56 protein-coding genes (2 of these 56 only partly in view) are annotated in these 55,194 nt (G+C 72.8%); 33 read left to right on the top strand and 23 right to left on the bottom strand.

The features are described 5' to 3' along the window. The 3 genes in view from U5C87_RS03465 to U5C87_RS03455 are tightly spaced (at most 5 nt apart) and all read left to right on the top strand, a layout consistent with a single transcriptional unit that may run on beyond the window. Positions 1-952 carry the 3' portion of a cyclic 2,3-diphosphoglycerate synthase gene (locus U5C87_RS03465; protein WP_330475251.1) on the top strand. 464 nt of this gene lie to the left of the window's left edge, so 952 of the gene's 1,416 nt are visible here — the last part of the coding sequence; its start codon lies off the left edge, out of view; it ends in the stop codon at positions 950-952. Next, positions 949-1,497, top strand: a complete 549-nt coding sequence (locus U5C87_RS03460; protein ID WP_330475250.1) for a hypothetical protein — start codon at positions 949-951, stop codon at positions 1,495-1,497. Before U5C87_RS03465 ends, U5C87_RS03460 begins: the two co-directional genes overlap by 4 nt. Positions 1,498-1,502: 5 nt before the next feature. Next, positions 1,503-3,194 carry a DUF4389 domain-containing protein gene (locus U5C87_RS03455; RefSeq protein WP_330475249.1) on the top strand — a complete coding sequence of 564 codons (1,692 nt, stop codon included), beginning with the start codon at positions 1,503-1,505 and terminating at the stop codon, positions 3,192-3,194. Between the two features lie 36 nt (positions 3,195-3,230). Here U5C87_RS03455 and U5C87_RS03450 read toward each other — a convergent pair whose 3' ends face one another. After that, a complete protein-coding gene (locus U5C87_RS03450; RefSeq protein ID WP_030198353.1) occupies positions 3,231-3,419 on the bottom strand; it encodes a hypothetical protein in 189 nt (62 codons plus the stop codon). A 206-nt stretch (positions 3,420-3,625) separates the two neighbouring features. Between U5C87_RS03450 and U5C87_RS03445 the strand changes: the two genes are divergently transcribed. Next, positions 3,626-5,410 carry an alkaline phosphatase D family protein gene (locus U5C87_RS03445; protein WP_330475248.1) on the top strand — a complete coding sequence of 595 codons (1,785 nt, stop codon included), beginning with the start codon at positions 3,626-3,628 and terminating at the stop codon, positions 5,408-5,410. A gap of 79 nt (positions 5,411-5,489) precedes the next feature. On the opposite strand, the gene U5C87_RS03440 is transcribed toward U5C87_RS03445, so the two are convergent. Continuing rightward, complete coding sequence (locus tag U5C87_RS03440) at positions 5,490-6,428, bottom strand: alpha/beta hydrolase (RefSeq protein ID WP_330475247.1); 939 nt, start codon at positions 6,426-6,428, stop codon at positions 5,490-5,492. Positions 6,429-6,630: 202 nt separating this feature from the next. On the opposite strand from U5C87_RS03440, the gene U5C87_RS03435 reads away from it, so the two are divergent. From U5C87_RS03435 to U5C87_RS03410, 6 genes are all read left to right on the top strand, one after another. Next, positions 6,631-7,392, top strand: a complete 762-nt coding sequence (locus U5C87_RS03435; protein WP_330475246.1) for a DeoR/GlpR family DNA-binding transcription regulator — start codon at positions 6,631-6,633, stop codon at positions 7,390-7,392. Continuing rightward, complete coding sequence (gene pfkB, locus U5C87_RS03430; protein ID WP_330475245.1) at positions 7,389-8,333, top strand: 1-phosphofructokinase; 945 nt, start codon at positions 7,389-7,391, stop codon at positions 8,331-8,333. The genes U5C87_RS03435 and pfkB overlap by 4 nt, the downstream gene beginning before the upstream one ends. Before the next feature lie 55 nt (positions 8,334-8,388). After that, a complete protein-coding gene (locus U5C87_RS03425; protein WP_330475244.1) occupies positions 8,389-10,449 on the top strand; it encodes a PTS fructose transporter subunit IIABC in 2,061 nt (686 codons plus the stop codon). 77 nt (positions 10,450-10,526) lie between these two features. Then, a complete protein-coding gene (locus tag U5C87_RS03420) occupies positions 10,527-10,796 on the top strand; it encodes an HPr family phosphocarrier protein (RefSeq protein ID WP_330475243.1) in 270 nt (89 codons plus the stop codon). A gap of 5 nt (positions 10,797-10,801) precedes the next feature. Continuing rightward, positions 10,802-12,532: a phosphoenolpyruvate--protein phosphotransferase gene (ptsP, locus tag U5C87_RS03415; protein ID WP_330475242.1), complete on the top strand. Its 1,731-nt coding sequence runs from the start codon at positions 10,802-10,804 to the stop codon at positions 12,530-12,532. Between the two features lie 146 nt (positions 12,533-12,678). Then, positions 12,679-13,020 (top strand): hypothetical protein, encoded by a 342-nt coding sequence (locus U5C87_RS03410; protein WP_330475241.1) that lies wholly within the window; start codon positions 12,679-12,681, stop codon positions 13,018-13,020. A 3-nt stretch (positions 13,021-13,023) separates the two neighbouring features. Here the strand turns inward: U5C87_RS03410 and U5C87_RS03405 are convergent, their stop codons facing one another. Next, the gene (locus U5C87_RS03405) at positions 13,024-15,231 is read right to left on the bottom strand and encodes an ATP-dependent DNA ligase (RefSeq protein WP_330475240.1); all 2,208 of its coding nucleotides are present in this window, start codon (positions 15,229-15,231) and stop codon (positions 13,024-13,026) included. A 76-nt stretch (positions 15,232-15,307) separates the two neighbouring features. Here U5C87_RS03405 and U5C87_RS03400 point away from each other — a divergent pair, with 76 nt between their 5' ends. The 3 genes from U5C87_RS03400 to U5C87_RS03390 all read left to right on the top strand — a co-directional run bounded on the left by U5C87_RS03400 (position 15,308) and on the right by U5C87_RS03390 (position 19,041). Next, positions 15,308-15,709, top strand: coding sequence for a PPOX class F420-dependent oxidoreductase (locus U5C87_RS03400; protein WP_330475239.1), 402 nt, complete (start codon positions 15,308-15,310; stop codon positions 15,707-15,709). Between the two features lie 75 nt (positions 15,710-15,784). Beyond that, entirely contained in the window at positions 15,785-17,839 is a 2,055-nt protein-coding gene (locus U5C87_RS03395; RefSeq protein ID WP_330475238.1) for a hypothetical protein, read from the top strand. Next, entirely contained in the window at positions 17,836-19,041 is a 1,206-nt protein-coding gene (locus U5C87_RS03390) for an NAD-dependent epimerase/dehydratase family protein (protein ID WP_330475237.1), read from the top strand. Before U5C87_RS03395 ends, U5C87_RS03390 begins: the two co-directional genes overlap by 4 nt. Here U5C87_RS03390 and U5C87_RS03385 read toward each other — a convergent pair. The 5 genes from U5C87_RS03385 to U5C87_RS03365 are packed head-to-tail and all read right to left on the bottom strand — an operon-like array spanning position 18,980 to position 23,256. Then, complete coding sequence (locus U5C87_RS03385; protein WP_330475236.1) at positions 18,980-19,822, bottom strand: hypothetical protein; 843 nt, start codon at positions 19,820-19,822, stop codon at positions 18,980-18,982. The two genes, U5C87_RS03390 and U5C87_RS03385, sit on opposite strands and share 62 nt — an antisense overlap. Positions 19,823-19,833: 11 nt before the next feature. Then, positions 19,834-20,793 (bottom strand): hypothetical protein, encoded by a 960-nt coding sequence (locus tag U5C87_RS03380; protein WP_330475235.1) that lies wholly within the window; start codon positions 20,791-20,793, stop codon positions 19,834-19,836. Next, positions 20,790-21,491 (bottom strand): hypothetical protein, encoded by a 702-nt coding sequence (locus U5C87_RS03375; RefSeq protein WP_330475234.1) that lies wholly within the window; start codon positions 21,489-21,491, stop codon positions 20,790-20,792. Before U5C87_RS03375 ends, U5C87_RS03380 begins: the two co-directional genes overlap by 4 nt. Positions 21,492-21,502: 11 nt before the next feature. After that, positions 21,503-21,961: a hypothetical protein gene (locus U5C87_RS03370; RefSeq protein WP_330475233.1), complete on the bottom strand. Its 459-nt coding sequence runs from the start codon at positions 21,959-21,961 to the stop codon at positions 21,503-21,505. After that, positions 21,961-23,256 carry a hypothetical protein gene (locus U5C87_RS03365; RefSeq protein WP_330475232.1) on the bottom strand — a complete coding sequence of 432 codons (1,296 nt, stop codon included), beginning with the start codon at positions 23,254-23,256 and terminating at the stop codon, positions 21,961-21,963. Before U5C87_RS03365 ends, U5C87_RS03370 begins: the two co-directional genes overlap by 1 nt. 123 nt (positions 23,257-23,379) lie before the next feature. On the opposite strand from U5C87_RS03365, the gene U5C87_RS03360 reads away from it, so the two are divergent. The 6 genes from U5C87_RS03360 to U5C87_RS03335 all read left to right on the top strand — a co-directional run bounded on the left by U5C87_RS03360 (position 23,380) and on the right by U5C87_RS03335 (position 28,636). Next, positions 23,380-24,195: a UbiA family prenyltransferase gene (locus U5C87_RS03360; protein ID WP_330475231.1), complete on the top strand. Its 816-nt coding sequence runs from the start codon at positions 23,380-23,382 to the stop codon at positions 24,193-24,195. Between the two features lie 82 nt (positions 24,196-24,277). Beyond that, complete coding sequence (locus tag U5C87_RS03355; RefSeq protein WP_330475230.1) at positions 24,278-25,348, top strand: type III polyketide synthase; 1,071 nt, start codon at positions 24,278-24,280, stop codon at positions 25,346-25,348. Positions 25,349-25,355: 7 nt separating this feature from the next. Beyond that, positions 25,356-25,907 (top strand): isoprenylcysteine carboxyl methyltransferase family protein, encoded by a 552-nt coding sequence (locus U5C87_RS03350; RefSeq protein ID WP_330475229.1) that lies wholly within the window; start codon positions 25,356-25,358, stop codon positions 25,905-25,907. After that, a complete protein-coding gene (locus tag U5C87_RS03345) occupies positions 25,904-26,974 on the top strand; it encodes an NAD(P)/FAD-dependent oxidoreductase (protein ID WP_330475228.1) in 1,071 nt (356 codons plus the stop codon). The genes U5C87_RS03350 and U5C87_RS03345 overlap by 4 nt, the downstream gene beginning before the upstream one ends. Continuing rightward, positions 26,971-27,648, top strand: a complete 678-nt coding sequence (gene idi, locus U5C87_RS03340) for an isopentenyl-diphosphate Delta-isomerase (protein WP_330475227.1) — start codon at positions 26,971-26,973, stop codon at positions 27,646-27,648. The genes U5C87_RS03345 and idi overlap by 4 nt, the downstream gene beginning before the upstream one ends. Before the next feature lie 193 nt (positions 27,649-27,841). Next, positions 27,842-28,636, top strand: coding sequence for a phosphodiesterase (locus U5C87_RS03335; RefSeq protein WP_330475226.1), 795 nt, complete (start codon positions 27,842-27,844; stop codon positions 28,634-28,636). A gap of 12 nt (positions 28,637-28,648) precedes the next feature. Here U5C87_RS03335 and U5C87_RS03330 read toward each other — a convergent pair whose 3' ends face one another. Further along, on the bottom strand, positions 28,649-29,017 hold the full coding sequence (locus U5C87_RS03330) for a VOC family protein (RefSeq protein WP_330475225.1): 369 nt from the start codon (positions 29,015-29,017) through the stop codon (positions 28,649-28,651). A 60-nt stretch (positions 29,018-29,077) separates the two neighbouring features. On the opposite strand from U5C87_RS03330, the gene U5C87_RS03325 reads away from it, so the two are divergent. Next, on the top strand, positions 29,078-29,536 hold the full coding sequence (locus U5C87_RS03325) for a MarR family winged helix-turn-helix transcriptional regulator (RefSeq protein WP_330475224.1): 459 nt from the start codon (positions 29,078-29,080) through the stop codon (positions 29,534-29,536). A 35-nt stretch (positions 29,537-29,571) separates the two neighbouring features. Here the strand turns inward: U5C87_RS03325 and U5C87_RS03320 are convergent, their stop codons facing one another. From U5C87_RS03320 to U5C87_RS03295, 6 genes are all read right to left on the bottom strand, one after another. After that, a complete protein-coding gene (locus tag U5C87_RS03320) occupies positions 29,572-30,018 on the bottom strand; it encodes a hypothetical protein (RefSeq protein WP_330475223.1) in 447 nt (148 codons plus the stop codon). A gap of 165 nt (positions 30,019-30,183) precedes the next feature. Next, complete coding sequence (locus tag U5C87_RS03315; protein ID WP_330475222.1) at positions 30,184-30,525, bottom strand: YciI family protein; 342 nt, start codon at positions 30,523-30,525, stop codon at positions 30,184-30,186. Positions 30,526-30,637: 112 nt separating this feature from the next. Beyond that, positions 30,638-31,357, bottom strand: a complete 720-nt coding sequence (locus tag U5C87_RS03310; RefSeq protein WP_330475221.1) for a dienelactone hydrolase family protein — start codon at positions 31,355-31,357, stop codon at positions 30,638-30,640. Between the two features lie 122 nt (positions 31,358-31,479). Then, positions 31,480-31,923 (bottom strand): hypothetical protein, encoded by a 444-nt coding sequence (locus U5C87_RS03305; protein WP_052358538.1) that lies wholly within the window; start codon positions 31,921-31,923, stop codon positions 31,480-31,482. Positions 31,924-32,038: 115 nt separating this feature from the next. Then, a complete protein-coding gene (locus U5C87_RS03300; RefSeq protein WP_030198437.1) occupies positions 32,039-32,587 on the bottom strand; it encodes a DoxX family membrane protein in 549 nt (182 codons plus the stop codon). A gap of 293 nt (positions 32,588-32,880) precedes the next feature. Further along, a complete protein-coding gene (locus U5C87_RS03295) occupies positions 32,881-33,252 on the bottom strand; it encodes an antitoxin (protein ID WP_330475220.1) in 372 nt (123 codons plus the stop codon). 315 nt (positions 33,253-33,567) lie between these two features. Between U5C87_RS03295 and U5C87_RS03290 the strand changes: the two genes are divergently transcribed. After that, entirely contained in the window at positions 33,568-34,320 is a 753-nt protein-coding gene (locus U5C87_RS03290) for an SDR family NAD(P)-dependent oxidoreductase (protein ID WP_330475219.1), read from the top strand. A gap of 67 nt (positions 34,321-34,387) precedes the next feature. Here U5C87_RS03290 and U5C87_RS03285 read toward each other — a convergent pair whose 3' ends face one another. The 3 genes from U5C87_RS03285 to U5C87_RS03275 all read right to left on the bottom strand — a co-directional run bounded on the left by U5C87_RS03285 (position 34,388) and on the right by U5C87_RS03275 (position 37,299). Further along, positions 34,388-35,419 (bottom strand): NAD-dependent epimerase/dehydratase family protein, encoded by a 1,032-nt coding sequence (locus tag U5C87_RS03285; RefSeq protein WP_330475218.1) that lies wholly within the window; start codon positions 35,417-35,419, stop codon positions 34,388-34,390. Then, on the bottom strand, positions 35,416-35,967 hold the full coding sequence (locus tag U5C87_RS03280) for an SRPBCC domain-containing protein (protein WP_330475217.1): 552 nt from the start codon (positions 35,965-35,967) through the stop codon (positions 35,416-35,418). The genes U5C87_RS03285 and U5C87_RS03280 overlap by 4 nt, the downstream gene beginning before the upstream one ends. Before the next feature lie 135 nt (positions 35,968-36,102). Then, positions 36,103-37,299 (bottom strand): GNAT family N-acetyltransferase, encoded by a 1,197-nt coding sequence (locus U5C87_RS03275; RefSeq protein WP_330475216.1) that lies wholly within the window; start codon positions 37,297-37,299, stop codon positions 36,103-36,105. A gap of 508 nt (positions 37,300-37,807) precedes the next feature. On the opposite strand from U5C87_RS03275, the gene U5C87_RS03270 reads away from it, so the two are divergent. The 3 genes from U5C87_RS03270 to U5C87_RS03260 are packed head-to-tail and all read left to right on the top strand — an operon-like array spanning position 37,808 to position 41,419. After that, positions 37,808-39,385 carry a hypothetical protein gene (locus U5C87_RS03270; RefSeq protein WP_330475215.1) on the top strand — a complete coding sequence of 526 codons (1,578 nt, stop codon included), beginning with the start codon at positions 37,808-37,810 and terminating at the stop codon, positions 39,383-39,385. Between the two features lie 23 nt (positions 39,386-39,408). Beyond that, positions 39,409-40,209, top strand: coding sequence for an inositol monophosphatase family protein (locus U5C87_RS03265; protein ID WP_330475214.1), 801 nt, complete (start codon positions 39,409-39,411; stop codon positions 40,207-40,209). Positions 40,210-40,216: 7 nt separating this feature from the next. Next, the gene (locus U5C87_RS03260) at positions 40,217-41,419 is read left to right on the top strand and encodes a benzoate/H(+) symporter BenE family transporter (RefSeq protein WP_330475213.1); all 1,203 of its coding nucleotides are present in this window, start codon (positions 40,217-40,219) and stop codon (positions 41,417-41,419) included. Positions 41,420-41,563: 144 nt separating this feature from the next. Here U5C87_RS03260 and U5C87_RS03255 read toward each other — a convergent pair whose 3' ends face one another. After that, positions 41,564-42,196 (bottom strand): hemerythrin domain-containing protein, encoded by a 633-nt coding sequence (locus U5C87_RS03255; RefSeq protein WP_330475212.1) that lies wholly within the window; start codon positions 42,194-42,196, stop codon positions 41,564-41,566. A 170-nt stretch (positions 42,197-42,366) separates the two neighbouring features. On the opposite strand from U5C87_RS03255, the gene U5C87_RS03250 reads away from it, so the two are divergent. The 3 genes from U5C87_RS03250 (at position 42,367) to U5C87_RS03240 (ending at position 44,440) form a co-directional block, all read left to right on the top strand. After that, positions 42,367-43,791, top strand: a complete 1,425-nt coding sequence (locus U5C87_RS03250; RefSeq protein ID WP_330475211.1) for an esterase/lipase family protein — start codon at positions 42,367-42,369, stop codon at positions 43,789-43,791. 129 nt (positions 43,792-43,920) lie between these two features. Then, positions 43,921-44,043 (top strand): hypothetical protein, encoded by a 123-nt coding sequence (locus U5C87_RS03245; protein WP_330475210.1) that lies wholly within the window; start codon positions 43,921-43,923, stop codon positions 44,041-44,043. Further along, positions 44,033-44,440, top strand: a complete 408-nt coding sequence (locus U5C87_RS03240; protein ID WP_330475209.1) for a VOC family protein — start codon at positions 44,033-44,035, stop codon at positions 44,438-44,440. Before U5C87_RS03245 ends, U5C87_RS03240 begins: the two co-directional genes overlap by 11 nt. A gap of 4 nt (positions 44,441-44,444) precedes the next feature. Here U5C87_RS03240 and U5C87_RS03235 read toward each other — a convergent pair whose 3' ends face one another. From U5C87_RS03235 to U5C87_RS03220, 4 genes are all read right to left on the bottom strand, one after another. Next, a complete protein-coding gene (locus tag U5C87_RS03235; protein ID WP_330475208.1) occupies positions 44,445-45,236 on the bottom strand; it encodes an arylamine N-acetyltransferase family protein in 792 nt (263 codons plus the stop codon). A gap of 33 nt (positions 45,237-45,269) precedes the next feature. Continuing rightward, positions 45,270-46,292: a Y-family DNA polymerase gene (locus tag U5C87_RS03230; protein WP_330475207.1), complete on the bottom strand. Its 1,023-nt coding sequence runs from the start codon at positions 46,290-46,292 to the stop codon at positions 45,270-45,272. 145 nt (positions 46,293-46,437) lie between these two features. Then, positions 46,438-47,451 (bottom strand): patatin-like phospholipase family protein, encoded by a 1,014-nt coding sequence (locus U5C87_RS03225; protein ID WP_330475206.1) that lies wholly within the window; start codon positions 47,449-47,451, stop codon positions 46,438-46,440. Positions 47,452-47,527: 76 nt separating this feature from the next. Next, positions 47,528-48,445 (bottom strand): sigma-70 family RNA polymerase sigma factor, encoded by a 918-nt coding sequence (locus U5C87_RS03220; RefSeq protein WP_330475205.1) that lies wholly within the window; start codon positions 48,443-48,445, stop codon positions 47,528-47,530. A gap of 88 nt (positions 48,446-48,533) precedes the next feature. Here U5C87_RS03220 and U5C87_RS03215 point away from each other — a divergent pair, with 88 nt between their 5' ends. The 6 genes from U5C87_RS03215 to U5C87_RS03190 form a co-directional block, all read left to right on the top strand. After that, on the top strand, positions 48,534-48,872 hold the full coding sequence (locus tag U5C87_RS03215) for a VOC family protein (RefSeq protein WP_330475204.1): 339 nt from the start codon (positions 48,534-48,536) through the stop codon (positions 48,870-48,872). Positions 48,873-49,280: 408 nt separating this feature from the next. Next, entirely contained in the window at positions 49,281-50,333 is a 1,053-nt protein-coding gene (locus tag U5C87_RS03210; protein WP_330475203.1) for a LacI family DNA-binding transcriptional regulator, read from the top strand. A 106-nt stretch (positions 50,334-50,439) separates the two neighbouring features. Next, positions 50,440-51,726 (top strand): sugar ABC transporter substrate-binding protein, encoded by a 1,287-nt coding sequence (locus U5C87_RS03205; protein ID WP_330475202.1) that lies wholly within the window; start codon positions 50,440-50,442, stop codon positions 51,724-51,726. Between the two features lie 4 nt (positions 51,727-51,730). After that, positions 51,731-52,654, top strand: a complete 924-nt coding sequence (locus tag U5C87_RS03200) for a carbohydrate ABC transporter permease (protein ID WP_330475201.1) — start codon at positions 51,731-51,733, stop codon at positions 52,652-52,654. Positions 52,655-52,656: 2 nt separating this feature from the next. Beyond that, entirely contained in the window at positions 52,657-53,565 is a 909-nt protein-coding gene (locus tag U5C87_RS03195; RefSeq protein ID WP_330475200.1) for a carbohydrate ABC transporter permease, read from the top strand. Positions 53,566-53,597: 32 nt separating this feature from the next. Continuing rightward, a protein-coding gene (locus tag U5C87_RS03190; RefSeq protein ID WP_330475199.1) for a glucoamylase family protein crosses the window boundary here: on the top strand, positions 53,598-55,194 show its 5' portion. 26 nt of this gene lie beyond the right edge of the window; the window shows 1,597 of its 1,623 coding nt (coding positions 1-1,597); its start codon is at positions 53,598-53,600; its stop codon lies beyond the right edge, outside the window.

Raw genomic sequence — 55,194 nt, 5'->3', positions numbered from 1 at the left:
GATGCTCCTCGACCTCGGCCTGCGCGTCGTCGCCATCCGCCACCCCATGCCCTACGGCGACCTCGCCGCGCAGGCGTGCCAGCGATTCGCGACGTATGCCGACCTCGACCGGCACGACTGCACCATCGAGGAGCGCGAGGAGTACGAGCCGCACCTCGACGCGGGCGTCGTCGTCTATGCCGGCGTCGACTACGAGCGGATCCTCCGCGAGGCCGAGCAGGAGGCCGACGTCATCCTCTGGGACGGCGGCAACAACGACCTGCCGTTCTACGTCCCCGACCTGCACGTCGTGCTCGCCGACCCGCTGCGCCCGGGCGACGAGACGGCATACCACCCCGGCGAGGCCAACGTCCGGATGGCCGACGTCGTCGTCATCGCCAAGTGCGACTCGGCGCGCACGGCCGACGTCGAGGCCGTCGAGGCCTCGGTGCGCGCGCTCAACCCGCGCGCGACGGTGCTGCGCGCGGACAGCCCTGTCACCGTTGACGATCCGAGCGCCGTCGAGGGACGTCGCGTCATCGTCGTCGAGGACGGGCCGACCCTGACCCATGGGTCGATGACCTACGGTGCCGGCGTCGTCGGCGCCCGCGCGGCCGGTGCCGCGCAGATCGTCGACCCGACGCCGTATGCCGTGGGGTCGATCGCCGCGACCTACGCGAAGTACCCGAACGCGCGAGGTGTCCTGCCCGCCATGGGCTACGGCGCCGACCAGGTGCGTGACCTCGAGGCGACGATCCGCGCCGCCGTCGAGGCGGGGGAGTGCGAGGCCGTCGTCAGCGGCACCCCCATCGACCTGACTCGTGTCCTCTCCGTGCCCGCGCCCCTCGTGCGGGCCCGCTACGAGCTGCGCGAGGTCGTGCCCGGCGGTCTGGCCGCCGCGGTCCGGTCCGCGCTGCCCCTCTCCATCCTCGGCGCCCACTCCGGCGCCACGTCAGTTGGAAGTGCATCATGATGTCGATTCCGGGTCAGTACCCGACCCACCTCCCGACCGAGGAGCCTCCCGAGCGCCTGACCGAGCCGCTGAGCGAGCACCGTCTCTCCGACTCGCGTGACCACCGTTCCGGGCAACCACTCGAGCCCGACGACCGCCCCGCGCCCCCGAGCCGGCGCGGCGGCTACGTCGGCTCCATCGTCGTCAACCTCATCCTGCTCTGGCTCATCAACGGCTGGCCGGGATGGGAGGCGGTGCCGTTCCTCACGGGCCGCACCGTCCTCGTCATCGGCGCCGTCAACGCCTCGATCATCGCTCGAGTCGTCGCCGACGCCGTCAACGTCGTCCTCAACCGGCCCCGACCGCGGGCCCTGGGCGACCTCGTCTCCATCGGCTTCGGACTCGCCGCCATCATCGAGATCTGGCAGGTCTTCCCGCTCGACGTGATCGGCACCGGGTGGGAGGTCGTCGCACGGGTGCTGCTCGTCGTCGCGTTCGTCGGCAGCTGCATCGGGATCCTCGACGCGCTCAGCCGGCTCGTCCGCGGCCGCTTCCCGAGGATGTGATCCCCATGAGTTCCACGAACGAACCCTTCGGTGCCGTCGCCTTCACCAACAGTCCCTCGACCGTGCAGGCGCCCGCGCCTGCGCGCACCGGTCCGTCGCACCCCGGCGGCCGCCATCTCGCCGCCCTCATCATCGGCTGCCTGCTCATCGTGCCGGGGCTGGGCTTGCTCCTCGGCGGGGCGGGCCTCGGCATCACGTATGCCGTCGCGCGTGACAGCGCGGGCTACCTGACCTTCTCGATGCCCGACCTGTCGAGCTCGTCGCCCGCGCTGACGACCGCGGACGCCGTCGTGGCCACGAGTTCCGACGTGCCCTTCTGGGTGCTCGACCGGCTCGAGTTCGACGTGCGCCTGACCGCCACCCCGCTCGAGCCCGGCAAGACGGTCTTCCTCGGCATCGCCCCCGCGGGCAGCCTGTCGACCTACCTCTCCGGTGTCGCCCACGACCAGGTCGTCGGCATCACCGACCCGCGCACCGGCGGGCAGCGCAGTGCCGTGCTGCGGGCCACCCCGGGCGCCGCCACCGCTCCGGCACCGACGACCCAGACCTTCTGGACCGCGTCGGCGACCGGCCCCGGGCAGCAGCAGCTGACCTGGCGGGTCACCGGTGGCCAGTGGGCCGCGGTGATCATGAACGCCGACGGCAGCAGCGGCGTCGCCGTCGCGTCGTCGATCGGCGTGCGTGCCGGCTTCCTGCTGCCGATGGCCTTCATCATGCTCGGCCTCGGGCTCGTCATCTCGGGTGTGGCGGTCGCGCTGATCATCATCGGCGCCTCCGGCAGCCGACCGTCCAGCTACACCCGGCCGCCGGGGTCACCGACCCCCGTGTCCGCGGCTGCTGGCGGCCCGGGCCAGCCGATGATGATGCCCATGGCGGCGTCGACCGGCGTGCCGGTGCAGGCACCGCCCCCGACCGGTGAGCCGGTCGCATGGTCCTCGCACCCGCGGGCGATGAGCCCGGTGGCGCTGGACGCCCGGCTCGACGAGCCGCTGTCGCGCTGGCTGTGGCTCGTCAAGTGGTTCCTCGCGATCCCGCACTTCATCGTGCTCGGCTTCCTGTGGGTCGCCTTCTCGGTGGTCAGCGTCATCGCCTTCTTCGCGATCCTCTTCACCGGCCGCTACCCGCGGGGCCTGTTCGCCTTCAACCTCGGCGTCCTGCAGTGGTCCTGGCGCGTGTCGTACTACTGCGGCAACGGCGGACTCGGCACCGACCGCTACCCGCCGTTCAGCCTGGGTCCCGAGCCGGACTATCCGGCCCGGCTCGACATCGCCTACCCCGAGCGGCTCTCGCGCGGCCTCGTGCTCGTGAAGTGGTGGCTGCTCGCCATCCCGCACTACATCATCCTCGGCCTGCTGCTCGGCGGCGGCGGATGGGTGTGGGAGCGCACCACCCGCAGCGGCGCCCGGATCGACACGTACGGCTGGAGCGTCCTCGGGCTCCTCGTGGCGATCGCCGGGTTCTCGCTCCTGTTCACCGCGCGCTACCCGCGGGCGCTGTTCGACCTCGTCATCGGCCTCAACCGCTGGGTCTACCGCGTCGTCGCGTATGCCGCCCTGATGACCGACGTCTACCCGCCGTTCCAGCTCGACGAGGGAGGCTCGGAGGTCCCGCTCGCTCCACCGTCACAGCTGCCGGCACAGCTGCCGCCGCCGGTGCCGGCCGACCGGACGGAGCCGCCGCGGCAGGTGGACGGCTGACCGCGGGCGCTCGGCTCGCCGGGCCCGGCGTCGGCCTCAGGGACGACGCCGGGTGCCGGACAGCGCGAGCGCCACACCGGCGACGGCCACGACCGGGCCGATGATCGCCCACAGGGTGACGCCCGACATCACGCTCCCGCCGACGTAGCCGAGGCCCTGCAGCAGCCACAGCACCCCGACGAGGACGAGCAGGACGCCGACGATGACGCGGACGGGGTGGGTCATGACGGGCCACATAGCCGGGTGCTCATGTCCCGACGCTACGTCAGGGACCCTCGTCGCGGGAGGTGTCGCGCGGGAGGTGTCGCGGGCAGGTGTCGTGGGCAGGTGTCGTGGGAGACGGCGCCGACCACGGGACGTCACCCGGTCGCCCGACGTCCGTCCACGCATACGCCACCTGAGCGTCACCGCGCGGGCATAGCCTCGCGACCATGACAACGCCGTCCCTCGACCGGCGCACCCTCCTCAAAGGTGTCGCCGCGGCCACCGCCGCACTCGCCGTCCCTCGCGTCTTCGACCCGGCCGCCGCTGCGGCGCCGGCCGGCAAGGGCATCTTCGGCTACGGGATCGCCAGTGGCGACCCGACCGCCGACTCCGTCATCATCTGGACCCGCGCGACGCCGCCGGCCCGCCCCGGCGAGTCCCTCGCCACCCCGGGCAGCGGCCTCGGCCGCCCGATCCCGGTGCGGTGGCAGGTCGCTCGCGACAGCCGGTTCACGCGCGTCGCCGCGCACGGCACCGTGATGACCTCGCCCGACAGCGACCACACGGTCAAGGTCGACGTCACCGGGCTCGACCCCTACACGCGCTACTACTACCGCTTCCAGTCGCTCGGCCAGTTCAGCGACGTCGGTCGCACGCAGACCGCCGGCGACATCGCGGGCGAGACGCACGCGCTCCGGCTGGCCCTCGTCAGCTGCAGCAACTACACCGGCGGTTACTTCACGGCCTACCGCGCCATCGCCGCCCGCGACGACCTCGACTTCGTGCTCCACGTCGGCGACTACATCTACGAGTACGGCAACGGCGCCGACCGCTACGGCCCCGCCGCCCTCATCGGCACGCGCGACAGCCAGCCGCCGACCGAGACCATCGACCTGCTCGGCTACCGCCTGCGGCACGCCCTGCACAAGGCCGACCCGGACTGTCGGGCCGCGCACCAGGCGCTGCCGTGGATCACGATCTTCGACGACCACGAGGTCGCCAACAACGCCTGGGCCGGCGGCGCGCAGAACCACCAGGCCGACGAGGGTCCCTACCTCGAGCGCCGCGCGCAGGCCATGCAGGCCTACCTCGAGTGGATGCCGTTCCGCATGCCCGACCAGACGGTGCCGCACCGGGGCACGCGCTTCTTCAAGCGGTTCACCTTCGGCGACCTCGGCGACCTGTCGATCCTCGAGACGCGGCAGAACCGCAGCGCCCAGGTGACGGCGCCCGGCGTGCCCTTCGACGGCTTCGTCCCGATCGGGGTCAGCCCGGCGATCGACGGCGCCATCGCCTCGCCGGCCCGTCACCTGCCCGAGCCCGAGCAGCTGACGTGGCTCAAGGACGGCCTCGCCCAGCAGGGGCGGCAGTGGCACCTGCTCGGCAACCAGGTCATGGTCGCGCCCGTGCTCTACCCCGGGGCTGCCCTCGGCGCGCCGGGCTACACCTTCGTCAACGCCGACCAGTGGGACGGCTACACCGCCGACCGCACGAGCCTGCTGACGCACCTCGAGGCGCAGCCCGCAGCGGCCGGCGACGCCGTGGTGCTGACCGGCGACATCCACGCCTCGTTCTCGTGCGACCTACCCGTGACCTCGTCGCCGGGGCAGTCGTCCTACTCCTCGGCCGGCGTCGAGTTCGTCTGCCCGTCGGTGACGAGTGACGGCTTCTACGAGGTGCTGGGATCGACGGCCCAGCTCAAGGGCAAGCCGCCGGAGGTCGTCGTCGGCGCCACCCGCCAGGCCATCGGCGCCGCGCAGCAGCTCAACCCGTGGCTGCGCTACATCGACGGCGTCAGCCACGGCTTCGTCGTCATCGACGTGACGCCCGAGCGCGTGCAGGCCGACTACCACCACACGCCCGTGCCGACGAGTGCGCTGCCCGACCCGCGGGTCGTCCCGACGGTGCTGCCTGGCTACACGCGCAGCCTCCAGACGCTGGCCGGCACCCGGCGCCTCTCGCCCGCCGCCGGACCGGTCGGCCCGCGCTCAGACCAGCCACACGGCGACTGACAGTCCGTCGGGAACTGGGCACTCGACGAGAAGTGAACGTCGAGTGCCCAGTTCCCACGGGGAACGATTCCTCGAGTGCTCAGTTCCCGACGGCGCCCGCGGGGGTGAGGTGGGCGTCGAGCCAGTCGACGATCTCGACCTCGACTTCGTCGCGGTTGGTCTCGTTGAGGATCTCGTGCCGCGCGTCGGGCCACAGCGTCATCGTCACGTCGCGCACCCCGAGCCGGCGCAGCTGGTCGGCGACCTGGCGCACTCCCTTGCCGTTGGCCCCCACCGGGTCCTTGTCGCCCGAGGCGAGGTGGACCGGCAGGTCCTTGGGCACGCGGGCGGCGGACGCGTCGGTGTTGACGGTCTCGAGCCCGCGGAGCAGGTCGGCGAAACCGCCTGCGCTGAAGACGAACCCGCAGTCCGGGTCGTTGATGTACTTGTCGACCTCGGCCGGGTCCCGCGAGAGCCAGTCGAAGTCGGTACGGGTCGGCTTGAAGGCCTTGTTGTACTGCCCGAAGCTCAGCGTGTTCATCAGGCCGCTCGTGTGGGCGTGGCCGCGGAGCCGGGCCTGGGTCGAGGCGAGGAAGATGCCCACCTTGCCGATCGCGCCCGCCCCACCCGACGTGCCCGAGAGCACGAGGCCGGCGAGCTCGGAACCGTACGACGCGGCATACCCCCTCGAGATGAACGAGCCCATGCTGTGGCCGAGGAGGAAGACGGGCAGGCCGGGCTGCTCCTCCCGTGCCCGTTCGGTCACCGCGTGCAGGTCGTCGATGACGGTCTGCCAGCCGTTGCGCTCCGCGAAGAAGCCGCGGGCGCTCGAGGTCTTGCCGTGGCCGCGGTGGTCGGAGGCGTAGACGGCGTAGCCGTGGTCGGTGAGGCGCTGGGCGAAACGGGCGTAGCGGCTGGAGTGCTCGGCGAGCCCGTGCGCGATCTGCACGACCGCCTTGGGCGCCCCGTCCGGGAGCCAGCGGTTGACGAAGACCTCGGTGCCGTCGGGCGTGGTGAGGCTGAAGGTGGCGCTCTGCATGGCCGAACTGTATGCCGCGGGGTCGCCGCCGCGCGGGCATCCGGGCGCAGATCTCGATGTCCGTTTGCGCCCACTCCTGCCCCGATCCCACAAAAACGGGTGACCGAATCTATTTACATGGGACCGATCCGGTGGTTTCCTAGATCCACCGGCCCGACGGGGGACCGGGCGACGACGGTCAAGACGAGGACGAGGGAGTCCGATGTACGCAGCGGAGCGGCAGCAGCGGATCATCGCGGAGGCACGTCGTGCCGGCCGCGTCGAGGTCACCGCGCTCGCCGACTCCCTCGGGGTCGCCGCCGAGACCGTCCGCCGCGACCTCACCGCCCTCGAGCGCCGCGGCTCCCTGCGCCGGGTCCACGGCGGCGCGATCCCCGTCGAACGCCTCGAGGTCGAGCCCACCCTCGCCACCCGCTCCGGCCGGCTCGCCGACGTCAAGCGCCGCATCGCCGCCCGCGCCCTCGACGAGCTCCCGAGCGGCGGCAGCATCATCCTCGACGCCGGGTCGACCACCCTGGCCGTCGCCGAGATGCTCCCGCCCGACCTCGACCTCACGGTCCTGACCAACAGCCTCGCGGCCGCGACCGTCCTGTCGACGCACCCGGGCATCAAGCTCTACCTCCTCGGCGGACGCGTCCGCGGGACGACCGGCGCCGCCGTCGGCGACTGGGCCACGGGCGCCCTCGCCGACGTCGTCGTCGACGTCGCGATCATCGGCACCAACGGCCTCTCCGTCGCCCGCGGCCTGACGACGCCCGACCAGTCCGAGTCGCTCGTCAAGCGCGCGATGGTCGACTCCGCCCGCAAGTGCGTGGTCCTCACCGACTCGAGCAAGGCCGGTGACGACCACCTCCACCGATTCGCCCAGCTCGCCGACGTCGACGTCGTCATCACCGACACCGACCTCGACGACGACGTCGCCGCCGAGATCCGTGCGGCCGGACCGGAAGTGGTGACCGCATGATCGTGACCCTCACCCCCAACCCGAGCATCGATCGGGCCGTCCTCATCGACGCGCTGCGTCGGGGCGAGGTGCACCGGGCCAGCAGCAGCCGGATCGACCCGGGCGGCAAGGGGGTCAACGTCTCCCGGGCGCTCGCAGCCCAGGGCGCGGCGACCACCGCCGTCCTGCCGAGCGGTGGACCCGAGGGCCACCTGCTCGAGGAGCTCCTCGACGCGGCCGGCGTCACCTACGCCTCGGTCCCCGTGCGCGGCTCGGTCCGGATGAACATCAGCGTCCTCGAGCCCGACGGCACGACGACCAAGCTCAACGAGCCCGGCCCCGACCTGTCGCCCGACGAGGTCGAGGCGCTCGTTGCCAGCACCCTCGAGCGCGCCGAGGGGGCCCAGTGGGTCGTCGGCTGCGGCAGCCTCCCGCCCGGCGCGCCGACCGACCTGTATGCCGTCCTCGTCACGCGGGTGCGCGAGCGCGGTGGCCGCATCGCCATCGACTCCTCCGGCGCACCCTTCGCGGCCGCCGTCGCCGCCCGCCCGCACCTCATCAAGCCCAACCACGAGGAGCTCGCCGAGCTCGTCGGCCACGACCTCCCGACGCTCGGGCACGTGCGTGACGCAGCGGAGGAGCTCGTCGCCGCCGGCATCGACGTCGTCGCCGTCAGCCTCGGCGGCGACGGCGCCCTGCTCGTGACGGGCGACGGGTGCTCGCACGCCCGCGCCACGATCACGGCCCCCCTGTCCACCGTGGGCGCCGGCGACTGCATGCTCGCCGGCCTGCTACACGGCCTGTCCACCGGCCTCGACCCCGCGGACGCGCTCCTCACGGGGGTGACGTGGGGCGCCGCGGCGGTCACCCTCCCGGGGAGCCGAGTGCCCGCACCCGAAGACCTCGACGGCATACGCGCTGAGCTGACCCGCGAGCCCGACTTCGACCGCGTCCTCTCGTGACGCGGCCCCAGACGCCGAACACCTCGATCGTCTCGATCCTCCGAAAGGAAATGACATGTCCCTGATCACCGAAGACCAGGTCGTCCTCGACCTCACCGGTGCCGATCGCCACGAGGCGACCCGGAGGCTCGGCGAGCGACTCGTCGCCACGGGCCGCTGCACCGATCTCGACCAGTTCCTCGCCGACGTGCGCAAGCGCGAGGAGACGATGGCGACCGGCCTGCCCGGCGGCATCGGCATCCCGCACGCCCGCAGCACCGCGATCACCGAGCCGTCGCTCGTCTTCGGGCGCGCGACGGAGGGTGGTGGCATCGACTGGGGCGCCAAGGACGGCCCGGCCACGCTCGTCTTCCTCATCGCGGCCCCCGAGGGCGGCGGCGACGCGCACATGCAGATGCTCCCCAAGCTCGCCCGGGCGCTCATGAAGAAGGACTTCAAGGCGGCGCTCGCCGCGGCCACGACCGAGGCCGAGGTCGTCCGGATCGTCAGCGCCGAGGTCGAGCTCGACCAGCCCGCGGGCGCTGCTGCCGGCGCTGCTGCCGCCGACACGACCGGTGCGGCGGCCCCGGCCGCGAAGCGCGCGCTCAACCTCGTCGGCGTCACGTCGTGCCCGACCGGCATCGCCCACACCTACATGGCGGCCGAGGGACTCGAGAACGCCGCCAAGGCCGCGGGCCACACGATCCTCGTCGAGACGCAGGGCTCGGCCGGCTCCAAGCCGCTCAGCGCAGCGCAGATCGCCGCGGCCGACGCCGTCATCTTCGCCCACGATCTGCCCGTCAAGGACGCCCGCCGCTTCGCCGGCAAGCCCCTCGTCGACGTCGGCGTCAAGAAGGGCATCTCCGACGGCCCCGCGCTCGTCTCCCAGGCCGAGCAGCTCGTCGCCGAGTGGGACGCCGACCCGGCCAAGCGCGAGGCAGCCGCTGCTGCTGCTGCCGCTGCGGGCCCGACCGGCGGCCTCACCTCGAAGGTCGAGGAGGGCGCGAGCACCGGCACCAAGATCCGCCAGTGGCTCATGACCGGTGTGTCCTACATGATCCCGTTCGTCGCGGCCGGCGGCATCCTCATCGCCCTGTCCTTCATGCTGGCCCAGGTCGCGCTCGGTGAGACCGGCGCCATCGAGATCGTGAAGTACAACCTCACCTCGCCCGACCAGTACAACATCGCCCAGAACTTCAGCGTCGGCAGCCTGACCTCGTGGGCCGCGCTGCTCTTCGTCATCGGTGGTGCGTCGTTCGGCTTCCTCGTGCCGATCCTGTCCGGCTTCATCGCCTTCGCCATCGCCGACCGCCCGGGCCTCGTCCCCGGCATCGTCGGTGGCTCGGTGGCCGCGACGATGGGCGCCGGCTTCCTCGGCGGTCTCGTCACCGGCCTGCTCGGCGGCTTCGTCGCCCGGTGGGTCTCCGGCTGGAACGTCGCCAAGGGCGTCCGGGGCGTCATGCCCGTGGTCGTGATCCCGCTGCTCAGCTCGCTCATCACGATCGGCCTGTTCATCACCGTGCTCGGCCGCCCGATCAAGGGCCTCACCGACGGCCTCAACAGCTGGCTGACCGGCATGACCGGTGCGAGCGCGATCATCCTCGGCATCATCCTCGGCGCCATGATGGGCTTCGACCTCGGTGGCCCCGTCAACAAGGTGGCCTACGCGTTCGCCACCACGGGTCTCGCAGCGGCCGGTGCCTCCACGGACGCGCCGCAGCTGAAGATCATGGCCGCCGTCATGGCCGCCGGCATGGTGGCCCCCCTCGCCATGGCCCTCGCCACGACGATCCGCCCGCACCTCTTCTCCGAGCCCGAGCGCGAGAACGGCAAGGCCGCCTGGCTGTTGGGCTTCTCGTTCATCTCGGAGGGTGCGATCCCGTTCGCGGCGGCCGACCCGGTGCGCATCATCGCCAGCTCGGTCGTCGGCTCGGCCGTCACCGGTGCGCTCGCGATGGCCTTCGGCACGACGCTGCGCGCCCCGCACGGAGGCATCTGGGTGCTGCCGCTCATCGGCAACTTCCTGCTCTTCCTCGTGGCGCTCGCCGTCGGCGTCATCGTCATGACCGGCATCGTCGTGGCCCTGAAGTCGCGCGAGCACAACCTTGCGGAGATCGACGCGACCGCTACGGTCTGAAGCAGGGCGTGATCCCGATCGCCGTCTGATCCTCACCGTCAGCACGACCACCCGTTTCCACACAAAGGAGCACGTCCATGGCATCCCGCACCGTCACCATCGCCTCCTCGGTGGGCCTGCACGCCCGCCCGGCAGCCCTCTTCGTCGAGGCGGCCAGCGCCTCGGGCCTCGACGTCGAGATCGCCAAGCCGGGGGAGGACCCGGTCGACGCGACGAGCATCCTCGGTGTCATGGCCCTCGGGGCCAGGCACGGCGAGGAGGTCGTCCTGACCGCCGACGGCGACGGCGCCGAAGAGACGCTCGACTCGCTCGTCGAGCTCCTCTCGCGCGACCTCGACGCGGAGTAACGAGCATGGCCGACTCGGAGACCCAGCCGGAGACCCAGCCGGAGACCCAGCCGGAGACCCGGACGGAGACACGGCACGGCATCGGCGTGAGCCCGGGCACGGCATACGGACCGGTGGTGCAGGTCGCACCGCCGGTCCGGCCGCCGGCCGGTGAGGGCGCGGTCGACGACCAGGAGGCGGCGCTCGCCGACGTGCGCGCAGCCTTCGAGTCGGTCGCCGTCGCGCTCGAGGAGCGGGCCACGCGGGTCGACGACACGGCCCAGCAGATCCTCAAGGCGACGGCCCTCATCGCGCGCGACAAGGGCCTCGTCAAGGCGGCCGCCAAGGAGCTCGCCGCCGGGCACGGGCGGGCCCACTCCATCGACAACGCGGTGGAGACGTATGCCGCGCAGTTCGAGGCGCTCGGCGGCTACTTCGCCGAGCGGGTGGCCGACCTGCGCGACGTCGGATCACGCGCTGTCGCAGCGGTGCTCGGTGTCCCGGCTCCCGGCGTGCCATCCTTCTCCGAGCCGAGCGTCATCGTCGCCGAGGACCTCGCGCCCGCCGAGACGGCGACGCTCGACCGACGCCTCGTCGTCGGGATCGTCACCGAGGCCGGCGGCCGCACGAGCCACACCGCGATCCTCGCCGCGCAGATGGGCATCCCGGCCGTCGTGCAGCTCGCGGGTGCCACGGAGATCCCGGCCGGCACCCCGGTCGCGCTCGACGGCGACACCGGTGAGGTGACGATCGCCCCCGACCCGGAGCTCGTCGCCGCCCAGCGCGAGCGCGCCGCTCGCCGGGCCGACGCGCTCGCCCACCTCTCGGGGCCCGGGCGCACGTCTGACGGCGCCGAGATCGCCCTTCTCGCCAACATCGGCGGCGTCGAGGACGCCGTCGCGGCCGGGGCCCAGGACCTCGAGGGGGTCGGACTCTTCCGCACCGAGTTCGTCTACCTGTCGGCGACCAAGGCGCCGACGGTCGAGGAGCAGACCGAGATCTACCGCGGCGTCTTCGCGCCCTTCGAGGGCCGCCGCGTCGTCGTGCGCACCCTCGACGCCGGCGCCGACAAGCCGCTGAAGTTCGCCGACCTCGGGCCGGAGGAGAACCCGGCCCTCGGGCGCCGCGGCCTGCGCCTGTCGGCCGAGCGGCCCGACCTGCTCGACGCCCAGCTCGAGGCGCTGGCCATTGCCGCCCGTGAGACCGGCGCCGACGTGCGGGTCATGGCGCCGATGGTCGCGACCGCCGAGGAGGCGGCCTGGTTCGCGCGGCGCGTCCGCGAGAACGGCCTGCCCAAGGCCGGCGTCATGATCGAGGTGCCCGGCGCGGCCCTCCGGGCCCACGACGTGCTCGGCGAGGTCGACTTCGGCTCGCTCGGCACCAACGACCTCGCGCAGTACACGATGGCTGCCGACCGCATGCAGGGCGCGCTGTCCGACCTGCTCGACCCGTGGCAGCCCGGCGTGCTCGACGTCGTCGGCCTCGCCTGCGAGGGCGCCGCCCGGGCCGACCGGCCGATCGGGGTCTGCGGCGAGTCGGCGGGCGACCCGCTGCTCGCGCTCGTCCTCGTCGGGCTCGGCGTCACGTCGCTGTCGATGGCACCGAGCAAGGTGCCGGTCGTGCGGCTCGCCCTCTCGCTGCACTCCGTGGCCGAGTGCCAGGCGATCGCCGAGGCCGCCCGGGGCTCGCGCACCGCCGTCGACGCCCTGAACGCCGTCCGCGAGGCCGCGCGCTCCGAGCTCACCGACCTGCTCTGACGGGCAGGACGGCATACGTCGTCCGGCGAAGCCGCGCGCGGGAGTGAGCACTCTCATAGGTGCGAAGGACGTTGCTCGGCAAGGCTGCTCGATAGACTCGAGACGGACGTCGAGAGAACGGCGCCCACGCGGCAAAGGAGCTCGACATGAGCACAGCCAGCCTCTACATGGACCGGGTCCGACTCGAGGACGGGTACCACGAGGACGACCTCCCCTTCATCGAGCACGCGCTGACGCAGCTGTTCGGCCAGCTCGAGCGCTTCGACCCCTCGATGGTCCACATCGGGCTGCGGGTCAAGGACCGCGGGCAACCGGGCATGCACACCTCCGTCGAGGTCTGCATCAGCGGTCTGCCGACCGTCATCGGCGTGTCGAGCCTGACCGACACCAAGGACGCGCTCAAGGACGCAGAGGCCAAGGTCGTCGCGCAGCTGCGCGAGGCCGCCGACCGCCATCACGACCGTCGGCCCCGCCAGGCCCGCCACTGAGCGTCAGCCGGGCTGACGCGACTGCGCCGACAGCACGTCGGCGAGGTCGTAGCTGACCGGCTCGTCGAGCTGCTCGTAGGTGCACGACTCGGGGGTGCGGTCCTCGCGCCACCGGACGAACTGTGCCGTGTGCCGGAAGCGGGCGCCCTCCATGTGGTCGTAGCGCACCTCGACGACGCGCTCGGGTCGCAGCGGCACGAAGGACAGGTCCTTGCCGTTGTTCCACCGGGAGTACTCCGACGAGCGCGGCGTGCGCAGGCTGCCGTCGTCGGTGGGCTGGCCCCAGTTCCAGGGGTGCTCGTCCCACTCGGCGACGAGCGGCTGGAGCTCCTCGAAGAGCTCCTTGCGGCGCGCCATCGGGAAGGCGCCGATGACGCCGACCGAGGCGAGCTGCCCGTCGTCGCCGTAGAGCCCGAGCAGCAGCGAGCCGATCGCGTCGGGCCCGCTCTTGTGCACGCGGTAGCCGGCGACGACGCAGTCTGCGGTGCGCTCGTGCTTGATCTTGAACATCAGGCGCTTGTCGGGCTCGTAGGCGACGTCGACCGGCTTGGCGATGACGCCGTCGAGCCCGGCGCCCTCGAACTGGGTGAACCAGCCCTTGGCGACGTCGCGGTCGGCGGTGGCCGCAGTCAAGTGGATCGGTGCCTGGGCGCCGGCCAGCGCCTTCTCGAGGGCGGCCCGTCGCTCGGCGAACGGCTTGTCCAGGTAGGACTCCTCGCCCAGGGCGAGCAGGTCGAAGGCGACGAACGACGCGGGCGTCTCGGCGGCGAGCTTCTTGACGCGCGAGGCCGCCGGGTGGATGCGCTGCTGGAGCAGGTCGAAGTCGAGCCGATCGCCGGACTCGGGTGACACGAGGACGATCTCGCCGTCGATGACGCACTTCTCCGGGAAGTTCGCGAGCACGGCCTCGACGACGTCGGGGAAGTAGCGCGTCATCGGCTTCTCGTTGCGCGACCCGATCTCCACGAGGTCGCCGGACCGGAAGATGATCGAGCGGAACCCGTCCCACTTCGGCTCGTAGAGCACGTCGACCTTGACGGCCGAGAAGTCCTTGACCGGCTTGGCGAGCATCGGCGACACGGGCGGGACGACTGGCATGCCCCACGTGGTGCGCAGGTCGGCGTCGCGTTCGGCCTTGGGCGCCATGTACTCGCCGTCGGCCTTGTCGGTGCGCCGCTTGCTCGGCTGCACGCGCGGCGGCTCGCCCGGCATCTTCGGGTAGTCGGGCGGGAAGTTCAGCTCGCCGAGGCCGCGCTCGTGGACATCCTTGTCCCACAGGGTGATCGCGGCTGCGACGTCGCCGACCTCGTCGTCGATGCCGGCCCACGCGTCACCGCGGTCGGCGACGAGAGCCGGCACGGTGCGTACGGTCAGCTCCTTGGGGTCGACCGAGCCGAGCTCGTCCCACGTGACCGGGGTCGAGACCGGCGCCCACGCGAGCGGGCGGGGGGAGTAGGCCGACGCGATGGTGCGGTCGCGGCAGGCCTGGTTGAAGTCGACGAAGACCTTCTCGCCGCGCTCCTCCTTCCACCACGAGGTCGTGACGAGGTCGGGGAGGCGGCGCTCGAGCTCGCGGGCGATGCCGATGACGCCGTGTCGCACGTCGAGGAACTCGTGCGTCGGCGCCACGCGGGCGTAGACGTGGACGCCGCGGTTGCCGGACGTCTTGGCCCACGCGGTGAGGCCGATCTCGGCCATCACCTCACGGAGGGCGTATGCCGCCTCGACCGCGTCCGTGAAGCCGCGGCCGGGCTGTGGGTCGAGGTCGATGCGCAGCTCGTCGGGCTTGTCGACGTCGGCGGTGCGCACCGGCCACGGGTGGAAGGTGATGGTGTTCATCTGCGCCGCCCACACGGCATCGGCGATCTCGTCGATGACGAGCTGCGGGTGCCGGCGACCCGACGGATAGGTGCACATCACGGTGCGGGTGTGATCGGGGACGCCCTTGGGCGGGTTCTTGGAGAAGAACTCCTCGCCCTCGATGCCCTCGGGGAAGCGCTGGAGCGTCACCGGTCGGTCGCCGAGCGCCCGGAGCATGGGGTCGGCGACGGCGACGAGGTACTCGGCCAGGTCGAGCTTCGTGACAGGCCGGCCGTCGGCCATCCCGGCGGCGGGCCACAGCACCCGGTCGGGGCTCGAGATGCGCACCTCCCGCACCCCGTCAGGGCTCGACGAACTGGGCGCTGCGACGACGGCGGGCTTGGCGCTCACCCGCCGATCGTAGCCACGGGGTCCGACGGTGCCGCTGAAGCGAGGTCGATGAACGGTCAACGGGTATGTCTCCGCCATGACCCAGGCGCCCACGCTCCACAACCTCGGCGGCGAACGCTTCGTGCTGCTGACGACCTACCGCCGCTCCGGCGAGCCGGTCCCGACCCCCGTGTGGGTGCTCCCCGACGCCGGGGCCGCGATCGTGAGCACGCCCGAGGGCGCCGGCAAGCTCAAGCGCCTGCGCAACGACCCGCGCGTCACGATCCAGCCGTGCGACCGCCGCGGCAACGTCGAGGAGGGCGCCCCGGTCGTCGAGGGTCGCGCCGAGATCATCACCGACTCCGCCGCGTCCGAGGCCGTGAACCGCCGGCTCTCGCGCAAGTACGGCGTCGAGTTCCGCATCTTCATGGCCATCGAGTGGGTCGTGCGCCGCGGCAACAGCAACCGCGTCGTCGTCCGGATCACCCCGACCGCCTGACGCGGCCGACGAGGGTCCACCGGCCTTTCTGCGCGATCCCGACCGGGCGGGTGGTTGCGCTGGTTTCATGGGGGAATGCGGCCCTCCGGCGTCGCCGAATCGCCTGACCCCGCGGACGCGATCGTCGTCCGGGGACGCGACCCCGCGCTCCTGGCCGACGCGGTGCGCCGCCTGCTGCCGACCACGGCCCTGTCTGGGCGGGCAGTCCTCCTCGCGCGGCTCTCACCTCCGACGCCGGCGTCCGCGTCGGTGGTGCACGTCGTCGTCGACGCGCTCGTCGAGGCCGGGTGCGAGGTGTCCATCGCGGGCCGGCTGGCGAGTCGGGACCGCGACCGTGGGCACCGCTCCGTGGGGGCGCTCGCGCACGCGGCGGGCCTCACCGGCCGCACGGAACGGGGGAGGCCGTATGCCGTCCTCGACCTCGCCGACGACCTCGTGCCCTCCCCGGCCCCCGCGACGAGCGTCCTCGCCGGGCTGCCGGTGCCGCGGGCGTGGCTGACGGCGGACACCCGCGTCGTCGTGGGGCGTGCCGTCACCGACCTCGTCGACACGTATGCCGGGTGCCTCGACACGCTGCTCCAGGCCGTCCCCGAGGTGGCGGGGTGCGAGCCCGCGGATCTCGCCGCCGAGGTGGCGCGGCACCCCGGCCCGCACCTCGCGGTGCTCGACGCCCTCGACACGAGCGGTGGCGCCGACGGTGGTCGGCTCCCGCAGGTCACCGAGACGGACACGGTCGTCGTCGCGCGCGACCCCGTGCTGGCGGACGTCACGCTCGCCGGTCTGCTCGGCGTGGACCGGTCCAGTTCGTCGCTGGTCGGGCGAGCCGTGACGCTCCTCGGGGAGCCTGGCGGTGGCGTCGAGGGCGATCTGCAGCCCTTCGCCCCGGTCGCTCACGCCCACCCCCTCGCGGTGAGAGCGGCCCGTCGGGTGGCCCGCGACACCCGCCTGGCGCGGGTTCTCAGCGCCGCGACGGGAGGTCCAGACGTAGGGTCGGTCGCCGCCGACCCCGTGCTCGCGGCCCTGCGACCCATCGTGACCGAGGCCGTCCGGGCCGCCGCCGACCCGGTCGGACAGGCTGGACTCGTCGCCCTGCTCGGGCTCGCCGCGACGCTCTCGGCCGGCGGGGAGGCTTGGGCCGCGACGATGGACAAGTCCAAGGTCGAGCGGCGGGTCGTCCCCCTCGGGTTCGACCCCGCCGACCACCCGGACGCCGACTACGACGCGCTCCCCACCCAGCTCGCCGCCATCGACGCGGTCGTCGACCGGCTGCCGAGGAGCGAGGACCCGGACGCGCTGCGGTGGTGCCTCGTCGACGGCGCGACCGTCTTCGAGGTCCGTCGGATCGTCGCGGCCGACTTCGACGCGTGGGTCGAGCGCGTCGACGTCGCCGAGGGCATCAGCCTCATGGCCGACTACATCGGCGGCCGAAGGGTGCTCGTCGGCGAGCCCAGTCCCACAGAAGCCCCGGGTGGCTCACGGCAGCGGCAGGCCGAGCGCAACCTCTACCTGCCCCAGCCGAACTACCTGGCCGCGTGGGGCGGCGAGCCGATCGACGTCTGCAAGATCGAGCTCGTCGAGCGCGGGCCGGACCGCCACCGGCTGCTCTGGCGCACCGTCTCGAGCCCGAACGGCTCCGCTGCGCACGACGACGGCACCCTCACCTTCGAGCGCACCGGCGACGGCGCCACCCTGGTGACGATCCGGGGCCGTCAGCTCTTCACGCTTCCACCCGTGCTCGACGCGGTCGACCTGCCGTCGGTGCCGGAGCTGCACGGGCCCCTCCTGGAGGAGGCCTACCGGCGCTTCTTCACCGCCACCTTCGACAACCTCGAGGCCTGCTTCGAGGGCCGCGAGCACCGCATCGGCCGTCCTCCGCCGGACCCGTCGGAGCCGCTGCTCACCGAGTCGGTCCGGATGCTCGTCGACGCCCTCACCTCGCGCCTCGGGGTGGGGGACCAGCAGCGCGAGCACGGGAGTCCGGCCGCCCGGGGTGGCGCGCCCGACCCGGCCCTCGACGTGCACGGGTTCCGCCACGTCCCCGGCCCCCGCAGCCGCCCTCGCAGCCGTGACACCGGCCCGGCAGCTGCGCGTGCTGACGGTGGCTCGATCGACGAGGCGGCGACCTCATGAGGGTCGCCGTCACCGGAGCCACGGGGCTGGTCGGCCACCACGTCGCCGCGGCAGCACTGACCGCCGGCCACGAGGTGGTCGCCGTGACCCGTCCCGGACGCCGGCTGCCCCAGCGGCTGCTCGCCCTGGGTGAGGTCGGTCAAGAGCGGGCGAGCCTGACCGACCCGGTCTCGCTCGCGCGCGCCTTCGAGGGCGTCGACGCGCTGGTGCACTGCGCGGCCGTCTACTCCTACGACGCCGCGGCCACCGCGGAGCTCGCCGACGTCAACGTCGCCGGGACCCGCGCCGTGCTCGAGGCGGCTGCGGCAGCCGGCGTCACCCGCGCCGTCGTCACGAGCTCGGCGGTGACCCGCGGCTCGAGCCTGCAGCCGCTGCCGCGGGACGAGCGCCACCACCTCGGCACCGAGCCCGCGCCGGGGTACTACGCGAGCAAGGTTCGCCAGGAGCAGACGGCCCTCGACGTCGCCGAGCGCACCGGGCTCGAGGTGGTGCTCGCGCTGCCGACCGTCGTGCTCGGAGGACCCTACGACCGGCTGGGCCCGAGCAACGCCATCGTGCTGCGCTACCTGCTCGACCCCACCCGCAGCACGTTCTCCGGAGGCTGCAACGTCGTCGACGCCCGCGACGTGGGCGCGGGGCACGTCACCCTGCTCGAGCGCGGCGAGCCGGGGGAGCGCTACCTCCTCGCCGGCGAGGACGTCTCGTGGCGCACGCTGCACGGCCTCGTCGCCGACCTGGCCGGCGTCGGACAGCCGGTCCTCCAGCTCCCGGCGGGGGCAGCCTGGCTGGCCGCCGGCGCGGCGGAGGCCTGGGGTCGACTCACGTCGTCGTCGCCACTGTCGACGCGCGAGGAGGCCTCGACGGTCGGGCGCTACTACTGGTATGCCTCCGACCGGGCCCGCACGATCGGGTATGCCGCCCGCCCGGCTCGCGAGGCCGTGGCCGCCTCCCTCGCGTGGCTGGTCATCGGACCGGACCTGCCGCGCTTCGTGCGGGAGTCGCTGCGCCTCGCCCCGGCGGTGCGGGCCGCCCGTCCGCTCGAGCCCCGAGCCCTCCCCGGTCCCGTGGATGCCGGGACGGGTTCGGGACCGGGCTCCGAGGCCGGGACCGAGGGTCGTGACCCGAGCTCCGGCCGGCCGCTCACTGCTCGACGAAGACCGCCACGTCCAGCTCCGCCTCGACGCCGCCCGTCACGAGGATGACCCCCTCGTAGCGCTCACCCGGCCGCACCACGTCTGCCGCGAGGTCGACCTCGAGCAGGACGTCGTGCTCGGAGCCGGCCGGGATGGTGACGCCGTCGGGGTCCAGGCGCAGCTCGAGCTCGACGTGCCGACCCGAGTCGGGTTGCAGTCGTCCGGCCGACAGCAGCACCTTGCGGGCGCGCGGGTGGGCGTTCGACAGCGTGACCCGGCCCGTCGCCGTGTCTCCCGGACGACCGTGCAGGGTCACGGCGGCCCTCCCCGCGCCGGCGCCGGTCTCCGCGTGTGCCTCGGCTCCGACCGGTTCCGCTGCAGGCCCGGTGACGACGACATCGGTGTGCTCTCCGCCCTCACCAGGATCCGCGGCGTCGCCGGCACCGTGACGGTGACCGTCACGGTGCGCAGCGTGCGTTGCGGGCTCAGGCGCAGGCCGGCGCCCCGTCCCTGCTCGCGTTCCGGTCCGCGTGCCTGCCCGTGCACCGGCACGCGTCGCGGAGCGGGTGTCTGCGATGACCCGGGCCATGCTGCGGCTGCTGATGGCGACGAGGCTGCCGGCCACGTCGAGCCCGAGCTCCCCGACGTCCTTCCAGTAGCGGGCGCCCTCACGGCTGACCGCCTCGACCCAGGCCCGCCCGGCCGTGGTCGGGTCCACCTCGGAGGTCAGCGTGGCGCGGCCCAGCTCGATCGACTGCCGCGCGAAGTCCGCCTGCGCCGACCAGGCGTCGCGCGCCAGCTCGGTGATGCGGGCGAGCATCTCGTCCTGGCCCCTCGCGTTCGACGACATCACGTGCCTCCTCAGCAGCAGCCGCAGTCGCAGCCGGCCTGCACCGGGTCGCACCGCGACGGGCTCACGACGACGGCCACGCGCAGTGGACGGGAGCACCCCTCGAAGCGCACGTCGGCGTAGGCGCACGCGCACGCGTCGAGGTCGCCCGGCAGGCGGCCCTGGCCCATCCCCACGTGGGTGTCGAGCCCGACGTGGGAGCCCTCCTTCTGGCCCGGACCGGCGGCCTCGGAGCCCTTGCCGCCACCCGGGCCACCTTGCCCGTCTCCGCCGTCACCGCCCTGGCCGGCGGTGGTCGTGACGCCGATGACGAGCCGCACGATGCGGTCCTCGCACGGCGCGAGGGTGAGCTGCTCCTCCTCGAGCACCGCGACGACGGCGAGGTCGGTGTCGGTGCCCACGTGCCAGGGGCCCACCGCCAGCGTGACCGGGCGCTCGCGGCGCCAGGCGTTGTGCAGGGCCAGCGGGATGATCCGCCGTTCGCCGACGCGCGTGCGGACCACGACGTCCGCGTCGGGCACGCAGCAGTCGCAGGCGTCCCGGCAGCCGCACGCCGAGCCGTGGTGGTCATGACCGTGGTCGTGGTCGTGGTCGTGGTCGTGGTGGTGGTCGTGGTGGTCATGCCCGTGGTCGCCGCACCCGCATCCACCACTACAGCCACAGCCACAGCCGTGCCGGTCCGTCCCGCAGCAACAGTCGTCAGGTCCGGTGTGGTGGCCGTGGTCATGGTGCGCGTGGTGGTCATGGTCGTGGTGATGGGCTCCGTGGTCGTAGCCACCGTGCTCGTGGGCGGGCCGGGAGCGCGGCTGCCCCCAGGCCGGCCACGGCGAACCGGACCCCGCGCTGCTGCTGCCCATGAAGGGCGCGGTCATCTCGTCCCAGAGAGACTGCGAGGCGTCGGTCCACTGCTGGACGGCGTCGACCCAGCCGGTCCGCAACGAGGTGAACAGGTCTGGCGTGGAGGTGCTCATGACTTCGACTCCGATCGGTCTCGCGGAAGGATGACGACGTCCAGGTCGGCGATGCCGACGGGGACGGCAGCGGTGTGTCGCCGGGCGGGGTCGAGGCCGGGCGGGACCTCGAGCCGGGCGGCAAGGGTGACGGTTCGGCCGGGCTCGACGACCGCGGGGGCGTCGAGGGTGAGGACGACGTCGGGGCCCGGGTCCGGGCCACCGTCGTCGGTGCGGGCCATCGCGAGTGCAGCAAGCGGCATACGCACGTTGCCCGTGTTGGTGACGACGAGGGTCACGTCCTGGCTGCCCTCGCCGGCGAGGACGCGGCGGGGACTCACCTCCAGCGCGAGGTGGGGCGCCACGTCGACCACGACGGGACGGCGCACCCCGCCGAGCTCCATCTCGGCCTCGTGCCGACCCGGTGGCGTGCTGGCGGGCAGGGGCACGACGACCGGGACCTCGACCGTGTGGCCCCGCGGGATGATGGCGCTCGCCGCGCCCGTGACGGCCTCACCACCGAGGTGCAGCGTGGGGCGTCGGACGACGAGCCTTTCCGCCGAGACGTTCTCGACGGTCACCGTGGTCGTGAGCCGCCCCGGAGGCCCGGCGAGCACGATCGCGTCGTCCGGCTCCGCCCCGGGCGGTCGCCGCCGGGACGGGCGGGCGGGTGACGAGGCGGCCTTGGCGGTGGCCGGCTTGCGCCGTGGGGTCGGCATGGCGGCGTCCCCTACAGGTCGATGACGACGGGGCCGTTGGGGACGGGGCGCACGTGCGTCGACGTGCGGCCGCGCACCGTGACGGCGAAGACCTCGAGCCCGAGCACCGACCAGCTCCACTGCTGCTCGTAGGGGGTCGACACCTCGGTCGGCGGCGGTGGGGCGAGCTCGAGACGCACGCACGAGTCGACGGCGACGGGCTTCAGGTCGACGACCGACGCCGAGTCGATCTTCGAGGTGGTGTCGACGGCCGAGGTCGAGTCCAGCTTGGCGGTCGAGTCGAGCTTCGAGGTCGAGTCGACGGTCGTCGTCACCGGAGCGAGCGCGACCTTCGAGTCGGTGTGCACCGTGTTGTCGCCCGCGAGGGTCAGCTTCATGTCGTCGAGACCGGCGAGCTGGCTCGTGACGTCGGCCGTGACGTCGCTGCCCACGCTGCCGCTCAGCGCGGTGTCGATCGAGTAGGTGGCCATCAGTGCTCTCCTGACTGGACGGTGCGCGGTGGGTCGGGCGGTGGGTCGGGACGTGCGTCGGGCGGTGATGCGAGAGGTGCCTCGGGGCTGACGAGGTAGGAGTGGTGGAAGCCGAGCCGGGGGTCGGCCCAGTCCGACAGGCCGGGGTCGATCTCGCCGAGCTCCGGCATGACGATGCGGTCGCGCAGCTCGAGCGACGGGTAGTCGTAGACGCTGATGTGGTTCTGCCCCCGGTTGGCCGTGAAGAGCAGAGTCTGGTCGGCCGAGAGCTGGCACGCGTAGATGCCGTCGATGAGCGAGCCCCGGCTCACCCGGAACGACTCGGCGAAGAGGTTGGCGTTGCTCGCGACGTTGGCCCGCATGAAGGCCTCGGCGAGCGTGTTGAGCGACTGGCGCGGGTAGGCCCAGGACTCGAGGGCGCCCGGGTGCTCGTCGACGAGGCGGTGGTGGGTCATCGTCTCGAGGTCGACGAGGACGACGGTGTGGCTGCCCCCGGTGCAGAAGATGAGCTCGCTGTCCGAGATGGTCACGTCCGAGTTGATGTGCGCGGGCACGTCGCGGTCGGCGACCCAGTGGCGCAGCACCTGGCCGTGCTCGGCGTCGATCTCGAACGCATACTGCCTCAGCCAGGCCATGCCCCAGTGCGCGTAGTCGGTCCGGTCGGCGGGGTGCACCCGGAAGGACACGGCGTAGAAGACGTCGAGGACCGGGTGGCACACGACGTGCCAGCACGTCGTCGGGAGCGTCACCGTGCGGACCTCACCCGAGACGGTGTCGAGGATGCCGACCTCGCGGGCCTCGCCGCGCGACGGGTGATCCATGCCGCCGTAGACGACGTAGCGGCCCGACGCGGTGCGTTTCATCGCGTGCGGCACCTTGAGCCCGTGCGGCGCGAGGACCTCGGCCTTGGTGAGCCGGTTGACGTCGAAGGTCCACAGGTGCTCGCCGATCGCGGTGACGAACGTCGTGTCGTCGAGCCACACGAGGTGGGTGCTGCCCTTGATGGTCGTGTCGGGCACCTCGAAGCGCAGCGTCGAGACCCGGTCGACCTCCTCGAGGGTGGCGAGGTCGTAGAAGAGCAGGTGCTGGCCGGTGTTGCCCAGGAAGCCGATTCGCCGGCTCGGGTCGACGCTCGGGGCGTGGCCGCCGGACGCGCCGTGGAAGTAGCTGACCTTGTAGGAGTGGTCGCCGGTCACGGGGTCGTAGCGGAACAGGCACACGCCGGCCCTACCCTCGAGGCCGTTCAGCCCGTTCCCGTCGAGGGCGACGTGGAACGCGTAGGGGTAGTCACGCATCGGCAGCCCCGACTGCTTCGGTTCCGCGGATCCGGCGCACGGTCGTCACGCCGACTCCTCAGGCTAGCGCCGGGCCGTGGGGGCCTGTCGGGAAACGGGGGATTCGCGCCGTAGGCTCGGCGCGTGCCGGTCGGGCGAGGGAGAGCGACGCTGCAGGGTCTCGCGCTCGCGTGCCATCCCGGCCCCACCGTCGCCGTCACCGTCCTCACCGGGCTGCTCGCGGCGTCGGGCGGGCACACGCCGTCCCGCGGGCTGCTCGTGACTGCAGCGGTGCTCACGGGTCAGCTGTCCATCGGCTGGAGCAACGACCTGCTCGACGCCGCCCGGGACCGGGCCGTCGGGCGCGCGGACAAGCCGATCGCGCGGGGCGCCGTGCCCGAGCGGACGGTGCGCGCTGCCACGGTGGCTGCCCTCGTGGCCACCAGCGTCATGTCGCTGGCGTGCGGCGTCGCCTCCGGCCTCGTGCACCTCCTGCTCGGCGTGGCGTCGGGCTGGGCCTACAACGTGTGGTTCAAGCGGTCCGTGCTCTCCCCGCTGCCGTATGCCGTCGCCTTCGCCGCGCTGCCCGCCGTCGTCACGCTCGCGCTGCCGGAGCCGGTGTGGCCGGCGCCCTGGGTCATGGTGACCGGGGCGCTCCTCGGGGTGGGCGCCCACCTGCTCAACGCCCTGCCCGACCTCGCCGACGACGAGGCCACCGGCGTGCACGGCCTGCCGCAGCGGCTGGGTGGTCGGACCGTGCGGTGGCTCGCGCCCGCCGTGCTTCTCGCCGGGACCGTGGTGGCCGCTGCCGGACCCGGCATCGACGCGGCGGGTCTGCTGCTCCTGGGGGTGTGTGCGGTGCTCGCCGGCGTCGCGGTGCTGGGGCGCGGCCGGCTCCCGTTCATGGCGGCGGTCGGCATCGCGCTCGTCAACGTCGTGGCCCTCGTCGTCCGCCCCTGAGCCGAGCGACGGTCGCGTCGGAGGGCGCCGGCTGTCCAGCGTCATGACGTCACCCCTCCATGGTCGGCCTAGGGTGTGCAGGGTGAGCCACCTTGCGGCCGTCCGGGGAGTCCTCCCAGAGCACACCTACGCCCAGGCCGACGTCACCGCGGCCTTCGCCGACGTGCTCGGCTCGGTCGGGTCCGACCGGGCGCTGCTCGAGCGCTTCCACGCCAACGCCGGCGTCAGCCAGCGACACCTCGCCCTCCCGCTCGAGCGCTACTGGCAGCTCGCGGACTTCGGCGCGGCCAACGACGAGTTCATCCGCGTCGCCACCGAGCTCGGCTCGCACGCCGTCACCAAGGCGCTCGCCGCCGCCGGTCTCAGCCCGCGGGACGTCGATCTCGTCATGTCGACGACGATCACCGGGCTCGCCGTCCCGTCGATCGAGGCGCGGGTCGCGGCCGAGATCGGCCTGCGCGACGACGTGAAGCGCATCCCGCTCGTCGGGCTCGGCTGCGTGGCAGGAGCTGCCGGCGTCGCGCGGGTCCACGACTACCTGCTCGGCCACCCCGACGACGTCGCCGTGCTGCTCTCCGTCGAGCTGTGCAGCCTCACGGTCCAGCGCGACGACCGGTCGGTCGCCAACCTCGTCGCCAGCGGGCTCTTCGGTGACGGCGCCGCGGCCGTCGTCATGGTCGGCGCCGACCGCGCCGCAGCCCTCGCGCCCGGCCAGCCGCGCGTCGTCGCCACCCGCAGCCGCCTCTACCCGGAGACCGAGCGCGCCATGGGCTGGGACGTCGGCGCCACCGGCCTGCGCATCGTCCTCGGCGCCGAGGTGCCCGACCTCGTGCGGGCCAACGTGCGCGGCGACGTCGACGGCTTCCTCGCCGACCAGGGCCTGACCCGCGCCGACATCGGCTGGTGGGTCGCCCACCCCGGTGGCCCCAAGGTGCTCGAAGCCATGGAGGAGGCCCTCGAGGTCGACCGCGAGGCGCTCGGCGTCACGTGGCGCTCGCTCGACCGCATCGGCAACCTCAGCTCCGCGTCCGTGCTCCACGTGCTCGCCGACACCCTCGCCGACCACACGCCCGAGCCCGGCTCGTGGGGCGTGCTCATGGCGATGGGCCCCGGCTTCTGCCTCGAGCTCGTCCTGCTCCGCGCGGCCGACTGAGGCGCCCATGGTCTCGCAGTGGCTCTTCACCGGACTGGTCCTGCTCGTCGGTCTCGAGCGCGTCGCCGAGCTCGTCGTGTCCAAACGCCATGCGGCGTGGGCCTTCTCGCGCGGTGGGGTGGAGCGCGGGCAGTCGCACTACCCCGTCATGGTCGTGCTCCACACGGGGCTGCTCGTCGGCGCGGTCGGGGAGGTGTGGCTGGCCGACCGGCCCTTCGTGCCCGCGATGGGCTGGCTCATGCTCGCCCTGGTCGTCGCCAGCCAGGCGCTGCGCTGGTGGTGCATCACGACCCTCGGCAACCAGTGGAACACCCGGGTCATCGTCGTGCCCGGCCTCTCCCTCGTGCGCCGCGGCCCCTACGGCGTCATCCCGCACCCGAACTACGTCGCCGTCGTCGTCGAGGGCCTCGCCCTGCCGCTCGTGCACGACGCGTGGGTGACGGCGCTCGTCTTCACCGTCGCCAACGCCGTGCTGCTCACCGTGCGCATCCGGGTCGAGAACGCCGCCCTGCGCGAGATCGCCTCTCCCGCAGGCGCGCCCACCAAGGCCACCTCGTGAGCGCCGACGTCGTCGTCATCGGCGGAGGTCCCGTCGGGCTCGCCACGGCGTTGTATGCCGTGCGCTCGGGCCTGTCTCCCGTCGTCCTCGAGCCGCGGGCCGGGACGATCGACAAGGCGTGCGGCGAGGGGCTCATGCCCGGTGGGCTCCTGGCGCTCACCGACCTCGGCGTCGACCCGCCCGGCCACGACCTGCGCGGCATCCGCTACCTCGCCCGGGGGCGCCAGGCCGAGGCCGACTTCACCGGCGGGCGGGGCCGCGGTGTCCGGCGCACGACCCTGCACGACGCCCTGGCCCGAGCCGTGGCCGACGCCGGCATCGAGGTGGTGCCGTTCGGCGGGTCCGAGGTCACGCAGGACGACGACGCCGTCACGGTGCGCACTGGCGGAGCGTCCGGCGCCGGACCGACCCTGACCGCTCCCTGGGTGGTCGCCGCCGACGGGCTCCACTCGCCGACGCGCACGTCGCTGGGGCTCGACCGCGACCACGCCGCCACCACGCGCCCGCTGCGCCGCTACGGACTGCGCCAGCACTACGGCATACGCCCGTGGAGCGACCACGTCGAGGTGCACTGGGCCGCTCACGGGGAGGCCTACGTGACACCCGTGGCCAACGACCTCGTCGGCGTCGCCGTGCTCAGCAAGCAGCGAATCCCCTTGTCGGAGAGCCTCGCCGAGTTCCCGCAGCTGCGCGAGCGGCTCGACGGGGCACCGGTCGTCACGTCGGTGCGCGGCGCAGGACCGTTGCGGCAGCGGACGACGCACCGCGTCGCGGGGCGGGTCCTGCTCGCCGGCGACGCGAGCGGCTACGTCGATGCGCTGACGGGGGAGGGCATCTCCCTCGGGCTCGCCCACGCCCGGGCGGCGGTCACGGCCATCGCAGCCGACGACCCCCAGTCCTACGAGCGGTCGTGGCGCGCCGCCACCAGGCGCTACTCGCTGCTGACCCACGGGCTCGTCCAGGTCACGCGCCCGGCGTGGTCCCGTCGGCTGCTCGTGCCTGCCGCCGCCACGCTCCCGCCGGTCTTCCGGAGCGCCGTCAACGAGCTCGCGAGGCCCGGGCGATGACCGGCGGCACGGGCGCGGGAACGGGTGCGGCTCTGGGCGCGGGTGCCGGCATCGGGCAGGACGAGGAGCTCGTCGTCCTCGTCTCGGCGGACGGCGAGGCCGTGGGCACGGCGCCCAAGGCGACGGTGCACGGCCCCGACACCCCGCTCCACCTCGCCTTCTCCGTCTACCTCTTCGACGACGAGGGCGGGCTGCTCGTGACGCAGCGTGCGCTCGGCAAGGCCACCTTCCCGGGCGTGTGGACCAACTCGGCGTGCGGGCACCCGGCGCCCGGCGAGGCAGTCGAGGACGCGGTGCGCCGCCGTGCCCGGGACGAGCTCGGCCTCGACGTGCACGACCTGCGGCTCGTCCTGCCCCGGTTCTCCTACCGGGCCGAGATGGACGGCGTCGTCGAGTGGGAGCTGTGCCCCGTGCTCACGGGTCGGGTCAGGGGGACGGCCCCGCCGCCCCGCCCCGAACCGACCGAGGTCGAGGACGCCCGGTGGGTGCCGTGGGAGCGGTTCGCCGCGGACGTGCTCGCGGGTCGGCGGCAGGTGTCGACGTGGTGCCTCGAGCAGGTGGCCGAGCTGACCGCGCTCGGCGCCGACCCTGCACGTTGGCCGGCCGCAGACCCGGCCGACCTCCCGGCCGCCATGACCACCGAGTCGAGTGAGCGCCCCGCCCCACTCGAGTGAGCGCCCCGCCCCACGGGTGCGCGCCCCGCCCCAGTCGAGTGAGCGCCCCGTCCCAGTCGATTGAGCGCCCCGCCCCACGGGTGCGCGCCCCGCCCAGTCGAGTGAGCGCCCCGCACCGCTCGATCGAGCAAAACGTCCCCGCGGACGCGCCTGACGAGCGCTGCTTCTGCCGTCCGATGGGTAGGTGGGAGGGGTGACCAGCTCCTCCACCACGCGTGATGCCGCAGCCCGCCCGGTCGCCCCGCACCTGCCCCTGCCGCCGGCCCGGGTCGCCGGGGTCGCGCTCGCATCGGGGCTCGGGCTCGTCGCCTGGCTGACCGGACGCAAACCGCTCCACGCCGTCGGGCGCACGTGGTCCGCCGACCTGCGCATCGACGCCCCGCGCCCCGGCCTCGGGGTGCCGCTCCTGCACGACCGGGGCGTGCACGCGTGCACGGTCCGCGTGTCCCGCGCCGTGGGGACGCCGACCGGCTGGTGGGACATCGGTGGGCTCGCCCTGCGCCTCCCCGGTGCCGGCGCCCGGGGTCGGCCTGCCGACCTGCTCTTCGCGACCACCGGCACGGGGCGGCTCACGCGGCACCTCCTTCGCCCGGTGCGCCGTGCCGCCGGGCGGTCGCTGACCACGCTGCTGCCGACGAGGGCCGGAGCGCACACCCTGGCGCTGCTCGTGCGCCCGGTCGACGACGAGCCCGAGCCGCAGGAGTTCGAGCTGGCCGTGGCCGTGGACCGCGGTGGCTGGGACGTCGTGGGCCTGCTGCAGCTGCGCCAGGAGCGGTTCGACGCCGCGATGCGCTTCGACCCGATCGTCGACGAGCTCGACGGCACCACCGCGCCCGCCTGGGTCGTGGCGGTGCGTGAGCCCGCCTACCGCTGGTCCCGCCGGCTCTCACGCCTGACGCACCACTCCGGCGGGCGCGAGCCGGCCACACCCGAGCAGATCATGCCGGAGCCGACCATGCCGGAGCCGCCGCGGGCCGCAGCCGGCTGACCTTCCGTCAGGTCAGGCGCGGTCGTGGAGGGTGACCTGGTAGCCGTCGGGGTCGGCGAAGGTGAAGGTGCGCCCGAACGGGCCGTCGACCGGGGCGGAGACGATGGTGCGCCCGTCCGCGACGAGGGCGTCGTGGATCGCCTGGACGTCCGTGGCGTGCAACCAGACCGCGACGCCGAGGCCGGGCTGCGCGACGGAGTCGAGGTCGGTGCCCGGCACGACGTCGCGGAGTGCGAACGCGATCGGCGTCGTCTCGAAGACGACGGCGTGCGGCGGGCCGGCCTGCGAGCGCACGAGACCGAGGTGCCGCTCGTAGAACGCCTGCGAGGCCGCGAGGTCGCGCACCTGGAGCGAGATGAAGTCGGGACCGGTGACGGACATGATGACCATTCCTTTCGTGTCAGTTATCTGACACGCAGCACGCTATGTCAGAATCCTGACATGAGTCAAGATCGCGTCGGCATCGATCTCGAGACGTCGCTGGGCTACCTCCTCAAAGAGGCGTCCAGTGCCCTTCGCTCCTCCATGGAGGAGGTGCTGCGCCCCCTGGGCATGACCGTGACGCACTACTCCTGCCTCGAGCTGCTGGCCCAGAGACCGGGCCTGTCGAACTCGGAGCTCGCGCGAGGTGCTTTCGTGACGCGGCAGTCGATGAACGTACTGCTCCAGGCCCTCGAGCGGGACGGCTACGTCACCAGGCCGGCGCAGGCCCCGGTCGGCAAGGCCCTCCCCACGCGGCTCACGCCGCGGGGCAGGAAGAGCCTGGACGAGGCGACGGCCGCCGTGCGCTCCGTCGAGCTCAGGATGCTCTCGGGCCTCACCGAGGCCGAGCAGGACGTCGCCCAGCGGATCCTGCGGAGCATGGTCAGCTCACTGCGCCGGGTCGTCGACGACGCCTGACCGCGCGCGACGCGAAGCCGAGTCCCCGTGCCGGGTCAGAAGATCTGGTCGGCCAGGGCCTCGAGCGCGGTGCCGTCGCAGCCGGCCGCCAGGGCCTCGTACGTCGCGCCCCGCGCCGCCTCGCGCGCGTCCGGCGACAGTGCCGCGATGACCGCGGCGACGGCCCGGGCCTCGACGCACTCCGAGGGCATCTGGAGGTTGCCCAGCGTCGGTGCGGAGTCCGGGGACCGGTCCTCGAGCTGGCTCTCGCAGGCGGCGTCGAGCTCGCGCTCGAGCTCCCACAGGTGCACGAGCTCGTCGATCTCGGGATAGCGCTCCAGGCCGCCCTTGGCCACCTCGAGGGCGCTGGCGTCGTGGACGTCCGTCACGGAGCACGCGAGGCGCGCGACGCGAAAGGCGAACGTGCGGGCGCGCCCAGGTTCGGCACCCGCGATCCGCGCGGCGAGGCCGGGTGCCACCGCCTCGACCTGGTGCAGCTCCACGGGCTCTCCTCTTGATCGATCAGCGGTCGGCACTGCAAGAACAGCCCACTGGGCCATACCCGTTGCGCCTCGCGCCCACCCGGTGACCGGGCGTGGCGTGTGGTCCCGACACACCTGCAGGCCCGCGGACCGCCACGAACCCGCCGAAATCGACGGGCCTCCGGCTCACTCCTCCTGCAGCGCTCGCACCTCGACCGGCCCGTGGCAGGCGGCCGAGCCCTCGTGGGCCAGGGCGAGCGCGGCGTCGAGGTCGGCCGCCTCGATGATCCAGAAGCCGCCGAGCCACTCGCGGGCCTCGCTGAACGGCCCGTCCGTGACCGCGCCGGCCGACGCATCGACCACCTTGGCCTGGCTGACGTCGGTGAGGCCGCCGGCGAGGACCCACGCGCCGGTCTGCTGGAGCTTGGTGTTGAAGGCGTCGACGGAGGTGTACATCTGCTGCATCTCGTCGGCCGACGGCATCGCGTCGCCCTCGCGGTGGTGGACGGAGAGAAGGAACTGCGTCATGGGAGTGCTCCTGGTTCGAGAGGGTGTCGGGCCCGGCGTGGTGCCGGTCCATCCCCACGTCGATCGGTCGCGGACCGACTCGACACGGACGGGCGAAGAACCTTCGACAGGTTCAGGCGACGGGCAGCCGCTCGCGCAGGAACTGGACGGTCGTCGACCAGGCGAGGGTCGAGGAGGCGGGGTCGTGCCACGGCATGTCGTCGTTGTCGAACGCGTGGTCGGCGCCGGCATACGTCTCGACGACGGTCGCGGGCTGCCGGGTCAGCGACGCCTCGATCCGGCGCACCGTGTCGGTGTCGATGAAGGAGTCGGCGAGCCCGAAGTGGTGCAGGCTCGGGGCGGTCACGGTGAGGTCCTCGTGGAGGCCGGGCAGCGCCGAGCCGTAGTAGCTCACGAGCGCGTCGAGCGGCGCGGTGTCGTCAGCGTCGCCCGACTCGAGGTGGGCCGCGACGGCGAAGCCGAGGCCACCGCCGAAGCAGAAGCCCAGGACGCCGACGCCCGCCGTCACCTCGTCGCGGTCGCGGAGCCACTGCACCGTCGCGGCGGCGTCGCCGACGGCGGCGTCCCAGTCGAGGCGCTGGACCAGGCCCATGCCCTGCTGGAGCGCGTCGTCGCCCGCGACCGGCGAGGTGACCCCGAGGCGCCAGAAGATCTCGGGCGCGACGACGACGTAGCCCTGCTCGGCGAGCTGGGCGGCACGGCGCTGTACGTAGTCGCTGACGCCGAAGATCTCCTGCAGCACGACGATCCCCGGCCCGTGACCGGTCGGAGGGAGCCAGAGGTGGGCGGGCATCTCGCCGGCATCGGTCGTGATCGTCACGTGTTCGGTCATGTCGCCAGTATGTCGAGACGGCCGGGACCGCGACCGCGTGAGCGCGGCGTGTCCCGGCCGTCGTCGACGGATGGCGTATGCCGTGTGCCCGGGGTGGGTGCCGGTGCAACGCCCCTGCGTGGTCAGCGTCGCGGACGCAGCTCGAGCAGGCGCGCGTCGTACATCCGCACCCGCTCGGCGAGGACGTCGTGCTCGCGCTCGTGGCTGCGCAGCACCGCGACGAGGGAGACGATCGCGACGACGGCCAGGGCGCCGAGGGTGGCGAGCGTGACGACCCCCGACCGGGTGTCGGCGCGGCCCGTGGCGAGGAGGAAGAGGGCGGCGGCGAAGAGCAGGGCGACGACGGCACCGAGCCCGCCGATGCGGCGCGTGGCGGTCCGGTCGACGGCGTCGAGCGCGTCCTGGGCGAGGGCGCGCTCCTCACGGGCGACGCTGCGGCACAGGTAGGTTGCGGCTGGGAAGCGGTGCGGCTCGCCGCGGCGGCCCCGGACGTGCGGCCGGTAGTCGGTCGGGACGTCGACGAGGTGCGGGCCCGGCGCGATCGGCCGGACGGTCAGCGTGGTCATCGGCTGACTCCTTCTCTTGCTCGGTCTGGGTGGTGAGGTGACCGGACGGACAGCGCCGCTGGGTGCCCCGTCACTCTCAGGGTGCACCCAGCGGCGCTCGCCGGGAGGTGTTTGCTCAGTCGTCGGAGCCGGTGTGGAGCCGGGCTCCGAGGGCGTAGGCGGCGACGACCAGGGCCGACGCGGCGAGGACGATGTCCTTGAGGACGTACTGGCCCATCAGGGTCGGGCCGTGCGGGAAGAGCTCGGCCGTGAAGAGCGCGAGCGGCGACATGATCCCGATGAGGGCGCCGCCGAGGACGACGATGCCGACGCGCAGGAACTTGCCGGTGACGAGCGTCAGGCCGATGACGGTCTCGGTGACGGCCGTGAGCAGCACCGCCGTGTGACCCGAGACGAGCCCGAAGGTGAGCCGGTCGATGGTCGCGGAGGCGATGGCCTCGGCCGGGCTGAGGCCCGGGACGAACTTGATGACGCCGAAGCCGAGGAAGACGAGGCCGAGGCAGACCCGCAGGACCTGGAGGCTGTAGGCGACGAGGAACGCCTGGAGGCGGTCGACGGCGCCGGTGAGCGACCGGGTCGCGGTGTGGCGCAGGCCCGTGGTGCCGCCGGTCGAGGACTGACGGTCGGTCTGCTGGCCGGGGTGGTCGATGACGAGCTGGGACATGGTGGTTGCTCCTTGAGGTCGAACTGTCGAGACCTCAGAAGCAGGATGACCCCCGGAAATACCCACCGCCACCGACTTTGAGTCGGCCTACCTAGACCAAACGCCGACCTACACGGGCAAATCCGGCACGATTGCTCAGTCCATCAATTCGCTTGACAGGCAAGCCGATTCACGAGGAGGGCAGGTCGTGTCATTGCGAGTGCGGGGCCGCGGGCGACCAGGACGCGACCCGGGACCAGACAGCCGTATGCCGCCGAGGGGGTCGGCGGCATACGGTCCTTGAGGGTGCCGGCTCAGGTGGGGTTGCCGGCGGGGGATTCCTCGTCGAAGGCACTGTGCTTGTCGTCGGGCACGGCAGAGGCGGCTGGGGTGGGAGGAGCCGCCTTGCTGCTGCTGTTCTGCTCGACGAGCTTGTCGATGCCCTTGTCGACCGAGGAACGAACCTTGGTCACGGTGTCGGCGTGCTTGCCGCCGGTCTTCTCCTCGATCTTGGCCTCGGCCTTGTCGAGGGCGCCGTCGACCTTGCCCCGGTTCTCCTGGGCGTAGCCGGCAGCGGCGGACATGACGGTCTTGGCCATCTCGACGACGGCGTCACCGAAGTCCTTGGCCTTCTCCTGGAAGTGGACCTCGTCCGCCTTGTGCTTCAGCTGCTCACCGAATGACACGGTGTCTCCTCGTCTCGCACTGGCCCGACCCACGTCGGGCTCACTGCTTCCACAGTCATACCCGGTGCCCTCCCGCCGCAACCGGGGTCGACCCCGATTTCGACCCCGAACGACCCTGAGCAGAGGGACCGCACGGGCCCCCGTCAGCCGAGATGTCCGGGATGTCATGGGATGCGTGCAGGCCGTGTCGCGGGCCGTGTCTGGTGCGTCACGTCGGGCTCACTGTGACCTGAAGGACTGCGGTGGAGGGGCGATCGGACGAGACTGGAGGTGGATGCAGGAGCGCTGGCCCACAACTGAACTGGAGTGATCACCATGAAGCGGCTCGAAGGACGGGTGGCGCTCGTGACGGGCGCGGCGAGTGGCATCGGCAAGGCCACGGCACGACGGCTCGCGGACGAGGGGGCGGCCGTCCTGCTGACCGACGTCAACGAGTCGCTGGGGGCGACGACGGCCGAGGAGCTGCGGGCCGCGGGCGCTCGCGTCGACTTCCTCCGGCACGACGTGACGAGCGAGGCGGACTGGGAGGCGGCGGTCGCCAAGGCGGTCGAGGAGTTCGGCTCGCTCGACATCCTCGTCAACAACGCCGGCATGGGCGACCTCGCCCCGATCGAGGACACGAGCGTCGCCGACTGGGAGCGCACCGTCGCGATCGACCAGACCGGTGTCTTCCTCGGCATGAGGACCGCCGCGGTGCACCTCAAGGCCTCGGGCCACGGAGCGGTCGTCAACATCAGCTCGATCTTCGGCACGAGCGGCGGCTTCGGCACGTCGCCCGCCTACCACGCGGCCAAGGGTGCGGTCCGGACCCTGACGAAGAACGTCGCCCTGCACTGGGCGACCGACGGCGTGCGGGTCAACTCGATCCACCCCGGGTTCATCGACACCCCCATCCTCGACGGGGCCCGTGGCACGCCGTTCGAGCAGGCGATGATCGACCTCACCCCGATGGGACGCCTGGGCCGCCCCGAGGAGGTCGCGGCGGGCGTCGCCTACCTCGTGAGCGACGACGCGACCTTCGTCACCGGTCTCGAGCTCTACATCGACGGCGGCTACATCGCCCGCTGACCCCTGGGCGCCCCCGCACGGTCGCGGCGGTGTGACGGGACCGGGCCCGGGGAAGGACCGCCTGCGGCTACCGGCCGCGGGCGGTCGACCACACCCAGTCGAGGACCGACCGGTGACGGGCCCACGTCGGGTCGCCGACCGACGGAGCCTGCGGGTCGCCGTCGAGCGCCGCGCCGTCCGGGGCCCCGTCGCCGGCCCGGGTCGTGGCGAGCGACCGCGACACGGCCTCACCCACCGCGAGCCGCCCTCCGGGAGGCTCCCCGAGCACGTCGGCCGCGTCGCGGTCGCCGACCATGTCGTGGCCCAGGCTCGGGATCAGCGACTGCACCGTCCCGCTCGGCACGTCGACGAGCGCGCCCGCCACGCGCGCGACCGTCTCGACGGGGGCCAGCCACACGGGCAGCTGCACGCGCAGCAGGCGGGCGCGGGCGGCATACGTCCTCAGCAGCGAGACGTAGCTGAGCCGGTCCGGTCCCACGACGTCGAGGTGTCCCGTCACGTCGGGCCGCTCGAGCGCCTCGGCGAGGAACCACACTGCGTCGGCGACGGCGACCGGCTGGATGACCGAGCTGCCCATCCACGCCGGGACCGTCTGCACGACGCCGAGCCGCGTGGACATCTGGCGCATCACCTCGAAGCTCGTCGACCCGGCGCCGACGACCATCGACGCGCGCAGCGTCAGCACCGAGCAGTCCGCCGTCGCGAGGATCTCCTCGACCTCCAGCCTGGAGAGCAGGTGGTCCGACAGCTCGTCGTCGGGCAGGTCGGGCACGATGCCCGAGAAGTAGACGAGCCGCGACGCGCCCACGACGCCCGCGGCATACGCGACGTTGTCGGCCGCCTGTCGGTCGAGCCGCATGAAGTCCGCGTCGTCGAGCCCGTGCACGAGGTAGCAGATCGCGTCGACCCCGTGCAGGGCCTCGAGGACGCGCTCCTCGTCCTGCACGTCGACGCGTCGCCACTCGACGTCGCCGGACCATGGGTATGCCGTCGACGGGCTCCTGTGGTGCGTGGCCACGACCTCGTGGCCGCGTCGGAGCAGCTCCGGCACGAGGCGCGACCCGACGTAGCCGCTCGCGCCGACGACTGCGACCCTCATCGTCGTTTGCGCTCGCGGCGATCGCGCCGGAAGGAGCCGAACAGGTCGGTGGCGGACCGGATGAGGTCGAGGGAGCCGTCGTCGTCGGCCGCCGCGTCCGGGACCGGCCCCGGCACGGCCATGAGCGTGAGGAAGCGCTCGATGAGCGGGTCGGAGGCGCGCTGGACGAGGCCGGTGCCGAAGTCCATCGGGAAGCCGAGGAAGACGAGGTCGGTCACGAGGTGGGCCCGGGTGCGCTCGTCCTTGGCGACCGGGTGCAGCGTCAGGGTGATGTCGATGGTGGCCCGGCCGAGGCCGTGCCGCTCCTGGCCCGTGGCCGTCAGTCGCGCCCGGCCGCGGTCCTCGTCGCGCTCGACCATCGAGCCGGTGCCGTCGAAGTACATCGACAGCGGCCCTAGCTTGGCCTTGATCTCGCCGACGAAGTCGTCACCGTCGACCTCGGTCACCTTGGCACCGGGGAAGGAGCGGCCGATCCGGTGCAGGTCCATGAAGTTGGCCCAGACCACGCCCTGCGGTGCGTCGAGCTCCTGCTCGTGACCGAGTCTCATCGCGTGTCCTTCCGTCGGCGCGCCGCCCGGTCGGTGACGGGCGGCGCCTGGTTCAACGGTGGCATACCCGGACGGGTGCCGACAGGGGCGCCCCGGCCGGTCGCGTCGACCGGCCGAGGCAGCAGGGTGGTCGCGTCAGTCGCTGGCACCCGGCGGCAGGAGCTCCCAGTGCAGGCCGTCGCCCCAGCCGCCGCCGGCGAGGCGGTCGACGGCGTGCTCGCGCCCGAAGGAGGTGAAGCCGACCGAGCGCAGCACGGCGTTGCTCGCCTCGTTGTCGGCCGCGGTCTCGGCGACGAGGCGGCGCACGCCGAGGCCGCCCTCGGCCGCCGGCGCGAGCGCGTGGGCGACGGCGAGCCGGGCCGCCTCCTTGGCGGCGCCGCGGCCGCGCGCGCTCGGGAAGAACTGGTAGCCCAGCTCGGCCGTGTCGCCGATGGGGCCACCACGGCTGAAGAGGGTCACGCTGCCGAGGGCGCGGTCGGTCGCCAGGTCCGCCACGCACCAGTCGAGGGCCGTCCCCTCCGACATCCGCTCCTGTCGCGTCAGCAGCCAGGCCGGGAAGGTCTCGCGGCGCAGGATCGAGCGCGCCGGCATCCAGTTGTCCGGGTCGTTGCGGGGCTCGATGGCGTCGACGTCGTCGGGTCGCCACGGCCGCAGGCGCACCTGCTCGCCGATGATCTCGGTCGGGGCGAGCCACGGCGTCCGCGCCGTCAGCGGGTCGCCCGGCGTGATGCTGCCGGTCCACGTGTCGAGGGCCTCGGGGCCGCCCTCCGGGTCGGGGTGGCTGCCCGGGACCGTGCCGTGGAAGGTGAAGCCGGCCGCCCACACGGCCCGGCGCGAGCCCCAGTTGCCGACGACGGCGCGCCAGTGGACGCGGCCGACGGGCGCGCCCCAGACGGTGTTGGCGAAGGCGTAAGCGACGACGAGCCGGACGGCACGCGACATCAGGCCGCGGCCGCGGGCGTCCGGGTGCAGCCCGAAGCCGAGCTCGCCGGCCGACGGCGCTGCGCCGGGGCGCAGGTCGATGGTGCCGCCGTAGCGGGCGGCGCCCGTGTCGTCCGTCCACTCGATGGCCCACGAGCGCGTGGCGCCGGGCTCGCCCCAGGCGGCGAGGTTGTGCTCGACCCAGCCCAGCGCGTCGTCGCGGCCGTAGGGCCGCGGGACCGTCGTCCAGCGCAGGCTGTCCGGGTCGGTGCTCTGCTCGACGATCGCGTCGGCGTCCTCGACCGAGTGCGCCCGGAGGGTCACGACCCCGTCGGTCAGGACGGGCACGTCGGGCTTCACGGCGGGTGCGACATCGGGTGTCACGGCGGGCGGCTGGGAGGTGTCGGTCACGGCGTCAGCCTGCCAGCCGGCATACGCCCTCGTCACCGCGGTTTGTCCGCTCCGGCGTGGCCAGAAGGGGCCGGCGCAAACGAGAAGGACCGGGAGCCACCATGTGGCTCCCGGTCCTTTTGGCCCGCTTCCCCTCCACAGGCTGCGTTCCGAGCCCTACCGTACCCAATGGGTCGACGCGATGAACATCTGTTGCGCACCGGCTCGACGGACGCAACTCGGGGGAGGGTGCGGACCGCGCGGCAGACGCCGCCGGCCGCGTGAAGGGGGCTGCGGTGAGGTCGCTGACAGGGGTCGCACAGGCGTGCGAGCGGGCCTGGAGCACAGGGCTGCCCGAGCGGGACGGGAGCCTCCCCCTGGCGCCGGCTCCCGTCCCTGAGCATCGGGCTCGGAGCCACCCTATGAACGTCGTATGCCGTGTCTGCCCCGGGTTGCGCACCTTCGTCCCGCGCGCAACACGTCGTCGGACACCCCGCGCGCTCGCGCTCTGCAACCGGGGGAGCACCTCGTGCTGAGCGACGAGGTGCAGTGGGTGCTGCGCAACGCCCGGCTGCACGCGGCCGACCCGGCCCTGCGCAGCGCGGCGGGCTTCGCCCAGGGAGCCGGCCGGGCCGCGCCGGTGCACCGCGCGCAGGTCGGCCGCTGGGAGAACGGCGGCGTCGAGGTCACCCGGGAGCTCGTGCGCCGCTACGAGTCGGTGCTCGAGCTGCCCGAGGGCCAGCTGCTCGCGGCCGTCGACTTCTTCGCCCGGTCGCGGCACCCGATCCGGGCGGCGGCCGCGCTGCCCCCGCGGACCGACCCGGACGCCGACGCGACCCTGACGCTGCTCGAGCGGGCCCTCGGCGACGAGCGGATGACCGGTCTCGACTGGGACCGCCTCTCCGACAGCCTCGGCCGGATGCCGCACGTGCTCGTCCGCACGTCCGACTGGGAGCGGCTCTTCCGGCGGCTGCTCCAGGAGCTCGGCCTCGGCCTCCAGCTCGACTACGCCCAGCGCGCTGAGGCGCTCGCCCGGCTCGCCGGGCACCCCCGCAGCGGCGCCGTCGTCGCCCGCCTGGCTGCCGAGGTCGTGGCCCGTCCGGACGCGCAGTTCTACAACGACACCCTCAGCCTGCTCCAGTTCACCCGGGACCCGGAGGCGCTCTCGGTCCTCTTCGACCAGCTGCGCGCCCCGACCAACGCGAGCTCGCTCCGGGCCTGCCTCATCGTCCTGACGACCCTCGTGCGCGGCGCCCGCCTCGAGCCCGAGACGAGGCTCGAGGCCATCCGTCTCGCCGTGCAGCACCTGCGCGACCCGGACCAGCCCTACCTCGTGCACCGCGGAGCCGCGAACCTCGTGCGCACCCTCGGCCCGGCCGGCAGCCACCGGGTCGCGACGGTCCTCACCGCGGAGGACCGGCGCGTCGCGGCCTCGATCATCCGCGACGGGCGGGCCATCACGTCGCAGGCGATCCGCGAGGCCCACCAGCGCATCCGGGCGGTGCTCGAGGCGGGCGAGGGACGGGCCGCCGCTGGTGAGCCCGTGCTCGGCGACCTCCTCCAGACGGCGCTCGGCGAGACGAACGAGGAGGACCGCTCCAACGCCCTGTGCATCCTCATGCTGTCGCCGCAGGCCTCGATCATCGGCACCGTGCACGCCTCCGCCTTCGCCGACGCGATGGCCCGGGACGACCACGTCGCCGCCCACGAGAGCGCGACCGTCCTGACCTGGATGGGGCAGCTCGAGGACCTCGACCTCTTCGAGCGGGTCGCGCTGTCTCAGGCCACGCCGCCCACGGTCGCCATGGAGGCCGGCTACGTCGTCGGCAACGTCGTCGAGCCGCCGGGCCGTCGGCGTGAAGAGCGCGAGGCGTCCTTCGCCCGACGCGTCGCCGAGGTCATCGCGACCGGTGCCGGCGACCCGCACGCCGAGCTGCTGCGCGGGCTCGTCTACGTCCTCGGCATGCGGCGGCGGCGCGACCTGCTGACGGCCCTCGCCGATGCGCTGCCGGAGCCGGGGCCCGACCCGCGGGCCATGCCGGAGATCGCGCGCGGCGTCCTCGGCTGGTGGCTCGCCGTGCCCGAGCACCTGCACCCGGAGCGGTGAGCCCGAGTCGCTAGGTTGGAGCCGTGCAGACGGACGAGGTGCTGAGCCTCCTGAAGGACGTGGCCGAGCAGGTCATCAACCCCCGCTTCCGGGCGCTCGCCGACGGCGAGATCCACGAGAAGCGGCCGGGCGACCTCGTCACCGACGCCGACCGCGAGGCCGAGGTGCTCATCACCGCCGCTCTCGTCGCCGCCTACCCCGACGCCGTCGTGCTCGGCGAGGAGACCTTCGCGGGCGACCCGGCGCTCATGGAGCGCTATGCCGCCGCCGACCACGCGTTCACCGTCGACCCCGTCGACGGCACGAAGAACTTCGTCCACGGCTCCAAGGACCACGCCGTCATGGTGAGCGAGACGGTGGACGGCGAGGCCGTGCGGGCCTGGATCTGGCAGCCGCAGCACGAGGTCGGCTACGTCGCCGAGCGCGGCAGCGGCACGTGGCGCCACGACGCCGACGGGACGACGCGCCTGACGGTCCCCGAGCGCGGCGACGACGCGCTCCGTGGCCGCACGTCGCGCCGGGCGTGGATCGGGCAGGCCCTCGCCGGGCTGCAGCCGATGACGCTGACGTGGGTGTCGTGCGGCATCGACTACCCCAAGCTCGTCGAGGGCGAGGCCGACTACATCCTCTACGCGTCCGCCGCGCCGTGGGACCACGTGCCCGGCTCGCTCCTGCTCGCCGAGGCCGGCGGCCTGCTCGGCACGACCGAGGGCGTCACGTACTCACCTCGCGACACCGCGCCCCCGGGCCTGGTCGCCGCCGGGAGCCCCACGGCATACGACCACGTATGCCGTGCGCTCGCCTCGAGCGCCCACCTGCCCTGAGGTCTCGGTGACCTCACGTTCCGGCTCGACGGGCTCGACGGGCTCGACCGGCTCGACGGGGCACGCCGTCCTGGCGGGCGTCGTGTGCGGGCTCGTCGGCTTCACGAGCTCGTTCGCCGTCGTCCTGACGGGACTGCGCGCGGTCGGCGCGAGCCCGGAGCAGGCCGCGTCGGGCCTGCTCGTGCTGTGCGTGACGATGGGCCTCGGCTGCGTGCTCTTCTCGTGGCGGCTGCGCATGCCGATCACCATGGCGTGGTCGACGCCGGGTGCCGCGCTGCTCGCTGCCGCGACGGTGCCGGCTGGTGGGTTCGCTTCTGCCGTGGGCGCTTTCGTCGTGTGCGGCGTGCTGCTCGCGCTGTGCGGACTGCTGCGGCCGCTCGAGCGGCTCGTCGAGAGCATCCCGACCCCGCTGGCCAGCGCGATGCTCGCGGGCGTGCTGCTGACGCTGTGCGTCGCCCCCTTCCGGGCGGTCGTCGCCTCGCCGGCCGCGATCGCGCCGGTCATGCTGACGTGGCTCGTCCTCGTCGCGGTCGCGCGGCGCTGGGCCGTCGTCGGCGCCCTCGTCGCGGCGCTCGTGGTCATGGCGGTGCAGGGCGTCTTCGGCCGCCTCGACCTCGCCACGGCCGCACCGTCGATCGTCGCCGTCGCGCCGACCTGGCACGCGACCACCCTTCTCGCCGTGGCCGTCCCGCTCTTCATCGTCACGATGACGAGCCAGAACATCCCCGGCACGGCGGTGCTCGCGTCGTTCGGCTACCGCCCCGGCATGCGCGCGCCGCTGCTCTACACGGGCGGCGCGAGCGCGGTCGGCGCCCTCGGCGGCGCGCACGCCATCAACCTCGCCGCCATCTCGGCGGCCCTCGCGGCCGGACCCGAGGCGCACCCGGACCGCAGCCGCCGGTGGGTCGCCGGAGTGGCCTGCGGCTTCGCCTACCTCGCCTTCGGACCGCTCGCGGGGATCGTCACGGCCGCAGCGCGATCCGCGCCGCCGGGGCTGATCGAGACGATCGCCGGGCTCGCGCTGCTCGGCACCTTCGCGGGCGCCGCGGCATCCGCGCTCGGGGACGCGTCGTCGCGGGAGGCGGGCGCCGTGACGCTCGTCGTCGCGGCCTCGGGCGTCACGGTCGCCGGGATCGGAGCGGCGTTCTGGGGCCTCGTCGCCGGTGTCCTCGTCCTCGTCGCCCTCCGCCTCGACCACCGCCGCCGCTGACCCTCCCCGACGTCGAGTGCCCACGAACTCACGTCGGGAACTGGGCACTCGACGTGATCTGTGAGTCGAGTGCCCACGAACTCACGTCGGGAACTGGGCACTCGACGTGATCTGTGAGTCGAGTGCCCAGTTCCCGGCAGCTGGTCATTCCTCGGAGGCGCCGGCGGAGGCCTTCTTGGACTTCGCCGCACGCGCGGGCGCCGTCTTCGCGGCCTTCTTCGCGTCGCGAGCCGCCTTCTTGGCGGTGGCCGAGGCCTTGCTCGTCTTCTTCGCCGCCACGTAGCGCTCGGGGTCCTTGTCCTTCGGCGTGATCCCCTCGGCCCAGCGCACGGCCTCGTAGCGCAGGAACTGGACCGCGATCTCGTGGCGCAGCTCGAGGCTGGCGCGCTGCCGGAAGTCGGCGAGGTCCTGGCGCTCCTCCTCGCCCATGTGGTCGCTGTTGTGCACGTTGGCGTCGACGACGGCGGTCCACCACGCGTCCGACCCGGTGCGGCAGCGCCCGACCTTGCGCACGGACTTGCGGATGTCGTTGTGGTCCTTGACGGCGTCCTCGACCTCCTCGTCGACGGACTCGGCGTCGGCGCCACCCGTGCCGATGCGCAGCAGCTCCGGGTAGAAGTAGAGCTCCTCGGCCTCGGCGTGGGTCTCGAGGAGGATCTCGAGGCGCTTCCAGATCGCGGCGAGGCCCTCGTGGTCGTCGCGCGGCCACTCCTCGAGCATGGCGAACATCCGTCGCTGCTCGTCGTGCTGGCGGAGGATGACGTCGGTGATGTCCACGAAGGGGCCTTTCTGTCGTCCGGAGGCTTCCGGATCCACTGTGCCGCATCCATACCCGATGTACGCGTAGGCCCGGTTGCGCCCGGCTTCGTCGTTTCGCGTATCACCGCGCCCCGGTGGTGCCACCGTTGGTCGGGAGAGTTCACCGACGCACGGATGGGTGGTTCGCGATGACGAGCAACGACCTGGTCGTGGTGCTTCCGGGCATCACCGGCAGCACCCTCGGGGTCCGCGGCGACGACGGCTCGCCCGCGAGCGAGAACCTCATCTGGGCCCCGAGCGCCGGAGCGGTCTGGAAGCTGCTGACCGGCGGCCAGTCCATCCTCAAGAAGGCGCTGCCCGAGGGCATCGGCGACGGGCACCCCGACGACGGGGTCGAGCCGGTTGGCCTGATGCCGGACGTCCACGTGCTCCCGGGCATCTGGACGCCGATCCGGGGCTACGACGTGCTCGTCGACGCGCTGGAGCAGCAGGGCTACCAGCGCGGGACCGGCGGCAAGCCGGCCACGCTCATCCCGTTCGCCTACGACTGGCGCCTCTCCAACCGCTACAACGGCGAGCGGCTGGGGACCGTCGTCGAGCCCGCGCTCGAGCGGCTGCGCGCGCAGGGTGGGGCGTATGCCGACGCCAAGGTCGTCTTCATCTGCCACTCCATGGGTGGCCTCGTCGCCCGCTGGTACATCGAGAAGTGCGGTGGCGCGGAGGTGACGCGCAAGCTGATCACCCTCGGCACGCCCTGGCGCGGCGCGACCGATGCGCTGGAGCAGCTCGTCAACGGCGTCAAGAAGGGGATCGGCCCGCTGTCGATCGACCTGACCGCCTTCTCCCGGAGCATGCCCTCGCTCTTCCAGCTCCTCCCGGAGTACGCGTGCATCTCCGACGGGGCCGGGGGCTGGTCCAAGACGACGGAGGTGTCGGTGCCCAACGTCAGCACCGCGATGGTCACAGACGCGATGACCTTCCACACCGACCTGCAGGCCGCCGAGGTGGCACGTCCGGCGAGCCGCACGATGACCCACATGGTCGTCGGCATCCGCCAGCCGAGCCAGACCACGGTCACCTTCCAGGACGGTCACGCGGTGACGTCGCAGACCTTCGGGAGCGACAACGACTACGGCGACGGCACGGTCTCGCTCACCGGGGCCGTCGGGCTGGGGGAGGCGCTCGACACCAACCTCGCGGTGCGCGTGCCCGAGCAGCACACCAACCTCCAGTGCAACCAGTTCGTCCTCGACCAGGTGCAGGAGATCCTCACGGCCCAGCCGGTGCGCCGCCGCGAGATCACCGATGCGAGCGTGCGCGCCGTCGTGCCCGACCTCGTCACGCCCGGGCAGCCGCTCAAGGTGGCCTTCGACCTCGAGTCGGACGACCCAGGCGCCGACCCGCCGCACAAGGCCGTGACCGTGACGGTGCGCAACGCCAAGGGGAAGGTGCTCGCCGCGGCGGAGCCGACGCTGCGCCACGGGCACGGCGTCGCGACCTTCGCCGACCTGCCCGCCGGCACGCACTCGGTCACCCTCGCCGGGTCGGGACCCACCTCGACGGTCCGCCCCGTCACCTCGACGACCCTCGTATGGCCCGAGCCGCCCCGCTGAACCAGGCCCACGCCCGGCCATCGCGCTCGTGATCCTGCGCCTGATCACGCGCCCGCTGCGCCATGGCGACACCTCCGGCGCGATCTCCCGCGCGATCTGCCGCGCGAGCCGCGGCGCGACGCCGAACTGGTGATCCTGCGCCTGATCGCGCGCCCGCTGCGCCATGGCGACACCGCCGGCGCGATCTCCCGCGCGATCAGGCGCACGACGTGGTGTCTGCGGCTCGTGGTTGGGTCGGAGCATGACCACTGACACCTCTGCACCGAAGATCGGCTGGGACTGTGTCGCGCTCGACTGCGCCGACGCGGCCGGCGTCGCGCAGTTCTACGCCGACCTGCTCGGCGGCACGGTCGACGCAGACCCCGACGGCGACTGGTTCAACGTGCTGTGGGACGGCCCGCGCATCGCCACGCAGGTCGCGCCCGACCAGACGTCGCCCGACTGGCCCCGGGGCCAGCAGCAGGCGCACCTCGACTTCGTCGTCACCGACATCGCGGCCGCGCACGAGCGGGTGCTCGCCCTCGGCGGCACGGCGCTCGACCCGGTCGACCCGCCGGAGCCCGGCCCCGAGCGCGGTTTCCGCGTCTACGCGGACCCCGCCGGCCACCCCTTCTGCCTGTGCCGGCCGACGAAGGACGCGTGGGGCTGAGCCCTCACCGCACGACGAGGCCGAAGTGTTCGCCCAGGGCGGCGGTCACTGCGTCCTCGCCGACGAGCACGGTCTCCTCGCGCCGCCCGTGCGTGGTCGTGATGAGCCGGTCGCCGCTCAGGGTGATGCGCCCCGTCGGCGTCAGCACCGAGGCGAGACGCGAGCGCGTGAAGTGGCTCTCCGGCGACGTCTGCTGCCAGACGTTGCGCTCCTCGAAGTCCGCAAGCGGGTGCGGGGTGGCCGTGAAGACGAACCGGTCGCGCCAGTCCTCGCCGGCCTCGCGCTCGCGGTAGGCCCACGCGTCCCCTCGTCGCTCGAGCCCCACGTCGTGGTCGCGCTCACGTCGCCCGAGGCCGTCGCGCAGCGGCAGCGGCTCGATGAACCCGGCGCCGAAGCCGACGTCCGCGAGCACGGACTCGTCCAGGCTGCCGCCTGACACGACGAGCGCGACGTGGTCGAACTCGTCGGTGAGCCCGCCCTCCGCGGTGGCCACGCGCGCCGAGACGAGGTCGACGGCATACCCGAGGCTGCGCAGCAGCAGGGCGAAGAGGCCGTTGAGCTCGTAGCAGTAGCCGCCGCGCCGCGCACCGACGACCTTGTCCAGCAATGAGATCCGGTCGAGACGGATCTGCCGCCGGAGCGTCACGTCGAGGTTCTCGAAGGGCACGCTGAGCAGGTGCGCGCGGTGCAGCGACGCCAGCGCGGCGAGGGTCGGTGCCTCCGGGGCCGTCACACCGATCCGGGCGAGGTAGGCGCCGGCCTCGGCGGTGGTCAGGGCGTCATTCGGTGGGGTCACGTGCTCATGCTGCGACTTCGAGCCCCCTTGAGGTCAAGCGGGAGCGGGTAGCGGCAGCGTCACGCCGACCAGGGTCACGCCGCGCCCGTCGCTCTCGTATGCCGTCCGCTCCAGCAGGTGCCCGGCCGCGGCCCGCAGGGTGGCGGGGTCGAGGGTCGGGGCCTCGAGCGGTCCGCGCTCGAGCACCTGGGCGCCGTCGTCGTAGCGGACGAGCACCTCGAGCCGGCTCGGCAGCCGAGGCGGGTCGTCGAGCCCCTGCACCCGGGTGACGGCACGGTCGACGCACTCGTCGAGGACGGCGACCACCTTGGAGCGGGTCCGCGTGGCGGCGAAGGACCGGCTCGTGCTCACCGACCGTCGTGGCTGCGGCAGGCGGATCGTGGCGTCGTCGGTGCCGCGCGCGATGGAGACGAGGCGTCGGGCCATCGCCGTGGTGACGATGCGTTTGAGGTCGTCCTCGTCGAGACTGTCGAGGTCCGAGACGACGAAAAGGCCTGCGGCGTGGAGCTTCTCGTAGGTGGTGGGTCCGACTCCCCACAGCTCGTCGAGACGCAGCCGGGGTCGCACGCGCGCCTCGAGCTCGGCGTCGACGACGACGAGACCGTCGGGCTTGGCGCGGCGGCTGGCGAGCTTGGCCATGAGCTTGGTGCGACCGATCCCGACCGACACGGGCAGCCCCACCTCGGTGCGCGCGGCTGCGCGCAGGGCGACCGCCAGTCCGCGAGGGTCGCCGCGGTCGCGTCCCGTGACGTCGAGGAAGGCCTCCTCGACAGAGCCGGGCTCGACGAGCGGGGTGAAGCGGCGGAAGATCTCGAACAGCCGGGCCGAGGCCTCCTCGTAGGCCTCGGTGCGGTAGCCGGTCACGAGCACCTGCGGCCAGCGGCGCCGGACCTGGCGCACCGGCATACCGGCGTGGATGCCGAGGGCACGGGCCTCGTAGGAGGGGCAGGCGACGACCTCGTGGGCGACGACGATCGGCTGACCGCGCAACGTCGGGTCGTCGCGCTGCTCGACGGAGGCGAGGAAGGCGTCGGCGTCGGCGTGCAGGAGGACCACGAGCCCAGTCTCGACCCCGGAACCGACAGCCGCCGGGGCGATGGCCGGGATGAAGTGCGGGATGGTCTTGCGACCGGTGGGGTGATCACCACACCGATCGCAGGACCATCCGCAGCATCACGCCCCGCCCCTCCCTCGGGACGGGTCAGTAGCCGGCGTGGTCGAGGGCCTCGGTGGTCAGCTGCCGCCCGAGCTCGATCATCTCCGCGGCGCGGTGGAAGTCGAGCGTGCGCACGGCGTTGGACGGCACGGTGACGAGGACGTCCGGCGGGTTGCTCGCCATCCGGTAGCGCGAGATGAGCGCCGACATCGTGTCGAACGACATGTTGAGCAGGTCGAGCAGCCCGACGTCGGCGGACCTGACGACGAGCGCGTCGGTCGGCGTCTGCGGGAGCTCGTCGAGGGCCTCGGGCGGCAGGGCCGGGGCCTGCGCGTGCTCGGGGTCGAGGTCGCGGGAGTGCCCGCCGAACCGGCTCGTGATGGAACGGAAGCGCTCGGACTCGAGCACGTCGGTGGCGCTGCGGCGCAGGCGAGTCGTCCACTCCTGGCGCGGGACCGGCTCGGACGACTCCTTGACCGGGGTCGTCGGGCCGCCCGGGGCGCGCATGCCCGACAGCGAGACGGCGATCGTCAGGTCGGCCGAGGCGGCGGCGGTCGGCTCGATGGGGATCGGGTTGATGAGGCCGCCGTCGACGAGCACCCGCCCGTTGATGACCGCCGGCGTGATGACGCCGGGGATCGCGATGGACGCCCGGATCGCGTGCTCCACCGGGCCCCGCTGGAACCACACCTCGCGGCGCGCGTTGATGTCCGTCGCGACGGCCGTGTAGGGGATGGGCAGGCCCTCGATCGTCGCGCCGTCGAGGATCTCGCCGACCTTGGCGATGATCCGCTCGGCCCGGATCGCGCCGTTCGGCGAGGTGATGCTGAGGTCGAGCAGCCGCCACACCTCGCGCTGGGTCAGGCTGCGCGCCCACTCCGTGTAGGGCCCGAGCTTGCCGGCCGCCGCGACGCCGCCGACGAGGGCGCCCATCGACGTGCCGGCGATCGACACGACCTCGAAGCCCCGCTCGGCGAGCACCTCGAGCGCCCCGATGTGGGCGTAGCCACGGGCCCCGCCCGATCCGAGCACGACCGCCGCACGCATCCCCTCTGCCACACCCCGACGATACGACCCTCCGCAGCGGCCCGCGCGCGGGTCGGTGAGGTCGAGCCGGTGACGATCGTCTCGACGGTCAGGACGGCAGGTAGTAGATCTCCATGGTCCGGAGCCTGGCCCGGTCGGCGACCATCTCGATGCCGGTGACGACGTCGCCCTCGACGGTGAAGCGGAACGCCACCTGCGGCTCGCCGTGCAGCGTCCACACCGCGCCGACCCCGCCGTCGAAGGCCGCGAGCCGCGCCGACTTCGCGCCGCCGTTGAAGCGCTGGGCCACGGCGTCCGGGCCGCGCAGCTGCGCCGGGGCGCCCATCGCCGTGGCGGCCTCGTCGGCCGTGAGCACGACGTCGGGGTCGAGCATCTCGAGCAGCGCCGCGAAGTCCCCGCCGCGCGCCGCGGCGAGGAAGGCGCTGACCACCTCGCGCTGGCGCGTGCGCGCCGGGCTCGTCTCGGCGGCGTCGGCGGACCGGACGCGTCGCCGCGCGCGGCTCGCGAGCTGGCGGGTGGCGGCGGGGGAGCGGTCCACGATGTCGGCGATCTGCTCGAACGGCATGCCGAAGAGGTCGTGGAGCACGAAGGCGAGCCGCTCGGCGGGGGCCAGGGTGTCGAGGACGACGAGCAGGGCCAGGCCGATGCTGTCGGCGAGCTCGGCCTCGCTCGCCGGGTCGGGCGCGTGGTGGGCCGTGGGACCGGTCTCGACGCGGGCCTCGCCGGTTCCGACGAGGTCGGCCAGGCCTGCGTCCCAGCTGTCCTCGCGCCGGGAGCCGCGGGAGCGCAGCATGTCGAGGCTGATCCGGCCGACGACGGTCGTCAGCCACCCGGCGAGGTTGTCCACCTCGCTCGTGTCGCTGCGGCTCAGGCGCAGCCACGCCTCCTGCACGGCGTCGTCCGCGTCGGCCGCCGAGCCGAGCACCCGGTAGGCGACGGCGCGCAGCCGCGGTCGCTGCTGCTCGAAGTCGCGGGCCAGCCACTGCTCGCGGGGGCTTTCGTCCATCGTCGTCACATCCTCGGGTCGTGGTCCGTCATAGCACTGACGAGCCGGTGCCACCCGATGTGACACCGCACGATGCAAGGAGAGACCGATGTCCGCCGTGAACACCCTCATCTACCCCGTCGCCGACCTCGACGCCGCGAAGAAGGTCTTCGGGATCCTGCTCGGTGCTCAGCCGCACACCGACCAGCCCTACTACGTCGGCTACAACGTCGACGGCCAGGAGATCGCCCTCGATCCCAACGGCCACCGCAAGGGCCTGACGGGCGGCACGCCGTACTGGTCGGTCGACGACCTCGGGGCGACCGTGACGTCCCTCGTCGAGGCCGGCGCCACGGTCAAGCAGAAGGCCACCGACGTCGGTGGCGGCCGCACCGTCGCGGTCCTCGCGGACGCCGACGGCAACATGATCGGCCTGATGCAGGGCTGATCTCGCGGGCGTCCCGAACGCCACCCATGGCGTATGCCGTCCGCCCGCCGAGGTGCCCGCGTCCCCTCCTCCGCCGCGACCGACGTCGTCGCGTGCTGGTCGATGAGTTCGACTGTGCGGCAACGGTTTGGACGACCGCCAGCGCAACCGAGCTGACGTGCGCGACGTGGCGTGACGGCATACGCCAGCGGGTATCGAGTGGCGTGCGTGAGGAGGGGCCGGACAGGGTGTCGACGACACCCCGTCCGGCCCCTCGACGCTGTCCGCCGCGGCGGTCGGGCCTTGCGCGACGCGTCCGACCTGTGCACTATGGGAAGGCAGATGTAAGCGCTTACAAGATTCTCGGAGCCCCACTCGGGGAGCCGGAGCGGCACATCACTCAACGACGAGACGCGAGAGGCGGGACCCGTGGCGACTGCACGCAAGCACGGCGGTGGATCCTCACCGGCCCCCGTCCAGACCGCGTCCGTCGGCGCCACGATCTACTCCGTCGCCGAGCGCGCCGGCGTCTCGATCGCCACCGTGTCGCGGGTGCTCCAGGGCGCCGGCACGGTCTCGGCGAAGTCCACCCAGAAGGTGCTCGACGCCGTCGAGGAGCTCAACTACGTGCCCCTCGGCGCGGCCCGCAGCCTCGCCGTGCGCCACCACGAGGCGCACGGGCTCGTGCTCCCCGAGCTCTCCGGTCCCTACTACTCCGAGCTGCTCATGGGCTTCGAGTCGCGCGCCGCCGAGCTCGGCCAGAGCGTCACCCTCATGCTCACCGACGGCAAGGCCGACCTCGCCCGCGCCGTCCGCCAGCTCGCCACGCACGTCGACGCCATCGCGGTGCTCGGCTCGGCCGCCATGCCGCCGGCCGTCGCCCGCGCCCTCCACGGACAGAAGCCCGTCGTCATCATCGCCGGCGCGCCGCAGGAGGGCATCGAGAGCGTCCGCGCCGAGAACGCCCACAGCGCAGAGCAGCTCACCGAGCACGTGCTCGCGCACGGCCGCACCCGCCTCGTCTTCGCCGGTGACCCCGAGGGCGCCCCCGACATCACCGAGCGCCACGCCGGCTTCGTCGCCGCGCACCGCGCCCGCGGCCTCGAGCCCGCCCCGCCGGTCCGCGTCCCGTTCCGCGAGGGGGAGGGCGAGGCCGTCGCCGAGCGCATCCTCGCCGGCGAGATCGACGCCGACGCCCTCGTCTGCGCCAACGACGAGCTCGCCCTGGCGATCATGACCCACCTGCAGGACGCCGGCCGCGATGTCCCCGGCGACATCGCCGTCGTCGGCTGGGACGACGTCATGACCTCCCGCTACGTCCGCCCCGGCCTGACGACGGTGCGCCAGCCCGTCCACGAGCTCGGCGTCATCGCCGCCGACCGCCTCCACCAGCGCGTCTCGGGCGGCCAGCCCGTGCTCGAGCCGCAGATCCTCCCGACCCAGGTCGTCATCCGCGGCTCCTGCGGCTGCGCCGGCCGCTGACCCGTTCCCCCAGCCCACGCCGACCCCAGGCGTCCACGATCCCCACCCCACCCCCCACACCCCCCCGACACAGCCGTCGGAGAACACCCGAGAAAGCGAGACACCGATGAGACGCACCACAGCCATCACGGTCGCGTGCATGACTGCCGCGGCCCTCACCGTGACCGCCTGCGGTCGCAGCGCCGACAACGGCGGCAGCACGGCCGGACAGACCGGCGCCGCCGTCAGCACGGGCAAGGCGACCGGCACCATCACCGTCTGGGCGATGGGTGCCGAAGGCGACAAGCTGTCCACGCTGACCAAGGACTTCGAGGCCGCCAACCCCGGTGTCAAGGTCCAGGTGACCGCGATCCCGTGGGATGCCGCGCACGACAAGTTCACGACCGCGATCACGGCCGGCAAGACGCCGGACGTCGCCATGGTCGGCACGACGTGGATGGGCGAGTTCGCGAGCAGCGACGCCCTCGACCCGACGCCGGCCCAGGTCGACAAGAGCGCCTTCTTCGAGGGCGCGCAGAAGACGACCGAGGTGAACGGCACCTCCTACGGCATCCCGTGGTACGTCGAGACGCGCGTCCTCTTCTACCGCACCGACCTCGCCAAGAAGGCCGGCTACGACGCCGCCCCCACCGACTGGCAGGGCCTGCACGACATGGCCAAGGCCATGCAGACCAAGGCCGGCGCGCAGTACGGCATCGGCCTGCAGGCCGGCGGCGAGGGCTCCTGGCAGACGCTCATGCCGTTCGCGTGGAGCGAGGGCGCCGACCTCACCAAGGACGGCGGCAAGGCCTACAACTTCGACAGCCCCCCGATGCTCAAGGCCACGCAGTACTACCAGTCCTTCTTCACCGACGGCATCTCCAACAAGAGCGCCCCGGCGACTCCGACGACTGAGCCCGACTTCGCGAGCGGCAAGGTCCCGATGTTCATCTCCGGTCCGTGGATGATGTCCGCGGTCGAGAAGGTCGGCGGCGCCGGCTTCAAGGACAAGTACAACGTGGCCCCGATCCCCGCCGGCTCGGCCGGGTCGTCCTCGTTCGTCGGCGGCTCCAACTTCGTCGTCTTCAAGAACACGAAGAACCGCGACACGTCGTGGAAGTTCGTCCAGTGGCTCGCCGACCCCAAGGTCCAGGCCAAGTGGTACACGATCTCCACCGACCTGCCGTCGGTCAAGAGCGCGTGGCAGGACCCGGCCCTCGCCGCCGACAAGAAGCTCGCCGTCTTCGGCAAGCAGCTCGAGACCGCCAAGGCGCCGCCGTCGTTCCCGACGTGGGAGCAGGCCGTCAAGGGTCTCGACACCGAGCTGGAGAAGATCACGAAGACCGGTGAGGACCCTGCCCAGGGACTCAAGACGGCCCAGCAGCAGGCCGAGTCCATCGGGACGGGTCTGTAGTCCGATGACCGTCCAGACCGGCACGGCCGGCACCCGTCGGCGGGACGACTCGTCCCGCCGGCGGGAGGGGCGGGCGGCCTGGATCCTCGCGATCCCCTTCTGCCTGCTCTTCCTCGCCTTCACGGCGTGGCCGGTGATCCAGTCGCTCTTCATGAGCATCACCGACACGAAGGCCCGCGACCTGCGACATCCCTTCAGCGTCAACATCATCGGGCTCGACAACTTCACCAAGGCGCTGTCGGACCCGACCTTCCGCAAGGCCGCCGGCAACACGGCCTACTTCGTGCTCGTCGGTATGCCGCTGACCCTCGTCGTCGCGCTCGCCGCGGCGGTCGCACTGGACAAGGGGATCACCCGCTTCCGCGCGATCTTCCGGCTCGGCTTCTACATGCCGGTCATCACCTCGATCGTCGCGGTGGCCGTCGTGTGGCGCTTCCTCCTGCAGGACCCGGGTGGCCTCATCAACACCGCGCTCGGCTGGGTCGGCATCACCGGCCCCAACTGGCTCGGTGACCCGAACTGGTCGATGCCCTCGCTCATCCTCATGGCGTCGTGGCGCAACTTCGGCACGGCGATGATCATCTTCCTCGCCGGCCTGCAGGCCGTGCCCGCCGAGCTGCACGAGGCCGCGGCCATCGACGGCGCCGGCGCGTGGAAACGGTTCCGCTTCGTCACGATGCCGCTGCTGCGCCCGACCCTGCTCTTCGTCATGGTCACGACCGCCATCGGCTACCTGCAGTTCTTCGAGGAGCCGTTCGTCATGACCAAGGGTGGTCCGCTGAACAGCACGATCTCGCTGTCGATGTACACCTACCAGCAGTTCGGCTTCGGCAACTACGGCCTCGCGTCGGCGATGAGCTACCTCATCTTCGTCGTCATCGCGATCGTCACGGCCCTCCAGTTCCGCCTGCTCCGAGAGAGGACCTGACCATGTCCGTCGACACCGCACCGCGGCCCACCGGCCCCGCGCCGGCGCCGAAGGCGAGCCCGACCGGACGCGCCGGGTCCGGCATGGTCGGCTCGAGCCAGGGCGGCCGCTGGTGGCTCTACCTCGTGCTGACCGTCGCGCTCGTCGCCGTCATCGCGCCGTTCGTCTGGATGGTGCTCGGCAGCTTCAAGGGCGAGGGCGAGCTGCGTCAGGTCCCGCCGACGTGGCTGCCCGAGAGCGCCTCGCTCGACAACTACACGCAGCTGTTCAGCAAGCTGAACTTCGGGCAGTACTTCACCAACTCGATCGTCGTGGCCGTCGTCGTGACGGCCGGCAACCTGATCTTCTGCTCGATGCTCGGCTACGCCCTCGCGATGCTCGACTTCCGCGGCAAGAAGGTCATCTTCACCGCCGTCATGGGCACGCTGATGATCCCCGGAGTGGTGACGTTCGTGCCGCTCTTCGTCCTCGTCGCCAACGCCGGCCTCATCGACACGATTCCGGGCCTGTTCCTGCCGTTCCTCGTCAGCCCGTTCGGCGTCTTCCTCATGCGCCAGTTCATCCTCGGGCTGCCCAAGGACCTGCTCGACGCGGGCCGCGTCGACGGTGCGGGCGAGCTGCGCATCTTCTTCCGGATCATCCTGCCGCTGTGCGGTCCCGCGCTCGCGACGCTCGGGATCCTCACGTTCCTCGGCAGCTGGAACAACTTCCTCTGGCCCCTCGTCGTCGCGCAGTCCGAGGACAGGTACACCCTCCCGGTGGCCCTCGCCCTCTACTCGACCGGCCAGAACAGCACGAACTACGGGCTGCTGCTCGCCGGCGCGACCGTCGTCATCATCCCGATCCTCGTCGTCTTCCTCATCTTCCAGAAGCGGTTCATCGAGGGCATCGCCACCACCGGCCTGAAGTAGGCCTCCCCACCCGGAAACAGGAGCACTGCACCATGTCCGAGAAGAAGCTCTACACCCCCAGCCGTCGCTCGATGCTCGTCGGCGGGGCGGCCTCGATCGCCGCCTTCGCCCTCGCGCCCACGGCCTCCGCGTCGACCACCGGCGCGGGCCGGGCGCCCGCCTTCCTGCGGTCGGGTGCGTCCGCCGTCCGCCCGCTCGAGAGCGCCACGGTGCGCACCTGGGCGGCCGACACGTGGCGCAGCCTCGTGGCGATGACCGACCCGAGGACCGGCCTGCCCGCCGACAACATCCCCGAGTCGCTCGCGGCCGGCGACCGCTCGGGCTACACGTCGCCGACGAACATCGGTGGCTACCTCTGGTCGACGATCGCCGCCCGCGAGCTCCGGATCATCACCCGCGGCGAGGCCACGGCGCGGCTCATCCGCACGCTCAAGACCGTCGAGCGCATGGAGCACCACACGCCGAGCGGCATGTACTACAACTGGTACGACGAGGCGACGGCCAAGGCGCTGCACACGTGGCCCGACTCCGGCGACAAGGTCGTCCCGTTCTGCTCGAGCGTCGACAACGGCTGGCTCGGTGCGGCGCTGCTCGTCGTGCAGAGCTCGGACCGGGCCGCGGCGCCGTGGGCGAAGCGGATCTTCGAGCGCATGCGCTGGGACGCGTTCTACAACGACAACAGCGACCCGGCCCACCAGGTCCGCGCCGGCGGCCTCATCCACGGCGGCTTCTACCCCTACGAGGACGGCCGCCCCGGCGGCACCTACCAGGGCACCCACATCGGCGGCGACCCCGTCTGGCTCACGACGCACCACTACGACACGACCGTGTCCGAGACCCGCATCACGAGCTACCTCGGCATCATCACCGGCCAGATCCCGGCCAAGCAGTACTTCGCGATGTGGCGCACCTTCCCGGCGACGTGCGACTGGTCCTGGCACGAGATGCAGCCGGTCGGCGAGAACCGCACGTACTACGGCCTCGACGTCTACGAGGGCGCCTACACCTACCGCGGCATGCACATCGTGCCCGGCTGGGGCGGCTCGATGTTCGAGGAGCTCATGCCCGACGTCTTCGTCGACGAGGCCGCCTGGGCGCCGCGCTCGTGGGGCCGCAACCACCCGCTCCACGTGCGGGCGCAGCGCGAGCACGGCCTGCTCGACGCCGGCTACGGCTACTGGGGCTTCAGCCCGTCGAGCAACCCGGCCGGCGGCTACCGCGAGTACGGCGTCGACGCGCTCGGGCTCAACCCGACGGGCTACATGTCCGACCAGGAGAGCACGAACTACGACCCCGGCTTCGGCGACTGCCGTGCGGCGACCAACCCGAACCCGACCTACGGCGACGGCGTCGTCACCCCGCACGCCGCGTTCCTCGCGATGATGCACGAGCCGGACGAGGCCTTCACCAACCTCGCCAACCTCAAGGCCGACTTCGACTCCTACGAGCGTGGCGGCTTCTTCGACGCCGTGGCCGTGCGGTCGGGGACCGTCGCCCGCCGTTACCTCTCGCTCGACCAGGCCATGGTCATGGGCGCCGCGGGCAACGTGCTCGGCAACGACGTGCTCCGTCGGGCCTTCAGCACCAAGGCCGTCGAGCGCGCCCTGCGTCCCGTCATCGGCGCCGAGG

Source organism: Terrabacter sp. C0L_2, from assembly GCF_036352015.1.
GTDB classification, from domain to species: domain Bacteria; phylum Actinomycetota; class Actinomycetes; order Actinomycetales; family Dermatophilaceae; genus Terrabacter; species Terrabacter tumescens.
The sequence above is the reverse complement of the archived record's forward strand: the minus strand, read 5'-3'. Positions and strand labels throughout refer to the sequence as shown.

What these genes read in the sequence shown, in the direction of transcription:
- U5C87_RS03460 (WP_330475250.1), top strand. Translation starts at nt 949, where the DNA reads ATGATGTCGATTCCGGGTCAGTACCCGACCCACCTCCCGACCGAGGAG.
- U5C87_RS03455 (WP_330475249.1), top strand. Translation starts at nt 1,503, where the DNA reads ATGAGTTCCACGAACGAACCCTTCGGTGCCGTCGCCTTCACCAACAGT.
- U5C87_RS03450 (WP_030198353.1), bottom strand. Translation starts at nt 3,419, where the DNA reads ATGACCCACCCCGTCCGCGTCATCGTCGGCGTCCTGCTCGTCCTCGTC.
- U5C87_RS03445 (WP_330475248.1), top strand. Translation starts at nt 3,626, where the DNA reads ATGACAACGCCGTCCCTCGACCGGCGCACCCTCCTCAAAGGTGTCGCC.
- U5C87_RS03440 (WP_330475247.1), bottom strand. Translation starts at nt 6,428, where the DNA reads ATGCAGAGCGCCACCTTCAGCCTCACCACGCCCGACGGCACCGAGGTC.
- U5C87_RS03435 (WP_330475246.1), top strand. Translation starts at nt 6,631, where the DNA reads ATGTACGCAGCGGAGCGGCAGCAGCGGATCATCGCGGAGGCACGTCGT.
- pfkB (WP_330475245.1), top strand. Translation starts at nt 7,389, where the DNA reads ATGATCGTGACCCTCACCCCCAACCCGAGCATCGATCGGGCCGTCCTC.
- U5C87_RS03425 (WP_330475244.1), top strand. Translation starts at nt 8,389, where the DNA reads ATGTCCCTGATCACCGAAGACCAGGTCGTCCTCGACCTCACCGGTGCC.
- U5C87_RS03420 (WP_330475243.1), top strand. Translation starts at nt 10,527, where the DNA reads ATGGCATCCCGCACCGTCACCATCGCCTCCTCGGTGGGCCTGCACGCC.
- ptsP (WP_330475242.1), top strand. Translation starts at nt 10,802, where the DNA reads ATGGCCGACTCGGAGACCCAGCCGGAGACCCAGCCGGAGACCCAGCCG.
- U5C87_RS03410 (WP_330475241.1), top strand. Translation starts at nt 12,679, where the DNA reads ATGAGCACAGCCAGCCTCTACATGGACCGGGTCCGACTCGAGGACGGG.
- U5C87_RS03400 (WP_330475239.1), top strand. Translation starts at nt 15,308, where the DNA reads ATGACCCAGGCGCCCACGCTCCACAACCTCGGCGGCGAACGCTTCGTG.
- U5C87_RS03395 (WP_330475238.1), top strand. Translation starts at nt 15,785, where the DNA reads ATGCGGCCCTCCGGCGTCGCCGAATCGCCTGACCCCGCGGACGCGATC.
- U5C87_RS03390 (WP_330475237.1), top strand. Translation starts at nt 17,836, where the DNA reads ATGAGGGTCGCCGTCACCGGAGCCACGGGGCTGGTCGGCCACCACGTC.
- U5C87_RS03385 (WP_330475236.1), bottom strand. Translation starts at nt 19,822, where the DNA reads ATGTCGTCGAACGCGAGGGGCCAGGACGAGATGCTCGCCCGCATCACC.
- U5C87_RS03380 (WP_330475235.1), bottom strand. Translation starts at nt 20,793, where the DNA reads ATGAGCACCTCCACGCCAGACCTGTTCACCTCGTTGCGGACCGGCTGG.
- U5C87_RS03375 (WP_330475234.1), bottom strand. Translation starts at nt 21,491, where the DNA reads ATGCCGACCCCACGGCGCAAGCCGGCCACCGCCAAGGCCGCCTCGTCA.
- U5C87_RS03370 (WP_330475233.1), bottom strand. Translation starts at nt 21,961, where the DNA reads ATGGCCACCTACTCGATCGACACCGCGCTGAGCGGCAGCGTGGGCAGC.
- U5C87_RS03365 (WP_330475232.1), bottom strand. Translation starts at nt 23,256, where the DNA reads ATGCGTGACTACCCCTACGCGTTCCACGTCGCCCTCGACGGGAACGGG.
- U5C87_RS03350 (WP_330475229.1), top strand. Translation starts at nt 25,356, where the DNA reads ATGGTCTCGCAGTGGCTCTTCACCGGACTGGTCCTGCTCGTCGGTCTC.
- idi (WP_330475227.1), top strand. Translation starts at nt 26,971, where the DNA reads ATGACCGGCGGCACGGGCGCGGGAACGGGTGCGGCTCTGGGCGCGGGT.
- U5C87_RS03330 (WP_330475225.1), bottom strand. Translation starts at nt 29,017, where the DNA reads ATGTCCGTCACCGGTCCCGACTTCATCTCGCTCCAGGTGCGCGACCTC.
- U5C87_RS03325 (WP_330475224.1), top strand. Translation starts at nt 29,078, where the DNA reads ATGAGTCAAGATCGCGTCGGCATCGATCTCGAGACGTCGCTGGGCTAC.
- U5C87_RS03315 (WP_330475222.1), bottom strand. Translation starts at nt 30,525, where the DNA reads ATGACGCAGTTCCTTCTCTCCGTCCACCACCGCGAGGGCGACGCGATG.
- U5C87_RS03310 (WP_330475221.1), bottom strand. Translation starts at nt 31,357, where the DNA reads ATGACCGAACACGTGACGATCACGACCGATGCCGGCGAGATGCCCGCC.
- U5C87_RS03305 (WP_052358538.1), bottom strand. Translation starts at nt 31,923, where the DNA reads ATGACCACGCTGACCGTCCGGCCGATCGCGCCGGGCCCGCACCTCGTC.
- U5C87_RS03300 (WP_030198437.1), bottom strand. Translation starts at nt 32,587, where the DNA reads ATGTCCCAGCTCGTCATCGACCACCCCGGCCAGCAGACCGACCGTCAG.
- U5C87_RS03290 (WP_330475219.1), top strand. Translation starts at nt 33,568, where the DNA reads ATGAAGCGGCTCGAAGGACGGGTGGCGCTCGTGACGGGCGCGGCGAGT.
- U5C87_RS03285 (WP_330475218.1), bottom strand. Translation starts at nt 35,419, where the DNA reads ATGAGGGTCGCAGTCGTCGGCGCGAGCGGCTACGTCGGGTCGCGCCTC.
- U5C87_RS03280 (WP_330475217.1), bottom strand. Translation starts at nt 35,967, where the DNA reads ATGAGACTCGGTCACGAGCAGGAGCTCGACGCACCGCAGGGCGTGGTC.
- U5C87_RS03250 (WP_330475211.1), top strand. Translation starts at nt 42,367, where the DNA reads ATGACGAGCAACGACCTGGTCGTGGTGCTTCCGGGCATCACCGGCAGC.
- U5C87_RS03240 (WP_330475209.1), top strand. Translation starts at nt 44,033, where the DNA reads ATGACCACTGACACCTCTGCACCGAAGATCGGCTGGGACTGTGTCGCG.
- U5C87_RS03220 (WP_330475205.1), bottom strand. Translation starts at nt 48,445, where the DNA reads ATGGACGAAAGCCCCCGCGAGCAGTGGCTGGCCCGCGACTTCGAGCAG.
- U5C87_RS03215 (WP_330475204.1), top strand. Translation starts at nt 48,534, where the DNA reads ATGTCCGCCGTGAACACCCTCATCTACCCCGTCGCCGACCTCGACGCC.
- U5C87_RS03205 (WP_330475202.1), top strand. Translation starts at nt 50,440, where the DNA reads ATGAGACGCACCACAGCCATCACGGTCGCGTGCATGACTGCCGCGGCC.
- U5C87_RS03200 (WP_330475201.1), top strand. Translation starts at nt 51,731, where the DNA reads ATGACCGTCCAGACCGGCACGGCCGGCACCCGTCGGCGGGACGACTCG.
- U5C87_RS03195 (WP_330475200.1), top strand. Translation starts at nt 52,657, where the DNA reads ATGTCCGTCGACACCGCACCGCGGCCCACCGGCCCCGCGCCGGCGCCG.